Below are 57,671 nucleotides of genomic sequence, written 5' to 3'. Positions count from 1 at the left end.
GGCAGCTCGATCGTGTGCTCGACCCACTCGTCCGGCCCGCGCCGCACGCAGATCCGCGTCGCCGGTCGGATCTCGCTGCCGAAATCCATGCGCGCCGGATCGTTCACATCGAGCAGCCGCGGCGTGAACTTGCACGACCCCACGAACGCGATGGCGCCCGCGTCGTCGGTCACGAAATACCCGTCGTCGCTGAAGGCCCGCTCGACGACGGGCGGAAAGGCCCCGCCCCGCAGGCTCATCACGTACGAGCTCGTGTCCTGGTACATCTCCCAGCCGCACACGACGAACGGCGCCTCGGGCCCCGCCACCGCTCCGCACATGAGCCCCGGCTGCGGAAAGTCCGTCACGGCGCGCGTCAGCGTCGCCCGCGCGAGATCCACCTCCGCGAGGGCCGATGGGTTCATCGCCAGCGCGCGCCCCGCGGAGACCCTCGCCCCGCCGAGCACCGCGGCCTGGATCGGCGGCGTATCCCGCCAGATCCACCACGCATTCCGATCGTCCGCCCGCGAGCCCGGCAGGATCGGCTCGAACCCGCGCCCGTGCGACGATCCGTGCTGCGTCCCCTCCATCGGCCCGAACCGCCCGTCCGCGCCGAGGGGCAGCCGCCCTTGCCACGTATCCACCGCGAGCGCGTCCGGCTGCACCAGGAACGTCTTGCTCCCGAGGCCCGCGACGCCCGCCGCGTCGTTCCACGTCGCTCCCCCGTCCCCCGTCGACGCGAGCCTGCCGAAGTAGTCCACGCGCACCGCGCGTTTTCCATCGAGCGCCGCGAAATCCGCGAGCCCCGCCTCGCTCGGCGCTTCGAGCGAATCGCTCCCCTTCCGCAGCGCCGCCGTCGCCGCCTCGCCGAACACGAGCACCGCGTCGAGCCCGCTCCTCGCCCCGCGCACGGCCCCGACCCCGAGCGCGCCGCCGAGCGCGACCGGCCGGAGCGGCCCCGTGAACGTGTCGGACCGAAACACCCGCGCGCGGCTCCAGTGGACGAACCCCCCGCCGAGGTGCGGCGCCACCACGAGCGACCCGACGAGCGGATCACTCTTCAGCGACAGATCGACGTCCCACGCCGCCGAAAGCACCTCGCCGCTCTCCGGCGCGACCTCGAACCGCACGCCCGCCGACACCAGCCGGTCCCGATCCGCCTCGTGCGAGACCCAGAACGCGTCGTCGACCGACGTCTGAAACAGCCGCGCCCCGCCCACGAGCGGCGCATCGAGCCCGAGGGACGGCGCCTCTTTTGGACCGGCCTTCGCGTGTGCGGGCGTGGGCGCCGGGCGTGTACAGGCCACGAGCGCGAGGGCCGCGGCGAGGAGAGACGGTCGGTCGAGTCGTCCCAGCATCGGGGGAAGCGCGCCGACGGTAGCGAAAGCGGCGCCCGGGTCCTAGGGGTTTTTGCTACCTCGCCCCGTGCCCGAGCGGCACGTGCGCTTGCGAATACGTTCGCTTCTCCCGCACCTTGCCCCCCTCGAAATGCAGCACGTCGAGCCCCTGCCAGGCGAACACGCGCCCATACACCCCGCGGAACAGGAGGTTGCGCACCTCGGCGAGCCCCGGCAGCGCCGTCTGGCCGCCTTCGAGCTCGTGCCGGCAGGTCCAGCGCACCATTGCTTTGCCGGCCTCCTCGTCGAGCAGCCGGTCCTCCGTCACGAATGAGATCTTGCCGAATTCCCCCCGGAATTGCGGCTCGAATGCGGCGCGGATCCGCGCCTTGCCCCGGTGCTCCTTGCCGTCGTACGTCACGTAGAGCGCGTCTTCCGTGAAATGCTGCATCACGGCGTCGAGGTCGCCGCGGTTGAACGCATCGACGAAGCCGTCCACGAGGACCAGCAAATCGTCACGGGAGAGCGCGTGGATCGCCATCGGCCGCGGCATCGTCGCCGCCGCCCGCCTCCTTGTCAACACGCCTCGCCGCGCGAGGACGGCGTGCATCCTCCTCCCCACGAGCGCCCCTCGATGTGGTACGAACGGCCCGAGGCGAGTGCGTCCTGCGAGACCCGTTCGCCATGTACGCGCAGCCGCGCCGCTTCCCGATTTCTCGGATGTTCCCATGTGTGGTCGATACACCCTGACGAACGTCGCGCCGAACCTGCTCGGACCCCTCTTCGGGGTCCTCGACGTCCCGCTCCTCGCGCCGCGCTTCAATGTCTCGCCCACGCAGGACATGCCCATCGTGCGGGTCCTCGCGCCCGGGGCGCCGCGCACGATCGAGCTCGCCCGCTGGGGCCTTGTTCCTTCGTGGGCCAAGGATCCGTCGATCGGCGATCGCATGATCAACGCCCGGGTCGAGACGGCCGCCGAGAAGCCCGCGTACCGGTCGAGCTTCAAGTCGAAGCGTTGTCTCATCGTCACGGACGGCTTCTACGAGTGGAAAAAGCTCGGCACCGGCAAGAAGCAGCCTTGCCGCATCCACATGCCGGGCGAGGTGCCGTTCTCCTTCGCCGGCCTCTGGGCCCGCTGGAAGAACGCCGAGGGCAGCACGCTCGATACCTTCACCATCCTCACGGCCGAGGCCCGCGCGGCCGTGGCGGACGTTCACGATCGCATGCCCGTCATCCTGGCCCCGGATGCCTACGGATCCTGGCTCGATCCCGACGAGCAACGACCGGACTTCCTGCAGGCGATGGTACAGGCCCGCATCGGCGACGAGCTCGTCGTGACGCCCGTCTCCACCCGCGTCAACAACCCCCGCAACGAGGGACCCGAGAACGTACGCCCCCTCTTTGCGCAGGACCCTGCGTGAACATGCAACGGGCGAGGGGCACGGGCATCAGTGCGACGTCCAGGCATCAGCGCGCCGCGCGCGGGACGGACGTTCGGCGCGCGATCTTTGCGCGACACGCGCCACCGTCGCGCGTCATCTGCTCAATCGGGGGCTTCCCGACGGCATCTATGCGGTGGCACGACAATTGTTTAACTTGGTGGCGAATCCCCTGAACCCCCCGCCCCCCGGAGGAGGTACGTCATGTCCGCATTCGCCCTCGTCGCCGAACCCGATCCAGCGCTCTCGGCCGCCCAGGTCGCCGTCGTCGACGCCCTCGGCCTCGTCCCGCTCGTCGCGCAGGACGGAGAGCGCGCCATCTGGCTCCTCCGCCGCTTCGGGACCCCGGCGCTGCTCGTCACGTCCTTGTCGCTCCCCGTCGTGGACGGCTTCGAGGTCCTCGACTGGCTGCGCACGCGCATCAGCGGCCGTGGCGCGAAGGTGATCGTCACCTCGCCGTTCCCCGAGCTCCGCGCCTTCGCCGGCGCGCTGCGCGAGCACCTCGGCATCAGCGCGATCCTGCCGCGAAGCGCCTCGCCGGACACGCTGCGCGCTGTCGCTGAGGCCCTGCTCCAGGGCGCCGAGCTCTCGCCGCTCTCCGAGGCGGCGCTCTCGTCGCCGCAGGTGAACTCGGTCCGCTCGATGCAGGAGGGCCCGAAGGATCCGCGCCTCGACTGGTTTGTCCGGTCCGCCGCGGAGGAGCTCAAGGCGTCGGTGGCGCTGGCGATGGTGGCTCAGGGGGAGGGCCGCGTCCTCGTCTCGGCGGTGGGGATGGATCCGCGCAAGTGGCCGGTGCTCGGGGGGATCGGCCGCCACGTGCTCGGGGCGGGGGAGACGCTCGTCGTGGCGGACGCGTTCGCGCATCCGTTTTTCCAGGGCGACGTCGCGGTGACGGAGGGGCTCGTGCGGGGTTTTGCGGCGGCGCCCGTGCTCGACGCGGCGGGCCGCACGCGGGGCATGCTCAGCGTGATCGAGCCGAAGGCGCGCCTGCGCATCGGACCGGAGGGCCTCGCGCGCCTCGCCGAGCGGGCGCGGCTCATCGGCACGGCGATCCCCAACATCGAGCCTGGCGTGGGCCGCCTCCTCCGCGCCAGCCGCCGCCGGATCATCGAAGCCATGCCGGACAGCGCGCCCATCTCGAGCCCGCGGTAGAGCGGCGAACCATTTCACCGTGGCAGCGCGTCGAGTCCGTGCCTGAAGGCCCAGGGTTCTACGCGGCACGCTGGCCGAAGCTGGCCTTCCATCTTGGATTCCGGTATCAGTGGCGCATGCCCCCGGTAGGCCCCCCGAGAGCCCACTCCAGTGCGGAAGAACACGTCCGCTGGAGCAGGGGGGAGCTGCGCATCAAGGTCACCGATGACGTCGTCTACGAGCACGTCAGCGGCTACCTCGAAAAAGAGATTGTCAGTAAAATCACGCAGCCCATTGACAAGCTGATTGGCCAGGGGGCCAAGCCCATCATCTTCAACGACTGGTGGGAGCTCGCCGGCTACGACTCCGACGCCCGCCTCAAGCTGACGGATTGGATCTTCTGGATCCGCGGCAAGATCGTGGGCAGCCACATCCTCGTCCGCTCGAAGATCGTCAGCATGGGCGTCTCGATCGCGAACCTCGCGCTCGGGGGCATGCTCACGGTCTACACGGATCGGCAGGAGTTCACGCTCGCCTACCACCGCGCCTTGCGGCAGAGCATGAAGCCGCCCCACACGTCGCCGTCCTCGGCTTCGAGCCCGGCCTCGGTGGCTGCGCCCGTGTCCACCGCGACCCCGCCGCCCTCGCAGACCTCCGCCGGTGTCTCGTCCTCGGCCACCGGCTCCTCGCCGGGCGCTTCCCACGAAGAGCCGGTGCGGCCTCCGCGCTCGATCCGCTGAACGACTGTGGGCCGGCACGCGCGCCCGTGACCTCGTGTCAAGAGGCAAGGATGTGCCTTTCGTGCCGTCCGTCCGGCGTGGTAGGAGTCGGTGAGGAGAGGCGGCCATGAGCACCGACAGTCCCAGGCTGCACCCCGACATCCCCGAAGGCGCGGCCGTGCCGCGTGTTCCGGCCTGGTATGTCGATCGAACGGCGGCGCGTGAGCGTTTCGGCGAGGCCGTCGACTCGTTCGGCCCGTTCCTCATGCGCGGCGACCCGCCCGCGGACGAGCTCGTCGCCGTGCTGAACGATCTTCGCCCTGCGCAGGCGAACCGCATGCTGCAGCAGGCGCTCGACGAGGGCATCGCGAGCGTGCGCCGCCCGCCGCGCGCGTTCGTGCAGTTCTTCCGGCAGATCGACGAGATCCCGCTCTGGCTCGACTGGGACAAACTCGACCGGGGCGGCCGCGCCGTGTTACGCACCGGCCCTCTCGGCGCGGTCGTCCTCGCCTGTTACTCGCTCCCGCTCTCGTATGCCTCGCCGGATGGCAGCAAGCCCCTCACGGCCTCGGGTCGCCTCGTCCAGCGCGCCTCGCGCAGGCTCACCGAGACCGCGCGTTTCCTCGTCGAGACGTGCCGCCCCGGCGGCCTCCGACGCGGCGCCGAGGGCTTCAAGATCACGATCCGCGTCCGGCTCATGCACGCCCAGGTGCGCAGGCTCCTTTTGCAGCGCAAGTCCTGGCCTTACGAGCGCTGGGGCTTGCCCGTGAACCAGGCGTACATGGCCGGGACGAACGTGCTCTTCTCGTCGGTCCTCATCGAGGGCCTCGCGAAGCTCGGCTACGAGGTCCCCGAGTCCGAGCGTGACGACATCGTGCAGCTCTGGCGTTACGGCGGCCTGCTCAGCGGCGTCGATTCGAAGATCTGCGCGGCCACCGAGGCCGAGGGCCTGCGCCTCATCCGGCTCATCCACGCGGTGATGGATCCGCCGGACGACGACTCGCGCGCGCTCGTCAAGGCGCTCATGGAGGCGCCGCTCGAGCTCGCGAAGAACCCGGCGCAGCGGGCGGTGGCGCAGCGGCTCGTGGACCTGCTCTACGGTCTGTCGCGGCACCTCGTGGGTGAGCCGCTCGCGGACGCGCTCGCGTATCCGCGCACGCCGTGGCGCCACGTCGCGCCGCTGATCCGGGGGATGAACATGGCGATGACGAACGTCCAGCGCCACGTGCCCGAGAGCCGCGACGCGATGTATCGGTTCGGGCTCGAAGCTTGGGAGAGGGTCATCGAGAACGGCCTGGCCGGGATCCCGGCGGCGTTCGATTTCCGCAAGGCGACCGTGGGGGATGGAGGTCCGACGCATGCTCCGTGACAAGCTGAGTTTCCTGGGGGATCAGGACATCGAGCTCCTGCTCCGGTCGAGCCAGAGGCGGCACGTCGTGCGTGGCGAGACCATCGTCCGGGAGGGACAGAGCCCCGAGGCGATCTTCCTCGTGCAAGAGGGCTTCATCTCGGTCCGCGCGGGCGGCGTCACCGTCGGCTACTTCGGCCCGGGCCAGATCCTCGGCGAGATCTCCTTCCTCGAACGACGCAGCGCGAGCGCCACCGTCGTCGCCGAAGGTGACGCCGTCCTGAACCGCATCGACAACGCCGACCTCGAGGCGCTCCTCTCCGCGCACCCCGACCTCGCGGCCCGCTTCTACCGCTCGCTCGCGGTGAGTTTGTCGAGGCGCGTCCGCGCCTTGAGCGGCAGCCTCACGAAGCTCCGCGGCCAGCGCTCGCACAAGGCGCGTTACGGCCAGCTCTCGGCGCGGCACGTCCCTTCGAGCCTGATCGAAGGCCTCACGAACGTCTTGCGGGAGGTCCAGCGCGTCGAGGAGTCGCTCGCGGCGCGAAGGACGACCGCGGACGCGGCGGCGCGTGTCGTCGCGTCCGCGTGTGATCGTGTCGTCGCCTTGCTCGAAGAGCACACCACGGAGAAGGCGCTGCTCGCGATCAGCGTCGACGACCTCCTCACGTTCCGGGACATCAGCCGCTTGCGTGAGGGCGTGGGCAGCTTCGTCTTCCGCATCTGCTTTGCGCTGCTCATGTCGAGCGCGACGATCGCGCGCGTCTACGACAAACCCGGCGGCGTGGCCGAGGACGACGAGACGCGCCGCGCGATCGCCGACGCCGACGCCGAGGGCGACGGCCTCATCGGTCCGCTCGTCGACCGCTGGTTCCTCGATCGCCCCGTGTGCCGGGCGCGCCGCGAGAGCCGCAAGGCCATGGCCGCCGAGATCGTCCGCCGCGCGGCCGATCATGCGGGCGCGGGCCCGTTCCTCGTGACGAGCATCGCGAGCGGCGGCGGCGACGAGCTGCTCGACGCGATGGACGAGGCGGGCGAGGGTGTCATCGCGGCGACGTGCATCGACCCGGATCCGGACGCGCTTCGCCGTGGCAACCACCAGGCGTCGGAGGCGGGGCATGCCTCGTCGATGACGTTCCTTTGCGCGGAGCCTTTGAGCCTCTCGGGCTCGGGCTCGGAGATCTTCCTCGGGCCGCAGAACCTCGTCTACGCGCTCTGCTTCTTCGATTACCTCTCGGACGACGACGCGGTGGCCTTGCTCGACTGGATCTGGAGCCACCTCGCGCCTTCGGGGACGGCGGTGTGGACGGCGCTCGGGCCGGATCTCACGGATCTGCCGATGATGGAGCACCTGCTCGAATGGAGCGTCGTCCCGCGCGACGCGCCGGCGATCCGCGCGCTCGTCGCTCGCACGCGCTTCGGCCGCGCGGTCGAGGTCCAGCCGCTCGAGGGCACGGCGCTCCACATGGTCACGTGCACGCGGGAGCCTGCGCCGTGACCATGATCCCATCGAGTCGCGGTGGGCCGAAGGAGGTCTACCGCAACCCGTACATGGTCCTGCGGCATGACGTGACTCGAAAGCTTTTGATCGTGACCCGAACGAGCGTCCCGTACCCCAGCATCGAGACGTTGCGGGACACGTTCGTCGAAATGGAATCCGCGATCGGATATGTCTCGCGGCCCCGGACGATGCTGCTCATCGACGCGCGCCCGGCGCCGCCGCGGAACGACCCCGATTTCGAGGCGGAGTTCGGGCGATTGCGGAAGCACTTTTTGAGGGAGTTCCAGAAGATCGCGACGCTGGTCCAGACGGCGGTGGGGATCCTGCAGGTGACGCGGCAGGTGCGCGCGGACGAGCGGCCGACGGGGGTGTTCACGGATCCGGGCGAGGCGCTCGCGTATCTGGGGGTGGCGATGGAGCCGGAGCGGATCGAGGTTCGCACGTAGGGGCGACGGCCGCCGCTCTCAGGGGAAGGTCGGACTGATCGGTTGACAGGGCCCGGCGGAGGGGCCGACCAGGCCGCGGACCTCTTCGCAGGTGTCGAGGTCGTGCGTGCAGTGGGTCAGAGCGCCGTCTCGGAAGCAGAATCGCATCTCGTCGAGCGAGGCGTAGTACCTCCACAGGGCCCAGCCCGCGAAGACCAGGGTCAGCGCCGCGGCTGCGAGCCACCATCGACGGCTCTTCACCCTCGCACGACTGGTCGTCGGCGGGCTGGGGGCCGGGGTGGCCGTCTCCTTTTCGCCTTCGAATTGGGCGATGGCGACGTTTGTCCTTTCCTGTTCCTCCTCGACTTCACCCCCGCGGAGGATCGTGGGGTCGTCTTTGGTGCGTTCTGCCAATGGGGTCGCTTCCGTCAGCAGGCGTTTGGCCCGCTCGATGTCATGACAGCTTGCCATTGCCGCGGCCGCGATTGACGATCGAAATCCGCCGCCCGAGCGCAGACGCGCGCCCGCCGTCCGCGTGGACGTCGCCCGGGAACCCGCCCCCACCCCCCAACCCTGGCAAACCCCCCACCCCCGTCCCCCGTTTCACCGCCCGTCCCCCCCGGGAAACCTCTTGCCGCGCGATCCCCCCCCTGCCAAAAAGGCGCCCCCTGTTTCTCGCGCCGACCGATCGCCACGTCGAGATAGCTCTTGCTGCGCCGGGCCAAGCCGCTCGCGGCGCCAGGACCTTGCGCGCCTTCGTGCAGGGCGCCCTCGCCATGGTCGAGCCGGATTGTGGCCTCGCTTCGAACGCCGTCACCCGCCTCGTCTCCCGCGTCGCCCTCGAAGCCGGCCCCGTCGCTGGCCTCGATCTTCCCGACGCACCGGCCGAGCGGGTCGCGTTTGCCGACGTCGTCGACTCCGCCCTCGGCCGCCTCCGGCGCGCCGGCGTTCGGCCGGACCACCTTTTCCAGGCCGAGGGCCCCCAGGCCGCGCTCCTCGCCGAGGTCATGCGCCGCGCCGATGAAATCCTCGCGCAAAAGAGCCTCGTCGATCCGCGCAGCGCCGGGTTCGTCCTGTCCCGCGCCCTTCGACGTGGGCCTTGTGACGCCCTTCTCCAGGAAATGTCGGCGTACGACGTCACCCTCTCCGGCCTCCTCGCCTTCGAGGCCGACGACCTCTCCTGGCTCGAGGCTTTGCATGCCCGCGCACGTGAGGCCGGCGGACGTGGGCTCGTCGTCGAGATGCCGCTCCTCTCGGGTGAATCCCTGTTCGACCCGACCGACCTCGACGAGGAGGCCGTCGGCGGTGTCGCCACCGTCCTCGAAAAACGCTGGTCCGAGCTCACGTTCGGGCCCTCCATCGATTGGAGCCCGCTCAGCGACGGCGCGGCCTCCCTCGTATTGCGCGCGGCCGGCCCTGAAGGCGAGGCGCGCGCCGTCGCGGCCGAGGTCCTCTCTGCGCTCGGCAGCGGCGTCCCGCCCGAATCCATTGCGATCCTCGTCCCCGCGCTCGACGACGGCACCCTCGATCCGCTCCGCGCTGCCCTCTCCGACGCCCGTATTCCTTTTCACGAGCCCCGCGGCCCCTCGCCGGATGCTTCGCCTGAAGGCCGCGCCGCGCTTGGCCTCTTTGCGCTCGCGTCCGGGCCCGTCACGCGCGAACGCGTGATCGATATCCTCCGCGCCCCCGGCCTTCATTCCGGTATATGGGTCTCCGAGCGCGCCGAGCGCGACGCCGAGGCCAAGGCCGCATTGCTCGCCCACAGGCTGCGCGACGTCCCCGTCGAGGTCGATCGCACCGGAACGCTTCTCGTCGAGAATCTCCGCGCGGTCATCGAAGCGGCCGGAGACGCGGACGAGGCCTGGATGCCGGACGCGCTCACGCGAATGCTGGAGAGCGTCGTGCTCCTTGCCGGGGGAAAAACCCGGGCCGAGATTGCAGCGAGGTTTGGCGCGCTTTGCGACAAACTCGATCTTGGCCGGCCCTCGATGGGCGAGCTCGGCGCCGCGCTCCGTGTCGAGGCGCTCCGCGGCCGATCCCTCGCGCTCAAGGCCATTGGCGAGGGACAAGCAGCGGTGCGCGCCATTCGTGACGCCACGCGCGCCGTCGTCGAAGCGGCGGCCATGCTCGGCCTCGAGGACGCGCCGGCCCGCGTCGAGGAGCTTTATGCCGAGGTGCGTCGGGCCGGCGCGCTGCAGGGGCGGTCCGACGGCGGCGGCAGCCGCGCCAGCGCCGTCCGGATCGCCCGACCTTCCGAGCTTTGTGGGATCCGGTACGAGGTCCTCCTCGTCACGGGCCTCGGCCCGGGCGGGTACGGGCCGGAGTCGGACGGCGGGCTCATCGACGAGCGGCTCTGGTCGACGCTGCCGGCCTCGGCGCGTCCGCCGACGTCGCGCGAGCGGGATCGCATCCGCCGGGCCGAGCTCGCGTGGGCCATGGGCGGCGCGCGGCGCGTCGTGCTCGCGTACAGCACCACCGACGACGAGGCCGCGCCGCATCCGACCGTCACGCGCGCGCTGCGATCGCAGGTCGCCGAGCGTGTCGAGCCCTCGTCGCGTGTGTCGCGGGCGGCCTCGCGGATCGATCCACGCGGGGCCGAGCTCGTCGCGCTCTCGGCGGGCTCGCTCCCGGCGCCGCTCATCGCGGATCGTGTCTCCATCGAGCGGGCGCGCCTCGCGTTTTTCCTCGATCCGCGGGCGGACGCGGGACCCTTCACGGGCCGGATCGACCCGGCCGATCCCGAGCTCGCCGCGCACCTCCGCGCGTGCGTGGGCGGCGACATGCCCTCGCGGCCGATCGCGGTCACGCACATCGAAAAGGCCGCGGGCTGCGCGTTCGCGGGGTTTGCCCGGCGCGTGTGGAAGACGCGTCGCCAGGAGGACGCGCTCGAAGCGGCCGATCCACGCGAGCGGGGCACGCAGGTGCACGCGGCCACGGCGGCGGCGTTCGAGGCGGCGTGGGAGGCGGGCGGGCGCGCGAACCGGCGCAAGGCGCTCGAAGCGGCGCGCGACGCGGCGATGCGCGCGGTCGGCGCGGACAAAGAGGCAGCGCCGCTGCGGCGGGAGCTTTTGATCGCGGCCGTCGACGTCGCGCTCGGGTTCGTCGCGCACGGCCTCGACGAGCAAGGATTTTCGTTTGCGCTCGCCGAACAACCGTTCGGCCCGTCGGTCGAGGCGCCGTGGGACGCGCTCCCGATCGCGTCGATGCCGGGGGAAGGGGAGGGCGACCGGGCGCCGGGGCCGTCGGTGTTCGTCGAGGGCAAGATCGACCGCGTCGATCGGGGCGACGGCGGCAAAAGCGCGGCGCGCGTCGTCGACTACAAGACGGGGCAGATCCCGAGCAAGAGCGAGCAGGGAACCTTGCACCTGCAACTGCCGCTCTACGCCGCCGCCGTGGCGCGGGCGACGGGCGCCGAGGAGGTACAGGCGCTCTACCTCGGCGCGGACAAGCGGGGCGAGATCAAGGCCTCGCCGGCGAAGGACCCGGATCGACGGGCCATCGCGGACAAACGGATCGACGCGGAGCGCACGGCCCGCAAGGTGGTGCTCTCGCTGTGGGACGGCCACATCGAGCCGCGACCCGTGAAGGGGGATCTTTGCGATCGGTGTGACGCGCGGGACGTCTGCCGCAGGCCGGCCGTGGTGCCGGGCGAGGCGGACGAGGAGGGCGGCGGATGACGTTGCCCCCCGAAGACGCGCTCCTCTACGCCTTCCGGCGCAACATCGTCGTCGCGGCGAGCGCGGGCACCGGCAAGACGTACCGGCTCACGGCGCTTTACGTCCTGCTCACGCTCGGCCTCACCTCGATGGGCCAGGCCGACGGTGACAAACCTGCCGAGCCGATCCCGCCCGAGCGTATCGTCGCGACGACCTTTTCACGCGCCGCCGCGCAGGAGATCGCGGCCCGCGTGCAAGCGGCGCTCTCCGAGATCGCGGCGTGGGACGAGGAAGGACCCGAGCCCAAACTCGCGGCGATCCTCCTGGCGCGGCGCGCGCTCATCGCGGATCCGCCTTCGATCCCCGAGCTCAAGCGCCGGGCGGCCGACGCGCTCGGCAGGTCCGCGGGCGCGCGCATCGACACGCTGCACGGCCTCGCGCAGCAGATCGTCCGCACGCACGCGCTCGCGCTCGGCGTGGATCCGCAAGCCCGCGTCGTCGAGGAGGACGAGGCGCAGGCGCTCGCGGATCTCGCGGTCGACGAAGCGCTCTCGGCCGCGCTCTCGGCCGGCGGTGATCGCGCCGAGGCCGCGCGCGCGCTCGTCGCCGCCGCAAACGGCGTGTGGGGCGCGCGCAAGCAGGTCGCGAGCCTCTGCGACCGCCTCGACGAAGAGGGCCTCTTGCCCTCGGAGCTCTTGCTCGCCGAACACGAAGGCGGCGCGCGCGCCCTCCGCGCCTCGCTCGACTCCATCGTCGCGACCTGTATCGCCGGCGGACAACGCACCAAGGACGCAGCCGCGGTCCTCGCGCGTGCCCTCGCGCAAGGCAGCCCCGGCGAGCTCTTCCCGGCCGCGGCCGAAGAGCCGCTCCGCGACCTCTTCGCCATCGCCATGCGCGGCAAGACGAGCGACGCCGACAAGGAGTTCGCCGCCTTCCGCGAAGAGCTCCCCGGCGACAGCAACGCCGAGCGCGCCTCGGGCCTGCTCGCGATCCTCCGCGAAGCGCCGCATCTCTCGGTCCGCGAGCGTGGCATCGTCGCCCTCCTCGAAGACGCGCGCACCCGCCTCGGCGCCCTCCGCCGCCAGGAAGGCCTCCTGAGCTTCGGCGACATGCTCCGCATGGCCCGCGACGGCCTCCGTGATCGCCCCGAGATCGCCGTGCAGGTCCGCGCTTCCATCGACGCGCTCCTCGTCGACGAGTTCCAGGACACGAGCCGCGCGCAACGCGACATCGTTTATCTCCTCCGCGAGCGCGAGGACAGCGATCGCCCCCCCGGCCGCGCGCCCATCGCGGAAAACCTCGTCGGGCACGGCCTCTTCCTCGTCGGCGACCGCAAGCAATCCATCTACGGCTTCCGCGGCGCCGACGTCGCCGTCTTCTCGCGCATCACGGGCGAGCTCTGCGGCCCGCTCGCCCGCGAGGCCCTCGCCCTCGCGCCCGAGATCTGCGCGCCCGAGGCCCGCGCCGACCTCGTCGCCCTCCGCGAGAGCCGCCGCAGCGGCGGCAAGATCCTCGACTTCGTCAACGCCTTCTCCGCCCACGATTTTCACGCGCCGGGGGACGCACATCCGCGCGACTTCGAGGTCGTCTACGGCCCCGCCGATCACCTCGTCCCCGTCACGGAAGCGCAGGGCGCAGGCGAAGTCGTGCTCGTCGACGACGACGGCGCCTCGCCGCCCGACGCCGAGCCCGTCGTCCGCGGCGCCACGCGCTCCATGCGCGAAGCCTTCGTCGCCGCGGCCTTCACCGCGCGCTTCGTCCGCAGCGGCGAGGGCTCCTTCCGCGACATCGCCATCCTCGCGCGCCGCCGAAAAACCCTCCCGCTCCTCGAGCTCGCGCTCGCCCGCATCGACGTCCCGCACGTCGTCGCGGGCCGCGCGCTCTTCGACACCTCCGAGGTCCGCGACGTCGCCGCGGTCCTGCGCCTCCTCGTCGATCGCCGCGACCGTCTCGCGCTCGCCACCGTCCTCCGCGGCCCCGCCGTCGGTTTGTCCGACGCCGCGCTCGCGTGGCTCGGCGCGCCGAAAACCGGTTTGTCCTTGCCGCTCGAACGATCGGACGCCCCGCGCCTGCTCCCGACCTTGCCCGCCTGGGAAAAGCTCGGCCCCGCGGATCGCACGCGCCTCGAAGACTTCGTCCGCCGCTTCGTCGAGCTTCGCCGCGCCGCCTTGCGCCTTCATCCGGGCGAAGCGATCCGCGCGGCCGTCGCGGCCTTCGACCTCGATCGTGTCTTCGCCTCCATGCCTCGCCCCGAGATGCGCATCGGCCACGTCGATCGCCTCCTCGGCGTCGCGCGTCGCCGCGGCGGCTCGCTCCCCGGCTTCGTCCGCTGGCTCGATCGCCGCATGCGCGACGACTCCGACGAGCGCGACGAGGCCACGTTCGCCGAGGAAGAAGACGCCGTCCGCCTCATGACGATCCACGCGAGCAAGGGCCTCGACTTCCCCGTGGTGATCGTCCTCGACCTCGACGCGGGCGTCTCGCCACGGCCCTCGGGCCTCGGAATCGCCTCCCTCGGCGGCCCCAAACCCACGCTGATCCTGCGGCATCACGCCTCGCGGCCGGATCCGCTCTCCGACACGATGCTCTCGCGGCTCGAACGAGGCGAGCGGCCCGTGCTCGATTCGCTCCGCACGGAAGCGCAAGCAAAGGCGGACGAGCTCGCACGCGCACGCGAGCTCGCCGAGCGGCAGCGCCTCACGTACGTCGCCATCACGCGGCCGAAGCGCGCGCTCGTCATGATCGGCGTCCCCGATCCGCCGGAAGGCGCCCGCAAGCGCGCGAAGGGCGGCTCCGCCTTCGAATCCCTCAAAGACGGCTTCACGAAGCCCGCGATCAAGGACGCGATCACCCGCCGCGAGCAGGCCTCGGCCCTGCTCGCCGACCCGCTCGCGCAACCTCGCGAGGCGCGGCACGGCGCCGTCTCCCCGACGGGCCCCGCGCCGCCCTGGCCCGAGCGCCCGCCGACCCGCACGATCTCGATCGCCACGACCCCGCTCTCGCTCTTCCAGGGCTGCCCGCGCCGCTTCCGCCTGCGCCAGCTCATGGGCTTCGACGAGCCGATCAGCACCGGCTACGTCGAGCTCCCCGGCGATCCCGCGGCCGAGCCCGTCGAAGTCGACATCGAAGCCGACCTCGACCCGCGCATCCGAGGCCTCGCAGCCCACGGCGTCCTCGAACGCTGGCCCCGCGAGGCCTTCGGCCGCCCCGTCGACGTCGCCGACGTCCGCCGTCGCCTCGCCCTCGCCGGTCTCCGTCCCGAGATGCCCGAGGCCTCCCGCATCGCCGACGGCATCGCACGTTTCCTCGACGGCCCGTACACCCGCGCCATCCGCGATCAAGGCCTCCGCATGCTGCGCGAAGAACCCTTCGTCCTGACGATCGGCCTTTCCCCCGCGCCCGACGGCTCCCCGCGCGCCATCGGCCTACGCGGCGCCGTCGACTTCGTCGTCTTCCGCCCCGACGGCACCGTCGACGTCATCGACTACAAGCTCTCGCGCCCGCGCTCCGACCTCTCGGTCTACGCCTTCCAGCTCCACGCCTACGCGCTCAGCATGCACCGCCGCGAGCCCGAGCGACGCATCCGCGCAGGCGTCGTCTTCCTCGCGGGCTCCTCGCCCGAGCCGATCTTCCTCGCCACGGAAGGCGAAGACGGCACCATCTCGAACGAAGAGCACGACCGCTTCGCGAACGAGCTCAAGACCCTCGGCGAGCGTTTCGCCGAGGCACGCTGGGCCGACCGTTTCGATCCGGTCCCTCTGGATCGATGCCGCAAGCTCCACTGCGGTTTCGTCGGCGCCTGTTACGGGCCCGAGAGTACGTTGTAAGTGGCCACCACGAGCAACGACCTCCGCGCTCACTCTCCGAATGTCCCCCATCCATCGGAGTATCCCCCCACCTCTGCGCCCAGCTCATCGAGCTCCTGTTGCGCAGCGACGACCGCCTCGTATGTAGGAACCATCCGTTTGGCGCAGTAACAGGTCCATTCCTCAGCTTCTTCGTCGAACTCGAGCGACGGGGTATAGCCACGCTTCGCCACCAGATGCGCCAATTCCGCGCCCGCAGCTTGATCCGGGACAGATACAACGAATTCGATGTCCATCGGCTTCGACATGTCGCACCGTGTCGCTATGCGACGCAGGGCAGCGCCATCGGCATCGTCGGGGTAATCCATCATTTCTCCTGCTCCAGTAGCTTTTTCCCGGGAGACTCGATCTTGTTGTAGTTGTCAGGGCGAGCCGGACCGCCGTGTTCCTGCAGCCGACGCGCTTCTTCCTTGAAGGCTTCTTTCCCGTTCGGCGCGGGCCTCCAGTCTGTTGCTACATGCTGGTCTCCGGTTTTCCGCTCGATGCGACGACCGGATATCTGGGAGCGCTCTCGACTACCTTTACCGTCGTACGTTCTGCCGCTGGCGTGCGTGTTCGTGTAGGAGCCTGTTTCGCTGCTGCTACTCCCCGACGCGGACCGCGTCGTCGTCTTGACCGTCGTCTTCGCGGCACCTCCCCCACCGCTCCCGTTCCCCGTCGACAACGACTGCCCGTCGTGCGTCGCGGCGGGCTTCTGCTTGCCCTTCGGGATGAAGTTCTGGTGGCGCGCATGGCAAATCCGCTCGAGACACTCCCTGCCTCGATCTTCCGCGAGTGCGGAGACGTCCGCCGGGGTGAGCCCCCAGTCCTCATACTCCCGCGCCGCGTCCTCGGACAACCTCGCCGGCTCGGGCGGTCGGGCCTCGCGGGGGCTCTCCGCGACGACGGGCTCCGTGCGGGTCCGGTGCACGAGGACCTTCGTGCAGCCCCCTGAGCCCGAACCGCCGCGACGACGCGCCTGCCCCGGCTCTGGAGACGATGCACAACGCTTCGTCTCCGGGAGCGGCTTCGGCCGCTCGGCCTTTTTGGCCTCGGCCTTCTTGGTCGCCTCCTCCTTGCGCTCCTCCTCGTGCTTGCCCTCGACCTTCGCCGCGACGACGCGGGGCTTCGGCGGCGCCGGGCATTCGAGCGTGTTGTACGGAATCGGCAAGAGCTTCGCGCTCTCGGGCGGCGCGTTCAGGTCGAAAACGTAAACGGCGCTGCCATTGCCTCTCGCGAGGTCCACCTCCCGGACCCCGAAGAAGGGCGTGCCGTCGGAGCTGAGCCCCCAGATTCGCTTGTCTTTCGAGACGTTCGGCGGACGCACGCAGACGTGGATGACGTTCGACGCCTCGAAGATCCGGGCCATGGTGGGATCGCGCGAGGAGGCGCATCCGAACAAAAGCAAAACGAAACACGAGATGCGGGCCGCCTTTGCCAGGAGGGCGAGCGCCGTGACGAGGAAGTGCCAAAGGCGAGCCAGAAGAGTCAATCGCTGCATGGACCACCCCCATCCCTCGGAATGGTCTGGCCCTCACCCCCGTCGGCAGGCAGCCATCCGAGTCATGGGCAGACGATGGTGGGGCTCGTCCGCGGCCGTCAACGACACGAAAGCGGCATTGGAGTCCGACGCAGCCCAATGCACGACGTCACTCGGCGACCCAGGCTCATGGATGGCAATCGAGCCCACAAGAATGCATGCGCGTCATCAGCGGGAGCCGCCGCGGCTGCCGAGAAAAGGCTTGACATCCCCACCGAGAGAAGGTCCGGGGCTGCCTCTGCGCTCACCGGGCGCGTGAAAACCGAACTCGGCGCGCTCCGAACGGTGTTTGCAACGCGTGCAGACGGCACAACGCGTGTAGGAAAGCCGTCTGCACCGCGTGCAGACGGCTTTGCGTACGTTCGAAGACCCGTCTGCAACGCGTGCAGACGGCTTTGCGTACGTTCGAAGACCCGTCTGCAACGCGTGCAGACGGCTTTGTGTACGTTCGAAGACCCGTCTGCAACGCGTGCAGACGGCTTCGCGTACGTTCGAAACCCGTTTGCAACGCGTGCACGCGGGGGTTGGTACGTTGCGATCAGCGTTTGCAACGCGTGCACGCGGGGTCCGGTGCGCTGCTACGCCCTCTCGGCCAGTGAAGCTAGAACTCTCCGTCCGCGATCGCCCGCATGAGCACCTGCATCGTCACGGTCCCCAAGTACCGTCCATGATGCTCCACGATCACCGGATCGTACGTGCGCGGCTCGTCCCGCGACGTCGCGAGCCGCAACGCCACCGGCAGCGGCGTCGCCTCGTCCACCCGGAGCGGATGCGGATCCATCAGCTCCGCGATCGGACGACCGCCGCGTCGTGTGTGCGCGAGCTCGTCCAGCAGCCGCTCCCGCGTCGCGAGCCCGAGCACGTGTCCATCACTGTCCACCACCGGCAGCGCCGCGTACGCCGTCGAGCGCCTGAGCGCGATCGCGACCTCTCCCGCGGGCGTCGCCGGCAGCACGGATGCATGTGATCCACGCAGCGCGCTGATCGTGCGCGGCGGCGGGATCGACTGGCCATCCCGCTCGGCCTCCCGCGCCGCGCGCCGCACGAGATCCTTCACGGTCGCCGGCAGCGGGCCGAGCTCCGGCGCGGGCCTCGCGAGCAGATACCCCTGACCAAGCTCCACGCCGCACGCGAGCAGCGCGTGCAGATCGTGTTCGTCCTCGATGCCCTCCGCGATCACCTGGATCCCCGCGCGCCGCCCGAAATCCGCGAGCGATCGCACGAGATGCGCGCGCAGCGGATCGCCCGCGAGGTGCCGGACGATCGCCTTGTCGAGCTTCAAAAAATGCGGCCGCACGCGCACGAGCGCCGTCAGCGACGCGTAACCCGCGCCCACGTCGTCGAGCGCGATCCGAAACCCTTGGCTCGCGTAGTGCCGCACGATCCGTTCGAGACGATCGCTGTCGAGCACCGCACCCGACTCCGTCAACTCGAGGACGATCCGCGTCGGCGCGACCCCGTGCTCCTCCAGGAGCCGCCGCGTGAACCCCGCGCTGAAGGCCGGGTCGTCGATCACCCGTGGATCGACGTTCAGGAAAAACACGCCCTCGGATCCCACGCGCGCGAGCGTCTCGATCCCGATCTCGCGGAAGCGCCGGTCGACGGCCACGAGCCTTCCGTGCGAGTGCGCCATCTCGAGCAGCGCCTGCGGCCCCGACACGCCACGCGCGTGCGCCTCGGACGCACCTGGCCCGAGCCGCCCGAGCACCTCGCGCCCCATCACCTCGCCCGTGCCGAGATCCACGATCGGCTGGAAAGCCACGTGCAGGTGTTCACTGACGAGCAGATCGTCGAGCCAGGTCGGGGCGGTCAACACGGCACCCGACCCCGGCGGGATCGTCCCGAGGGTCTCCTCCCTCGCCGCCGACGGCGCCTCTGCGCGCTGCTCACCTGCCTTCATTGGTAGGTCGATCCTCCGGAGTCCTCATACTACCGGTTTTTTTCGGGACGGTAGCATTCCCGTTTCTTGCGAACGTACGTACGCAGACGTTGGTGGTGTTGCTCGCGTATGCACGCTTTCGAGTCCGCCCGCCCGGCTCTAGGGCTTTCCTTAGGGGAGGGCGTATGCCGAGGGAACGAGCCAAGCTCGAAGTCCTGGTCACGACACCACACGGCGCGCCTGTCCAGGGGGCATCCGTGCGTCTCCTCGGCCCGCGGGGGGCCGTGGTGGCGGAGGAGGTCGCGCCCGGGCGGAGCCTCGTCGTCTTGCCGCGGCGCGGCGATTACGAGCTCATCGTCGAGCCCGGGGCCTCGCCGTTCGAGCTTCGGCCGCTCCGCACCACGGTGTTCCTGACCCCCGGCAAATGCGGGAGTGTCGTCGCCGCGATGAGCGGCCTCGAAGGCGTGCGTTCCCGCGTCGAGCGCGTCGAATGCGGGGAGGGCAAGAGCACGGCCCACGTCGTCCTCGATTACGTGTGGTTTTCCCACATCGGGTATCCTCCGACGCTCGGCAATCGCGTGGACATGTTCGTCGACGGAGAAGACGGCTGGCGCGCGGTGGCCGAGGCGCTCATGGAAGCGCGCCGCTCGATTCGCGCCACCACGTGGGTCTACGAGCCGGAGCTCGAGCTCTTGCGCCCCGACCCGCTCGCCGAGCCGGCCGACCGCGAGGCCTATACCATCCAGCGCATCCTCGAATCCCGGGCCAAAGAGTCCGTCCTCGTGCAGCTCCTCATCTGGGATCCACCCCTCTTGCCCATTCCCGGCGAGGCGCGCCGCGTCGCGCTCGCCGCAGGCGACGGGTTCGAGGTCCTCACCGAGAAAAACCCCACCGAGGTCCCGATCTTCGACGCGCGACATTCGCTCGGAAACCGCCTCCTCGGCGAGATGCAGATCGGATCGTTCCACCAGAAGACCGTGATCGTCGACGGCCGCATCGGGTTTTGCGGCGGCATGAACATGCGCCAGAACGACTGGGACACGCGCCGCCACCGCCTCTTCGAGCCGCGCCGCTGCCGATTCTCGCGCCCGAGCGCGTTCCGCGCCCGCGTCAGGGACGGGCTCTGCGCCGCGGACAACCCGCCCCGCCACGATTTCGTGGCCCGTATCGAAGGCCCGAGCGTCGCCCACCTCGTCGAGAACTTCCGGGAGCGATGGAACCGGCTCCTCGAACGCGGCGCGCCGCACGCCGAGCGATCGACGCGTGTGCCCCCGCCCGAGCCCGCCGTGCTCCCCGAAGCGCCCGGGCGCTCCGCCGTGCAGGTCGTCCGCACCATGCCCGCGCCCAACGCCGAGCGCGGCATCCTCGACGTGTATCTGCGCGCCATCGCCGCCGCCCGCCGCCTCATTTACATCGAGGATCAGTATTTCCGGTCCACCTACGTGAGCGACGCGATCGCCGAGGCGGCCCGGAAAAACCCGCGCCTTTCGGTCCTCGTCCTCACGAGCGAGGCGCAGGCGAACCACCCCTTGACGGGCGCCTGGAGCCACGCCTGCTTCGAGCGCATCCGCGAGGCCCTCCCCGATTTCGAGCTCTACGCGCTCCGCTGCGTGGACCGCGACGGCCGCGGCAAGCGCCGCGTCCAGGAGATCGACCACCACGGCAAGCTCCTCCTCGTCGACGACCACTTCGTCACGGTGGGGAGCTGCAACGTGAACGACCGCGGCTTCGAATACGAAGGCGAATGCAACGTGGCCATCGTCGATCCGGCCTTCGCCGCCACCCTGCGCCTCGGCCTCTTCCGCGATTACCTCGGCGGCGATCCGCGCCTCGGAAAGGACATCGAGCACGACGTCGCGATCTTCCGCGAGCACGCCGCGCGGAATGCCGAAGGCCCGCCCGACGGCGACCCGCACCCGTACCTCGTCCCGTTCTCCCCGCGCCCCCGCCGCTCCCAGATTTTCGACCGCAGCGTCTTCTGACGCTCCCCGCGCCTCCCCCTTGACGGCCGCGCCCCGCTCCGATGTTCTCTCGCTGCCATGCAGATCGACCGTTCCCGGTTTCTCCTCCTCACCGCGACCATGGCCCAAGGCGCGTGCGGCGGCGCCTCGCAGCCCGCGGCCGGTGATCCCGTCGTCGCGGCGCCGGTCGTCACGTTGCCCGAGGAGGACCGCTCGGGCGCGAAGGGAAGTACGGCGGCGCCTCCACCGGGCCAGCCGGGCGCAGAGCAGCCGAGCGAGGTATTCATCGCAGCGCTCGACGGGGAGACGGTCCCGGATCTGGGGCTCTCCGCATGTGACGACGGCGGCGTCGCGCCCAGGGGATGTAGCACCCTGCGCGCGCCGGGGCCGCAATGCGAGAGCTTCACGGACACCCGCGACATGTGCGGCAAGCTCGCGCACGGGCTCCAGCCCTCCGTGGCCGAAAAGGCCGTCGATTGCCTCCTCGCGAAGAGCGGCAAACAGTCGCTCTGCACGTTCGACGCGGCGAACCAGTGCGGGATGTCGGCCGTGCGCAAGGTCTCGTGCATCGAGCCCTTCACACAATCGGCGTGCGCCCCCGTGGTCAAGGCCTGCGGCGGACGGCTCACGATGAAGGATTGCCAGGCGCTCCTCTCGTCCGTGACCAGCAAGAACCGTCAGAACATGATCGCCTGCGTGACCGAGGGCTGCTCGATCGATTATTGCATGTATTCGGTGGAGTGAGGCCGGATCAGGCGGGCAGGGGAGAACGCGCGCCGCGCAGGCGCCGCCGCGTGAGGGCCAAGATGCCCGCGCCGAGCGTCGAGAGGACCACGACGAACGTCCCGCGATCCTTGTTCGAGCCATTGCCGCTGTCCGGCAGGAGCGCCACGCCGGACGGGCAGATCGTCTCCACGTTCGTCGACGAGCGCGCCCGGATCTCGTGCTCCACCTCGACCTGGTTCGCCGCCGGCTCGACCTCCAGATCCTTCGCCAGCGCGGCGCGCGGCAGCCGCGCTTCGAGCCGCGTCAGCCACACGTCCGCCGGGTGCAGGCCATTCAGCGCCGTCGCGACGTCGTCCAGCGTCGAATCCGGGAGCTCGTCGTTCTCGCCGCATTCGAAGAGCCGCGCGTCGATCTCCCCCGCGGCCACCTCGCCGCAGGACGGATCGTTCGAGGGAACGCCGGCCGGACACGGATCCACGACCATGCGGTTGTCGCTCGCGAACGTGCCGAAGCTCGTCAAGCACGACTCGTCGGTCGCCTCCTGGTTGATCACGCCCTGGCCGACGTACCCTTCCGCAATCGTGTTCGCGGAGCGGGAGGGGAACCCGAATTCGTCGACCTCGAGGGTGATCGAGACCTTCCCCTGCACCGCGCCGTCGATCGGCGCGAGCAGCGCCCGCGGCTTCGCGAACGTCGTGATCCACGTGGCGCCGTCGTTCGCCGCGAGCGTCTTTTCCCGCAGCGTGGCGTAATTCGAGGCGTTCGTCGCGAAATCCCACGACACGAGATCCGCCGGAATGAGCGCATTCGCGAAATTCTTCGCGCCCCATCGACCCTCGGTGATCAAAAACAGCGTGATGTCCACGTTCGCGCCCGTGCCGATCGCGACCATGCGCAGCGGCAAGGTCGGGCTGATGCCGGGTTGCACCACGCGGACCGGCTTCATGTCGTTCACGCCTTTGTCCGGCTGGAGGCGCAGCGCGATGAAATCGAACCCCTCCTCGATGTACGCGTCGATGACCGGCGCCGTCTCCGGGGGAATCGTGTATCCGGCGGTCGTCAGCCAATCGTCGAGCACGCCCGGCGTCTCCGTGCTCAGCGTCACGGTCTCGAACGGCCCCACCGTGCCGCGGTGCACCACGGTCACGCCCCCGCCGCCCGGACCGAGCTCGCCCCCGCTCCCCGACGCGAGATCGGACATCGCGCACCCGCAATCGAAATCGGGGCCATTGTTGCAGTTGATCGGCGGCGCGAACACCGTGGTCGACGTCGCCGCGTCGAGCGTCTCGAACCAGGCGTCGGTGGAGATCTCGATGACCGCCCCCGGCTTCACGGGCAAAAGCCAGCCCCAGCTCTCGGGAGCGCCGTCGTAGCGGATCTGATCCCAGAGCACGGTTTGCTTGGGCGAAACCGAGAGCGCCATTCGGTGCGCGTTGACGATGGTGTTCACCATGGGCGGGACCACGCAGCCGCCACACGCGTGGGCGTCGCTCGGCGCGAGCAACGCGGCGAGCGGCGCGCAGGCGAGGAGGGTCGCAAGCAAGGGTGTCTTCATGAAGGTCTCCAATCACGCCGGGAAGAGACGCGGCGCGGAGCCATCGTATAACAAATCGTGCCTTTCGATCGGGCTTTCGCCCTCCGCGTCGCTCAGCCTCGGGGCGGGCGTGATTCGCCTGGGTCGTCCACCCCCGGCGGACGCAAGGGGAGCTCCACGATGAACGTCGCGCCCGCGTTCGGCTTGCTCTCCACCCGGACGGACCCGCCATGCGAGTTCACGATCCAGCGCACCAGGTAAAGCCCGAGCCCGAGCCCCCCGAAGTTCTGCGCGGGCGTCGCGCGCTCGAAGCGATTGAAGATCTTGGCCTGATCTTTCTCCGCGATCCCGATTCCGTGGTCACGGACGACGAGCAGCGCCGAGGCCGCCTGCCTGCGCATGGTCACCTGAATGGGCTGCTGCATACCGTACTTCATCGCGTTCGACAGGAGATTGACCAGCACCTGCTCGAGGCGCGACCTGTCCCATTGCCCCACGACCGGCTCGTCCATCTCGAGCTCCGTCCGGCAGCCGGCCGTCGCGAGCTGGGCGGCGAGGCGCCCGACGACCTCACGGATCAGGGCGGAGAGCTCGACCGGCTCGAGGGTGAGCGTCAATCGTCCGCCGTGCAGCCGCGCGACATCGAGCAGCCCGTCCACGAGATTCCCGAGCCGCGTGATCTGCCGGTGAAAGACCTGGAGCATCGCCTCGATTCGCGCCGGGGTGAGGTTCGCGGATGCGTCGCGTCGCACGAGCCGCTCGACGAGCTGCGTCTGCATTTGCAGCGCCGTGAGCGGGGTCTTGAGCTCGTGGGAGGCGACCATGAGGAATTCGTCCCGGAGCCCGATCGCCTCCTGGGCTTTGGCGTAGAGCCGGGCGTTTTCGAGCGCGAGCGCTGCGCGGCGCCCGAGCTCCTCGGCGAGCCCGAGGTCGGCCGGGCCATAACGACGATGGGGCGCGGTCGCGAGCAGGAACATGACCCCGAGGCATCGATCCCGCGCGAGGAGCGGAACCCGGAGGTAGGCGTGGACGCGGTGCTGCTGCAAGAGGGGCGCGGCGCGGGCGTCCCCGATTTCGGGCTCGGTCGGCACCGAGACTGCGAGCCCGGTCAGCGCCTCGCACAGCGCTTCGAGCTCTCCGGGCGGCACGCCTCGCGCGGCGATATGGGAGCGCGTGTCGTCCTCGGAGGGGACGTGGAGGACGCACTGGTCGGAGAGCTCGGGCACCGCGAGATCGGCCACGCTATCGAGCGTCGCGTCATAACCGAGCACCATCAGGGTGCGGCTCGCCTCGGCCAGAAAGCGCTGGGCCCGCTCGGCCTGCTTGCGCTCGGTGATGTCGGTGGAGATGCCGCAGAGCAAGCGCGGCGCCGTGCCTTCGCCGAGCGGGAACTTGACCGACAGGAAGGTATGCAATCCATCGGCGAGCGGCACCTCCTCCTCCCACTCCATCGGCGCGCCCGCCTCGAGCACCTTCCGGTCGTGGTCACGAATCATCTCCGCGACCGGCGAGGGGAAAAAGTCTGCGTCGGATTTTCCGAGGAGCCCCTGGTTCGGCAGACGGAGCAGGTGGCCCACGTGCCGATTGGCGAGCACGAAGCGGCCTTCGTGGTCCTTGAGGTAGATGGCCGCCGCGGAGTTATCGACGATGGCCTCGAGCGCCTGCTCCGCGCGCCTCCGCTCGGTGTTCTCCTCCTCGAGATCGGAATAGAGCAAGGCATTTTCCATCGAGATGGCCGATTGCGCGGCGAGCAGCTCGAGCACGCTGAGCCGCCCGCCGGTGAACGCCCCGGTGACGAGGTTGTTCTCCAGGTAGAGCATCCCGAGCAGGCGGCTCTGGCGCACGATCGGCAGGCAGAGCAGAGACCGCGGCCGCTTGCGCTTGAAGTAATCGTCCTCCAGGAACGGATGCCGTGTGGTGGCGTCGTCGAGCAGCACGCGCTCGCGGGTCCGACGAACGTAGTTGAGGATCGATTGCGGGAGCATCGCCGGGGAGGCCTCGGCCGTATCGAGCCATTGCACGGTCCCTCCGCGCGCCTCGATCGCGGCGGCGATCGACAGGCGTTCGTCCCGGACGAGGAGCACGTGCCCCAATTCGGCGCCCGCGTGCTCGATCACGACGCGCAGGAGCGTCTCGAGCAAGCGCGGCAGCTTGAGCTCCCCGGAGATGCTTTGCGAGGCCTTGACCACCGATAAAACGTCGAATTGCTCGGCCCGCACCGCGAAGGTGACGGTGGGGGCGATGGGCTTGCGCTCCACGAGGTGGGGATGACGCTGGTCGAGTTGCTCCACCTTGGCGTGGGCGCCCCAGCGGAAATAGCCGGCGCGGGCCTTTTGCAGGTAGGCGTCGGCGGGAATGGACAGGCCACGTGCGCGGTAAAAGCCCGCCGCGAGCTCACAAGCGATGGCCTCGTACTGGACGAACCCGTGCTCGCGCGCCGACGAGATGGCCTGCTCGTAGAGCCGGATGGCCTCCGCCTCGTGCCCCCGGAGCCGCGCGATTTCGGCGCGGACGAGGGCGTGCTTGTGGAGGAAGTTTTCGGGGCAGCCATCCGCCCACACGCCGAGCTGCCTCTCGCCGGCCAGGAGGTCGTCGGAGAGCTCCGGCGAGGGCGACGCCTCGCCGCAGAGGGCGGCGAGCGCGAGCGCGCGATAGAAGACGCAATCGACGATCAATGGCGTCATACTCCTCTTCCACCAGCGCTTGGCGCTCGCCCGGGTCGTCGCCGCGAGCGCCTCGGCAGGGGAGCCAAGCACGAATAGCGCCTGTGCCTTCAAGATGTGGTGCGAGCGGTAAGCTTCCGTCTGGTCCTCCGAATCCAGCCGGCTCTCGAAGGCCTCCTGATCCAGCTCCGATCCATCCAACATCGAGAAATGGACCGGCCTCCCTCGCAGCGTCTGGATCAGGCAATGGACGCTGAGCAGGGTGCCATGCGTGAGCGCGTAACGGGCCTTGCGCACGAAGCCGAGTCGATCTTCGACTTCGTGAAGGACGTCCTCCAGGGGCTCACCGCAGGAGAGCGGGAACAACGGGGCCAGGGCACAATTGAGACATGCGTTCGTCAAATTGCCGGACTCGACGGCGGCATTGAAGCCAATCCGCGTGTAGAAAGGAGTCTCTCGGTAGTGCCGCTGCCAAAAGGCAAGGTGGTGTCCAAAGACGGTAAATACAAGGGACCTTGTGGTGAGGATGCGGCTCCTCTCCGCCAACTCATAGGCGAGCTTGCCGAAGCGATAAGCCTCTCTGTATTTCTCGAACCTCCAGCCGATCTCCATCGCGAAATTGGTGTACGCATGGGCGGAGCTCTCGTCGTTGCCGTGGCGCAGGCTGAGCTCGACCCGGCGCGCGGTGAAAAGATACATCAGATTCGGGTCGACAAAATAGGCGGCGAGGGTCATGCCTTGCAAGAGGCCCATCACTACCTTGATCTCCGGGTGCGTCATGGGGGGCAGATGGATCAGATCCTCAATCGCCCGGTCGCCCAGCATCTGCCACACGCGCCCGGTTTCTTCTTCGATCTCGGCGTCGGTGGGATGTGGCGATAAATCAATGCCGAAGGCGCGGAGGCATGAGAGCCCCAGCGAAAGCGCACGGGCGTTTTGCCCACGGGTCATATGGAAGGCGACCGCGAGCTCGACGACCGCGGCGCGTTCAATCGTGGTCCGCGCACGATTCATCAGCTCTTCGATCAATGGCTCGGCCTCTTCGAAGCTGCCGGTGGCGTACACCGCGTGCGCGCGCTCGAAGGTCAGGTTGTAGGTCAACTCGTACTGCGCCTCCCAGCGGTCCGGCGCGAGCAATGCCTCGCCGGCGGCGAAGAGGGCAGCCGCGGCCTGGAAGGCCGCCGCGGCCTTGGCCTTTCTGCCGGCGCGCAGATTCAACGCGGCGAGCTCGTTCCTCTCCGCCTGTGAACGGAGGAGCGCCGCGCCGCGATTGAAGTGACCGACGATGTCGAAGAGCGTCTCGTCCCGCTCTTCGGCGCGTTGACGCTGGAAGAGCAGCCGGCCAATCCCGAGGTGGACCTCGGGGAGCTGCCCCGGCGGAATCAACGCGTACGCGGCTTGCTGCACCCGGTCGTGGAGGAATCGATAGGTCCCGCCCTGGGAAAGGATCAGCCCCTCCCGCACGGCCTCTTCGAGCGCCTCGCGGAGCTCTGCGGCCGGACGCTTGGTGACCACCGCGAGGGTATCGAGGTCGATGCGACTCCCGAGGCACGCAGCGAGCTCGAGCGCGTCCTGCGCCGGGGCCGAGAGCCGCGAGAGTTTTCCCGTCATCAGCTCGACGACGTTGTCGGTGAAGCCTTTCTCGCGAATCGCGGTGATGTCCCACCGCCACGCGCCCGCCTCCCTATCGAGGGCAAGGAGCCCCTCTTGATGCAGCTCGATCAAGAACTGGAGCACGAAAAACGGATTACCACAGGTCTTCTCGTAGACCAGCCGTGCGAGCGGCTCGGCCTGCTCTTCGCTTTCGTGGACCGCCTCGGCCACGAGCGCGCCGACATGCGCGGCCGAGAGCGGGGCGAGGACGATATCGGCGACGGCGGCGCCGCGCTTCTTCACGTCGGCCAGCGTGAGCGCGAGCGGGTGCGCGGGGCCGACCTCGTTGTCCCGGTAGGCGCCGAGCACGAGCAAGTGCGCCGCCTCGGTGTACGTCACGAGCTGCTCGAAGAGCTTCAAGCTGGCCGCGTCGGCCCATTGCAGATCGTCGAGGAACAGCACGAGCGGGTGCTCTTTCCGGGCCATCGCGGCGACGAACCGCTGGAGCGTCGCGTGCAGCCGGCTCTGGGCCTCGACCGCCGGGAGCTCGGGCATGGGCGCTTGCGGGCCCACGACCTGCTCGATTTCGGGCAGCACGTCGGCGAGCAGACGGCCGTTCGGGCCGAGGGCCTCCCGCAGGCGCTGCCGGAAGCGCTCGACCTCGACCTCGCTCGCGCGGAGGATCTCCTGCAAAAGGCCCCGGAACGCCTGGAGGAAAGGAAGGTAGGGGATGTCTCGATTGTATTGATCGCACTTGCCGGAGACGAAAAACCCCCGCTCGCGCACCACGGGTTTATGGAGCTCGGCCACGAGCGACGATTTGCCGATGCCCGAGTACCCCGACACGAGCACGAGCTCCGGCCGACCCTCTGCGAGCACGCGCGCGAAAGCGGCCCGCAGCGCCTCGACTTCACGCTCGCGGCCATGAAGTCGCTGCGGGACCTGGAAGCGGTCGGAGAGGTCACGCTGCCCGAGCGCAAAGGGCGCAATGGCGCCGCTCGCCTGAAAGCGGGCGAAGCACTCGGCGAGGTCGTGCCGCAGGCCGAGCGCGCTTTGATAACGATCCTCGGCGGCCTTGGCCAGGAGCTTGAGCACGATCGAGGACAGGAGCGGCGGAACGGACGGGACGATCGCGTGGGGCGGGAGCGGCGTCTGGGCGACGTGGCAATACACCCATTCCAGGGGGTCGTTGGCCTGGAAGGGCAGGGTGCCCGTCAGCATCACGTAAAACGTGACGCCGAGCGAGTAGATGTCGGCCCGCTCGTCGATCCAGCGGTTCATCCGGCCCGTTTGCTCGGGGGCCATGTACGCGAGCGTGCCCTCGATGAGGCCGGCGTGGGTGAGGCTCTGGGATTCGCGTGGTGCGCGGGAGGCGATCCCGAAATCGGTGATCTTGACCTCGCCGGTATCCGGATTGTAGAGCAGGTTTTGCGGCTTGATGTCCTTGTGGATCACGTGCTGCCGATGCAGCTCGGCGAGCGCCGTGGTCATGCGGAGGGCGAGCGGGAAGAAGCGCTCGAGCGGCATGGGACCGTCGAGGAGCCGATCGAGCGACTGGCCCCCGAAATCCTCTAGGATCAGGGCCGGCTGGCCGTCGAGCGCGTCGATGGCGCAGGGCTTGACGACGGCCGAATCGTCCATCGTCCCGGCGATTTCGTACTCGTGGTACAGCCGCCCGAGCGCGCGGGGGCTGGCGTGGTCGCCTCGCAAAACTTTGAGCACCACCGGCCGATCGTCTTCTTTGCGGCGCGCTCGATAGACGAGCGTGTCTGCCCCTTCGTGGAGGATTTCGAGTCCGACATAACGCGAATCATGGGTCATGGAGGCCTTGGGAGGCGATCGATGGGCGTCGGGTTCATAGAGCGATCGGGACCCTTGCGCATCACGCAAGCCACTACGAATTTCCGGGACGATGTACTAAACTCGGGTTCATGTTCCCGCCGCCGCCCCGCTTTTCGCGCCGCATCACCACCGCGGGCGTCACCGGCACGAACGGAAAGACCACGACCACGACCTTCCTCGCGGCCGCGCTCGCCCGCCTCGCGCGGCCCGTCCTCCGCGTCACCACGCTCGGCGCCTTCCTCGACGACGAGCCGCTCCCGTTCCCCAAGACGCACGACGCGTTCCTCGATGCCATGCGCCACGGGTTCGAAAAGGGCGCGCGATACGCCGCCGTCGAGGCCACGAGCGAGGCGCTCGCGCTCGGGTTTGCCAAGGCCTGGCCCATTTCTATCGCCGTCTTCACGAACCTCACGCGTGATCACCTCGACGCACACGGCTCGCCCGAGCATTACCTCGCGAGCAAAGCGCAGCTCTTCGTGCACCTGCCCGCGGACGGCGCGGCGATCCTCAATGCCTGGGATCCCGCCTCGGAGCTCATCGCCGAGGTCGTCGCGAGAGGCGCGCGCACGGTCACGTACGGCCTGCCGTCCCGCGCGCCGGGAAGGCCGGTGCTCCGGCCCGATCTCGTCGCCGAGGCCATCTCCGTCGGCTGGGACGGCACGCGCGGCAAGCTCGCGCCCTCGTCGCGTCATCGCGGCCTGCCGCAGGAAATACGCATTGGCGCGATCGGCGAGCCGTTCCTCGAGAATGCCCTCGCCGCGCTCGTGGCCGCGATCGAGGCGGGCGTGCCTCCGGCCGACGCGGCGGACGCGATCGCTCACGTGCCCGCACCGCCCGGCCGATTCCAGGTCCTCGGCGCGGGGCCACGCGCCGTCGTCGATTACGCGCATTCGCCTGACGCGCTCGCCCGCACGCTCGCGACGGCGCGTTCCCTCACCACGGGCCGCCTCGTCGTGGTCTTCGGCGCCGGCGGCGATCGCGACCGGGGCAAACGCGCTTCCATGGGCGAAGCCGCGCGCCGCGCCGATCGGGTCGTCCTCACGAGCGACAACCCGAGGAGCGAGGATCCCGCGGCGATCGCCGAGGAAATCCGCGCGGGGCTCGCTGATCACCCGGACGTGCGCGTCGTCCTCGACCGCGCCGAGGCGATCCGCGGGGCGATCGCGGACGCGGGCCGTTCGGACGTGGTCGTGATCGCGGGCCGCGGCCCGGAGACCGAGCAGGTCTTCGCCTCGGGAAAACGCCGGCTCGTCGACGCGGAGGTCGCGGCCTTTGCGCTCGCGGAGCCGTGAAGCAAAAAAAGAACCGGCATTCCCCGTACGCGCCGCGCGCCGTTCGGGCATGATGCGCGCGATGCAGCGAGGGTTCGTCTTGCGCCAGGTTTCGCGCGTCGTCGCCGTGCGCCCCGAGGAGATCGGCGCCGTCGTGTGGGCGTTCGTCTACTTCTTCCTGCTCCTCTCCGGGTATTATCTCATTCGCCCGCTCCGGGACGCCATGGGCATCGCGGGCGGCGAGAAGGCCCTGCCGTGGCTCTTCTCCGCGACGTTCGTGGTGATGCTCTGCGCGGTCCCGGTCTACGGCGCCCTCGTCACGCGCCTCTCGCGCCGCCGCCTCGTCCCCGTCGTCCACCGGTTCTTCGCGGCAAACCTCCTCCTCTTTTTCGCGCTCGCCTCCCTCGGCGTCCCACGCCCCCTCCTCGGCCGCGTCTTCTTCGTCTGGACCAGCGTCTACAACCTGTTCATCGTCTCCGTCCTCTGGAGCTTCCTCGTCGACGTCTTCACGAGCGAGCAAGGCAAGCGCCTCTTCGGCATCATCGCCGCGGGCGGCAGCGCGGGCGCGATCGCGGGCCCGCTCGTCACCGCCGCCGTGAGCGAGCGGCTCGGGCAAACCCACCTCTTCTGGCTGCTCGTCCTCTCGGCCGTGACCCTTGAAGCCTGCGTCTTCTGCGCGCGGCGCGCCGAGCATCACGCGGGCGCGCGGGACGCATCGGAGGCGCGCGCCTCCTCGGACAAACCCGTCGGCGGCTCGCCGTTCGCCGGCGTTCGCCTCATCGTCGCGTCGCCGTACCTCGCGGGCATCGCGCTCGCGATGCTGCTCCTCACGACGATGAACACGTTCCTCTATCTCCAGAAGACCGACCTCGTCCGCCGCGCGGCGCAGGGCTCGGCCGCGCACACGGCCCTCTTCGCCTGGAACGATACGGCCGTGAACGTGCTCTCCGCCGCGCTCTCGTTTTTCCTGACGGGACGATTGATGACCCGGCTCGGCCTCGCCGCGGCGCTCGTGGTGCTCCCCGTCCTTTCGGGCCTCGGATTCTCGGCGCTCGCCTTTTATCCCTCGCTCGTCGTCGTGGCCGTGGTCGAGGGCCTCCGCCGCGCGGCGCAATACGCGATCGAACGTCCGGCGCGCGAGGTGCTTTATACGGTCCTGCCCCGGGAAGCGAAATACAAGGCGAAGAGCTTCATCGATACCGTGGTGTTCCGCGGCGGCGACGCCGCGAGCGCGTGGGCGCACGCGGGCCTGCTCACCCTCGGTTTGTCCTCGGCGGGCGTCTCGCTCGTCGCGGTCCCGCTCGCGGGCCTCTGGCTCGGCGTGGCGCTTTTCCTCGCCCGCCGCGAAAAGATCATGGCAGCGGAGCTTGCCGCGCCGGCCGCGGCGACGCGACCGGCGAGCGAATCAAAGGCTCACGTAGAATGTCAGCCGTAACCCTTGGCGCGCAGCCAGGCGAGGCTCCTCGCCATTCCCTCGTCGAGCCCGATCCGCGGCACGTAACCGATCGCCTTGATCCGCTCGATCCCATATTGCCCACGGCGCAGCACGTACCGCACGGCCTCGCGGTTCATCTCGAGCTCTCGCCCGAGCGCCGAGGCCACACGATCGAGCGTGGAGGCCGCGCCGAGCGCGAGCGGCGCGGGGAGATCGGGCAGCCCGCGGATCCCTAAAAATCGCTGGTAATGGCTGAAGAATTCGCGCGCCGTGGTGCGCCGATCATCGGTGACCGTGAAAGGCAGGCCGCTCTTCCTGGCGTCGAGCACGAGGTCGATCGCGTCGAGGAGGTTGTCCACGTATACGTGGTTCACGTGACGAACCTTGCTATCGACGTACACCCACGACCGCGCCGCCATCATACGCGTCGGCCGCTCCGTCCAAGGGATTGAGCCCGGGCCATAGACGTCGCCGGGCCGCACCACGTAGACGTCGAACACGCCCGGCTCGTGCGCCGCGAGCGCGAGCGCCTCGCTCCGGATCTTCGTGGCGCAATAGGGGTTGTCGAGGCCACCCACGGGGCCGTCCTCGGGCACGCCGTCGGGGTAATCGAAGCCGTGCACCATGACCGACGAGATCATCACGAAATGGCGCACCCCCGCGCGCCGCGCCGCGACGAGCATCGCGCCCGTGCCGCCCACGTTCACCCGCTCGAAGAGCGCCATCGGGCCCGACTCCCGCACGACCGCGGCCGTGTGGTAGACGATCTCCGCCCCCGCGCAGAGCGCCGCGCAAGCAGCCGGATCCGAGACGTCGCCGCGGACGATCTCGAACGAAGGGCCGCCCTCCCGATCCGGCGCGAGATCCAGCCCGCGCACCCGCCTGCCCGCGGCGAGAGCGCGCGCGGCGATCGCCCGACCGAGGAAGCCCGACGCGCCCGTGATGGCCACGATCGATCCGCTCATGCGTCTCCCCGCTCCTCCTCTCCGAAAGGCGCACCTTGACCGCAGGGCCCCTTTCGGCTTCTTTTCACGCCATGCCCCACGTCGATCTGAATGGCCAGAAGATTTTCTACGAGGACACGGGCGGCGACGGACCGCCCGTCGTCCTTGCGCATGGCTTCTTGATGGATCTCACGATGTTCGATCCGCAGGTCTCGGTCCTCACGCCCGAGTTCCGCGTGATCCGCTTCGACGCCCGCGGCTTCGGCCGCACGCAGAGCGACGGCAATCGCTTCACCTACTGGGACTCGGCCGAGGACTGCATTCGGCTCCTCGATCACCTCGGCATCGAGCGCGCCGTCGTCGGCGGCATGTCCCAGGGCGGCTTCCTCACGCTCCGCGCCGCGTTGAAGTGGCCCGATCGCGTGAAGGCCCTCGTCCTCATCAACTCGCAGGCCGGCGTCGACGACGCCGAGGCCCTCGCCGGGCAACGCAGCATGCTGGAGACCTGGCGGCAGCAAGGCCCGATCGATCCGATCGTCCACGGGATCGCCAGCCTCATCCTCGGCGCGCCCGAGCACTGGGAGCCCTGGGTCTCGACGTGGCGAAAAACCCCGGTCGAGAGCCTCGTCGCGCCCACGCTCGCCCTCATCGAGCGCGAGGACATCACCAATCGCCTCGGCGAGATCAAGCAGCCCGCGATCGTCTTCCACGGCGACGCGGACACCGCGATTTCGCTCGAGCGCGGCCGCTTGCTCGCGGACAAACTCTCGGGTTGCAAGAATTTCGTCACGGTGAAGGGCGCCGCGCATGCGTCGAACCTCACCCACGCCGATCAGGTGAACCCGCCGCTCCACGCCTTCCTCCGCGTGTACGCGTGAGCCGGACGGGCTGAACATCCGAGCAGACAAACCGGGGCCATCGCGCTAGGATGCGCGGCATGCCGCGCCCCGTGCAGAACCCGCCGAACCCCTGGGCGAAGACCGAGGTCGAGTGGCTCGACGAGCCGCCGAACGCGACGCTCCAGGTCTTCGAGGAGGAGGCCCGCTCGATCCTCTCCGAGAACGAGAGCCCGGATCTGCCCTTCCGCTTCAGCCTGAACCCCTACCGCGGCTGCATCCACGCCTGCGCCTACTGTTATGCCCGCCCGAGCCACCAGTACCTCGGCTTCGGCGCCGGCACCGATTTCGACCGGAAGATCGTGGTCAAGACGAACGCGCCGCGCCTGCTCCGCGAGGCCTTCGAGAAGCCGAGCTGGCGCGGCGACGGGATCGTCCTCTCCGGCAATACGGATTGTTATCAGCCGCTCGAGGCGAGCTACGAGCTCACGCGCCAATGCCTGGAGGTTTGCCTCGCGTTCACGAACCCGGTCTCGATCATCACGAAGAGCCGCCTCGTGGCGCGGGACGCGGGCCTCCTGGCGGAGCTCTCCCGGCGGGCGCGGGCGCACGTCTTCCTCAGCATCCCGTTCGCGCAAGACGAGGACGGGCGCAAGATCGAGCCCTGGGCGGCCAAGCCGAGCCTGCGCTTCGGCGCCATGCGCGCCCTCGCCGACGCGGGGGTCCCGGTCGGGATCGCGATTGCGCCGGTCATCCCAGGGCTCAACGATACCGACATCGCCGAGCTCCTCGAGCGCGCGCGGGAGGCGGGGGCGGAGGCGGCGTTCCTGCAGCCCCTCCGGCTCTCGGCCGAGGTCCTGCCCGTCTTCGAGGAGCGGCTCGCCGAGGCGTACCCGCTCCGGGTGCAGAAAGTCCGCAATGCGATCCAGGAGATGCGCGGCGGGAAGATGAACGAGAGCGCGTTCGGGGCGCGCTTCTCGGGGCTCGGGCCTCGGTGGGCCATGATCGAGCGGATGTTCGAGGCCCATTGCGCGCGGCTCGGCCTGAACCGGGAGCGGATCACCCGCGAGGCCCCGACCACGTTCCAGCGACCGAAGCGGCAGCTCTCGCTCTTCGACGAGTGATCCGCAAACCGACCAAGATACCACGGCTCGGGGCCGCCGCGCGCCGTTTTCCCTCCCGCGAGGCCTCGGACCTGGAAATTGGCGAAGTGACAACCCTCCAGGTTACCATCCTCGGCGGACGAGCGACCACGAGAATCTGCCGCGCCCCTCGAATTCGTTCATGAATTGAGGTCCAGACCACCAGGATTTACGCTCGTCCGGTCCGGCGCGAAAAATGAACGAACAGGGCGGCGGACACGCTACGCTCGGGAAGGTCACTGCGTAACGTAACGACGTTCGGCGCCGCCTCCCCCACCCGGCGTGCACGCCGCCGCAGTGCCGAAGGTGAGGTGTGTCATGGCCAAGTGCTCGACCATGTTCCGTGTTTTTGCCGCCTTTCTGCCGTGCGTGACGATCGCCGGGGCCCTTTCCGGCTGCGTCCTCGATACGGAAGAGCCGCTCGATATCGCGCAGGTCGGCCTCGATCTCGAGGACGACGACGAATCCCAGAAGGTCGCGAGCGAAGAGGACGAGCCCGAAGACGTCGAGCCGGAGGACGTGGCGGCCGAAGAAAAGAAGAGCCGTGGTAACCCGAGTCCCCAGGCGGGCGCTGCGTGTACCACGTCGGCCACGTTCAAATTCGCGACGTCGGGGGACGTCACGACCGCCTCGATCAACACCACGGTCGTCGCCTGGTTCACGAAAGGCGCCTATACGGTCCGGATGACCGGCCCTTCGCGGACATTCGCCGCCGGAGTGGCCGGCGCCCCCTCCGTCACCACGACGATGTGGATTCGCACGCTCCCCACGCCCTTCGATCCCGCCACGATGGGGACGACGGCCCGCAGCGCCTGGCTCAACGCCGCGCGCATCGTCAATTGTTCGACGGGGACCTCGGACATCCTCGCCGTCGCCTACGACTACATCGAGGGCGCCTCGAAGGACGCCGGTTACGCCAATGGCGCAGACTTCCAGGATTACCTCGGCATCTCGTGGGATCCGCCCGACGGGAACATCGTCGCGGCGGACACCACGCAGATCGGCAAGCTCGATTGCTCGGGGTTTCTGCGGCTCATCTTCGGCCACCACGCGAATTTCGTTTATGGCGGCGTGGAGGCGAAGATCCCGATGTCGTGGTACGTGGCGGGCACGCTCACCCGCGCGAGCAAGGATCAGTATCAATCGGGGCCGGGCAAGATCATCGTCCCGTTCCGCACCCAGCCCACGGGCGCCGCCGCCTTCAACGGCGCGCCCTCGGCGACGGAGCTCTCGGCGATCCAGGTCGGCGATATCGTGTTTTTCGATTCGAGCTGTGATTACTCGGTGGCCTCTCCCTCCTGCGGTACGGACTGGACCACGATCAGCCACACCGGGATTTACGTCGGCCGGGATTCCTCGAACAACGCCCGCTTCCTCTCGTCCCGCTCGACGGCGGACGGCCCCACGGTGGCGAACACGGGCGGCTGGTCGGTCTTCAACGACGCCGCCGGCATCTCCGGGACCTACCCGAAGCGCTTCCGGGCCGCACGCCGGTTCTGAATGGCGTGTGCGCCGAGTCACATCATTTCCGCCCAAAAAGAAAGGGAAAGCGACGCGGAGGAGGCACGCTATGCTGCGTGCCTCATAGCGCGCCGTTGCTTACGCGAGATTCCGACCGGCGCGCGTGAACATACTTGCATTGGGGGTAACTCCAGATGGCAAATCGTGTTACCGACCTCCGATCGGTCGCTGCGCTCCTTCTTTCTTTTGCTCTCCCCGGCTGCATCCTCGACGCGATGGGCGCGCCCGAGCCGCCCGAGGACGGGGCCATCGACTCGATATCGCAAGCGATGTCGGCGTGCGCCCCGTCCTCGACATTCAAATTCACGACGTCCGGCGACGTCACGACGGCCCGCATCGGGGGCGATGACGTCGCGTGGTTCACGAAAGGCGCCTATACGGTCCGGATGATCGGGCCTCCGCGGACGTTCGACCCCGGCGCCCCCGCGCCTCTCGTCACGACGACGACGTGGATTCGCACCCTGGACGCGCCGTTCGACGCCGCCGCGACGTCGAGCCAGGACCTTCGCGCCTGGCTCAACGCCGCGCGCGCCGCGAACTGCGCGACCACGATGCCCGACATCCTGGCCATCGCCTTCGAATACATCGAGGGCACCCCGAACGACGCCGGCTACGAGTTCGGCGCGGACTTCCACGATTACCTCGGCATCGACTGGGATCCGCCGGACGCGGACGTCCGCGCCGCCAATCCCGCGCAGCTAGGCAAGCTCGATTGCTCGGGCTACATGCGGCTCGTCTTCGGCGAGCGCACGAACTTCGTCCACGACGGGGTGCGCGCCAAAATCCCCCTTTCGCTCCACGAGGCCGGCGCGATTCCGCGGACGAGCCGGGAGCAATATCGATCGGGTCCGGGCAAGATCCTCGTCCCGTTCCGCACCGAGCCCCCGGGCGCAGAACGATTCCACGGCGAACCCACGGCGGAGGAGCTCTCCGCCATCGAGATTGGCGACCTCGTCTTTTTCGACACCGATTGCCTCTACGACGTCCCGACCCCGTCCTGCGGCACCGACTGGACCACGATCAGCCACGTCGGGCTCTACGTCGGACAGGACGCCGCCGGCGACCGCCGGTTCATCTCGAGCCGCATCGTGGCGGATGGCCCGACGGTCGCGAACACGGGCGGCTTTTCGATCTTCAACGCGACGCCCGGCGTGCCCCACGCCTACCCCACCTGGTTCCGGGCCGCGCGCCGGTTCTGATCCGCAAATTCGGCCGGCACACCCCTTGCAGCCTATCGTAGCCGAACCACGCCGCCTCCCCCGGCGGCAGGCCCGGAAGCCCCGGCGCCGCGCAACCCCGACCCTCGGAGGTTCCCCCCATGGCCACGATGCTCGCTGCTCTTCGGTCATTCGCCAGCGTCCTCGTCCCCGGAATCACGCTCGCCGCGACCCTCACCGGCTGCTTCGGCGGCGGTGACGATACTTCTTTCGAGGCCTCGGACACGGAGATCACGGACGGAGACGAGCCGGGGGAGACGGGCGGGGACGAGACGACGACGCCGCCTGGCGAGGAGCCGGAGGTCGAGGTCGGGGGCGAGGAGCAAAGCGCGGGGCCGTGCGGGAAGGTCGAGACGTTCTCCTTCACGAAGTCGGGCGACACGACGATCGCGTCGATCGAGGGCGAGCCGGTCGCGTGGTTCACGCACGGCGGGTATTCGGTGCGGATGCTCGGGGCCTCGCGCATGTTCGGCGCGGCGACGTCGGCCGCCGCGGTCACGACGACGACGTGGGTGCGGACGCTGAGCGAGCCGTTCGACGCGGAGAAGACCTCGGAGGAGAAGCTCTCGGCGTGGCTCAATGCGGCCCGCGGGGTCAACTGCGACGCCGGGACGCAGGACGTGATCGCGATCGCCTACGACTACGTGGAAGGCGCTTCGAAGGACGCGCGGTACGCGCTCGGCGCTGATTTCCACGACTTCCTCGGCATCGACTGGGACCCCATCGACGCGAAGAACATCCTGCCGGATCTCGGCCTCGAAGGCGCGCTCGACTGCTCGGGCTACATGCGCCTCGTCTGGGGGAGCCGCACGAACTTCAACTTCGACGGCGAGGACGCGAGCCTCCCGCTCTCCTTGAAGTCGGTCCCCGGGTATCTGCCGCGCACGAGCGAGGACATGTACCGCTTCGGCCCCGGCAAGATCGTCGTCCCCTTCCGCACGCAGCCCGCGGGCGCGCCCGCGTTCCAGGGCGCGCCGACGACGACCGAGCTCGCCTCGATCGAGCCGGGAGACCTCGTCTTTTTCGACTCCGAGTGCAACTACACGATCGCCACGGCCCTGCTTTGCGGCAAGGATCCGGGCGCGATCAGCCACGTCGGCATGTTCGTGGGTCGCGACGGCGGCGGGAACTACCGCTTCATTTCGAGCCGCACGACGGCGAACGGCCCGACCGTGGGCAACACGGGCGGCTGGTCGATCTTCAACGGCGGCGTCGACGGCGCCGGCTCGTATCCGCAGCGCTTCCGCGGCGCCCGCCGCCTCTAGGGGGGTGAGGCTCCGGCGCCTCAGGTACGTGTGACAAACCTGGATCTCCGATTATCCAGGTGGATCATCGATGCACCAGGATCCCGGATCCTGATTCCAGCGCCCGGCGGCCTGGCTGGGCTTCCCGCGGACCCCTCTCGGTGCCAGGTTTCCCTCGGGGCGGCTCAACGAGGAGGCGAGGGGGGTGGAACGCTTCGACGTGCTCATCGTCGGCGGAGGTCCGGCCGGGCTCGGTGCGGCGCTGATTCTGGGGCGTTGCCTCCGCAAGGTGCTGGTCTGCGACGCCGGGACCCCTCGCAATGCGCCCGCGCGGGGCATTCACGGGCTCCTCGGGCACGACGGTTTGCCCCCGGCGGAGCTCGTGCGCCGGGGGCGCGCGGAGGCGCAGAAGTACGGCGTCACGATTCGCGACGTCGAGGTCTGCGACGTCCGCCGGAGCGAAAATGGATTCGAGGCCGATCTCGCGGACGGCGGCCGGGTCGAGGCGCGCAAGGTCGTGCTCGCGACGGGGATGCTCGACGTCATTCCTTCGATCGAGGGCATCATCAAGTATTACGGGCGCGGCGTGTACCATTGCCCGATCTGCGACGGCTGGGAATGCCGCGACCAGCCCATCGGCGTCCTCGGCCCCGCGCACCGCGCGATTCGCTCTGCATTGTCGCTCCTCCGCTGGAGCGACGACGTCATCATCTTCACGAATGGCCCCGCCGCGCTCACGGACGACGACAGGCGCCTGCTCGAAAAACATCGAATCGGATTGCGCGAGACGCCCATCACGCGGCTCGAGGGCGACGGCGAAGAGCTCACGCACGTCGTGCTCGAGGACTGCGAGGTCGTGCCGCGGCGGGCGCTGTTCCTGAAGACGGGCGAGGTGCCGCGATCGGATCTGCCCACGAAGCTCGGCTGCAAGACCAACGGCGACGGGACGACGGAGGCGGAGTTCCACGGGAGCACGGAATCCGAGGGCGTCTTCGTGGTGGGTGACGCCTCGCCCCGGGTCCAGCTCGTCAGCGTGGCGCAGGCCGAAGGGGCGGCCGCCGCCGTCCGAATCAATGCCATCTTGCAGGACGAGGACCTCGCGTCGCGATGAGCGTGCGTTGAGAGTGGAAGACATCCCCCTGTCCATTTGATAGGGTGCAGCAATGTCCGCGTCCTCCCCCGTCCCCGAAGTCGAGGCCGCCGCCCCCGACGCATCGGCCTCGCACGCGCCCCACGAGCCCTATGTCTCCGCGCGCGAGAGCCCACGCGAGCTCACCGTGCGCGCCGTGGCGCTCGGCGCGTTGCTCGGCATCGTCTTCGCCGCCTCCTCGGTCTACCTCGCCCTCAAGGTCGGCTTGACCGTCTCGGCGTCCATTCCGATCGCCGTCATGTCGATCACGATCTTCCGCTTCTTCGGACGGGCGACCATCCTGGAGAACAACATCGTCCAGACGACGGGCTCCGCGGGCGAGTCGATCGCGGCGGGCGTGGCATTCACGCTGCCGTCGCTCCTGCTCATGGGGTACGACCTCGCGGCGGGCCGGGTGCTCTTGCTCTCGGTGCTCGGCGGCTTGCTCGGCGTGCTGATGATGATCCCGCTCCGGCACGGGCTCATCGTGGAGGAGCACGGGAAACTGACCTATCCCGAGGGCACGGCCTGCGCCGACGTGCTCGTCGTGGGCGAGACGGGCGGCACGAACGCGAAGACGGTGTTCGCGGGCTTCGGGCTCGGGTTTTTGTACAAGCTGCTCGGCGACCCGCTGAAGCTCTTCAACATGAACCCCGCCTATCGGTTCCAGAGCTGGAAGGGCGCGAGCATCGCGGGGGAGCTCACGCCGGAGATGCTCGGCGTCGGCTACATCATCGGCCCGAAAACGGCGAGCACCACGATGGCGGGCGGCGTCCTTGCGTATCTCGTGCTGATCCCGCTCATCGCGTTCTTCGGCGACAAGATCGATAGCCCGATTTTCCCCGCGACGACGCTCATTCGCGACATGTCGCCGAACGACATCCGTAGCCGGTACGTGCTTTACATCGGCGCGGGCGCGGTGGCGACGGGTGGCTTCATCAGCCTCGGCCGGGCGCTCCCGACGATCGTCAAGGCGTTCCGGAGCGGCATCAAGAGCTTCCGCGCGGGCAAGGCGGCGAAGGAGGTGCCGCGCACGGAGAGGGATCTGCCGTTTTCGGTGGTCGTGTATGGCCTCGTCGCGCTCCTGCTCGCGATATGGCTCTCGCCCATGCTCGGGATCACGCTGCCGACGGCCATCCTGATCATGCTCTTCGGCTTCGTGTTCGTGACCGTCTCCTCGCGGATCTGCGGCGAGATCGGCTCGTCGTCGAACCCGATCTCGGGCATGACGGTGGCGACGCTGCTCATCACGTGCTTGCTCTTCTTGGCGATGGGCTGGGTCGGCGTGGATCACCGGGCGATGGCGCTCTCGACGGCGGCGATCGTGTGCATCGCGGCCTCGAACGGCGGGGCGACGAGCCAGGATCTGAAGACGGGTTATCTCGTGGGCGCGACGCCGCGGCGGCAGCAGATTGGCTTGCTCGTCGGCGTCATCACGAGCGCGCTCGTCATCGGATACACGCTGCTCTTCCTCAATGCGTCCTACACGACGCGGGCCGCCGAGACGTACGACGTGCCCATTCCGGTCGAGTCGATCACCGCGCAGGTGGAGAAGGGCCCGGACGGCAAGGACTATCGCGTCGCTTATCAGCCGAACTCCGGCGCGGCCATTCCGCAAGGAAAATACCTGGTCGAGGAGTCGGGGAAGGTGGCGTTCGTGATCGACCCCGGCATCGGCGGCCGCGTGCCCCACGAGCCGAAGAAGCTCGAAGGCGACGTCGTGGTGCCCGCGAACGCGACGAGCAAGGGCACGATGCTCGGCCCGGATCGCAAATCGTACACGGTCTTCGAGGTGGCCGAAGGCGGCGCGATGCACGCCGGGCGTTATCTCGGCGAGGACGGGAAGCTCGTGTACGAGCTGCGCGAAGTGAAGAAGCTCGACGCCCCGAAGGCGAGCCTGTTCGCGCTGATCATCGACGGCATTCTCACGCGCAAGCTCCCCTGGAGCCTCGTGCTCATCGGCGTGATGCTGGCGATCGTGATGGAGCTCTGCGGCGTGGCGGCGCTGCCGTTCGCGGTCGGTGTGTATCTGCCGATCTCGACGAGCGTGCCCATTTTCGTCGGTGGCCTCGTGCGGTGGCTGGTCGACAGGAAGCGCGGGCAGGCGGGCGGCGACGAGGAGTTCAGCCCGGGCACGCTGCTCAGCTCGGGATACATCGCGGGCGGCGCGATCGCGGGCCTCGTCGCGGCGCTCGTCGCGGGGCTCGGCATGGAACACAAGTTCGATCTCTCCACCGTGCTCACGCAGTTCTCGACGTCGAACATCTCGGGCGTGATCGCGTTCGGCGCGATCGCGGCCGCGCTTTACTGGGCCGCCGTTCGAGGGAAGTCGGCCGTCGGCAAATCCGAAGGCTGAAGGGCAGGGGGCGCGGCGCGGACCTTGCCAGCCGCCCCCCCGATGTCTCCTCGAAACTCTCTGCAATACCTCCTCGTTTTTCCCCTTCTCCCCGCCTGCGCGGGCCCCGATCCCGAATCCCTCGCGGAAGAACCCGAATTCATTGCCGAGGATGTGTCCGCGATCGCGCGACGGTGCGAGGTCGGCTCCGATTGCGCCGGCGGGCTCGGCTGCGTTCAGGGGGTCTGCTCGCCGTGCAATCGTCACGCACACTGCGCGAGCGGCGTGTGCGACCTTTACCAGGGTGGCCGGTGCATCCCCGAAAAAGAGGTCCTTTATGTGGGCCGCGCGTCAGTGTCCCATTACGAGGAATGCGACGACGCCACCGGCGTGAGGCACGATCCCTTCTGCCAGATCCGGGACGCCATTCCGGCGCTGGGCAACGGTAAAACGGTGATCCGCGTCGCCCCGGGCTTTTATTTGCCGTTTCACGTGAGCCACGGCGAGGTGTTTTCCGTGTATGGACCGGCTGGCGAGGGCGGGATCGCCCAGGTCACCGAGGAGGACGTGGGTGGGCTCAGCGTGCGCGGCGGCGCGCGTGTCGTGCTCGATGGGCTCGAGCTCGGCCGCTATTCGCATTCCTCCGGCCTGCGCTGCGAGGGTCCGGGCACACGCGTCGTCGTGCGGCGCAGCCAGATCTTCGCCGATACGCGGGCGCCCATGCACACGAATGGATGTGACCTCCGGCTCGAGCACACGGAGGTGCTCACGCGCGACTAGAGCCCTCCGCGTGGGCCGGCGCCGGCGTGCGCGGCAGGGTCACCGTGAAGGTCGTCCCTTTGCCGAGCTCGCTCTTCATTTCGATCGTCCCGTCCATCATCTCCACGAGCCGCTTCGTGATGGAGAGGCCGAGCCCGGTCCCCCCGTATTTGCGGCTCGTCGAGGCGTCGGCCTGCGTGAAGGGCTGGAAGAGCCGGCTCTGCTGCTCGGGCGACATCCCGATCCCCTCGTCTTCCACGACGAACCGCACGCAAGGTCGGCCTGCCGCCTCGTGGAGCGACGCGCGCAGCACGATATGCCCGCCCTTCGTGAACTTGGCCGCGTTGCTGAGCAGGTTGTTCAGCGTCTGCATCACGCGCTTCTTGTCCGCGACCATTTCGATCGGCGCGGCCGCGCCCTCGACGGTCAGCTTGCTGCCATTACGATTCACCATCGGCTGTACCGTCCCGCGCACCTCTTCGAGCAGCGCGGCGAGGTCGAACGGCGTGGGATCGAGCGCCATCCGGTTCGCCTCGATCTTCGACAGATCGAGCACGTCGTCGACGAGCATCAAGAGCTGCTTGCCCGCCTGCCGGATCTTGCCGAGGTCCGGCACGATCGCCTCGTATCCGCCCTCCGCGGCCTCCTCCTCCAGCATTTCGCTGTAGCCGATGATCGCGTTCAGCGGCGTGCGCAATTCATGGCTCATGTTCGCGAGGAAGTGGCTCTTCGCCTGGTTTGCCGCCTCCGCCGCGCTTGCCAGGGTCTCGGCCTCGGCGCGCGCTTGCCGGAGCGCGCTCTCCGTCTTTTCGTGCTCCTCGATTTCCTGTTCGAGCTCACCATTTTGCCGATCGAGCTCCTCCTCGACGAGCTCGCGGCTCTCCCACGAGAGCACGAGCCACCACGCGCCCACGCCGATGAGCACCACGACGGCCGCGTAAAGCTCGGTGAACGTCCGGCCGAGTGCGGCGCGGCTCTCGCCGGTCACGGCCGAGGCCTGGTGGAACAGGAAAAACACGAGCGCCACCGCGAAGGCCATGCCCGCATAGACGGCCGTGAAGCGCAAAAGGCGCGAGGCGAGGCGCGGCGCGAGTTTTCCTTCGAGGAAGGTCGCGATGCGCCGGCGGCTCTTCGGCTCCGTCTTGCAGGCGTCGTGGCAGCGCCCGTCGAGCGTGCAGCAGAGCGAGCAGATCGAGCCCTGGTAGATGGGGCAATGGGCCATGTCCTGCGGCTCGTACGAGTGCTCGCAGAGGCAACACGGCTCGCTGCCGTGGGCCTTGTCGTTCGAGAAATGGTCGTTCGTGCGGGCGATGTAATACTTGCCCTTCGTCGCCACGGCGATGAGCGGCGAGAGCACGAACGCGAGGCCGAGGGCGATGAACGACGAATATGCCTTCGCCGCCGGGCCGAAGAGGCCGGCGTAGCAGAGCATCGACACGACCGAGGCCGCGGCCATCGACCCGAAGCCGACCGGGTTCACGTTGTAGAGGTGCGCCCGCTTGAACTCGATGTATTTTGGCGACAAACCGATCGGTTTGTTCACCACGAGATCGGCGACGATGGCCCCGATCCAGGCGATGGCCACGTTCGAATAGAGCGCGAGCACCTTGTCCAGGGTGTGGAAGACCCCGAACATCATGAGGAGCAGCGCGATCGCCACGTTGAACACGAGCCAGACGACGCGGCCGGGGTGGCTGTGCGAGAGGCGCGAGAAGAAGTTCGACCACGCGAGCGAGCCCGCGTAGGCGTTCGTCACGTTGATCTTGAGCTGCGAGACGAGCACGAGCAGGATGCCGGCCCCGATCATCATGCTCCGGCTCGAAAAGACGTATTCGTAGCCGGCCACGTACATCCAGATCGGCTGGAGCGCCTTTTCCACGCTCGTGCCGTGCCGGATCGCGAGCGAGGCGAGGAACGCGCCCGCGAGCTGCTTGGCGCCCCCGAGCACGATCCAGCCCGGGCCCGCGGCGAGCAGGGCGAACCACCAGACCTTGCGGTTCGATTTCGTCTTGTCCGGCATGAACCGGAGGTAATCGACCTGCTCGCCGATCTGGACGATGAGCGAGAACGACACGTTCGCGGCGAGCCCGAACACGATCGGATCGAAATGGCTGCCGCTCGGGGAGTTGCCCGCGAAGCTCGTCCAGCCGGCGAACGCGGAGGGGTCTTTCTTGAAGACGTAGACGAACGGCAGGATCATGAGGACCAGCCATAACGGCTGGGTCCAGAGCTGGAACCGGTTGATCAGCGTGACGCCGAAGAGGACGAGCGGGATGATGCAGAGCGAGCTCACGAGGTAGCCGGCCGCGAGCGGCAGCCCCAGCCAGAGCTCCAGCGCCTGGGCCATGATCGAGGCCTCCAGCGCGAAAAAGATGAACGTGAACGAGGCGTAGATCAGCGAGGTGATCGTCGAGCCGATGTACCCGAACCCGGCGCCGCGGGTCAGGAGATCCATGTCGAGGTTGTATTTCGCGGCGTAATACGTGATCGGCACGCCGGTCAGGAAGATGATGGCGCTGCAGACGAGGATGGCCCAGAACGAGTTCTGAAAGCCGTAATGGACGACGAGCGAGCCGCCGATCGCCTCCAGCGCGAGGAACGAGATGCCCCCGAGCGCGGTGTTGGCGAGCAGGAGCGGGGACCATTTGCGGAAGGACCGCGGCGCATAACGCAGCGAGTAGTCCTCCATCGTCTCGTTGGCGACCCAGCCGTTGTACTCGCGCCGCTCCCGGACGATTTGCCTGACGAGCTGCATGGTGTTTCCGAAAGGAAGATGTCAGCGCGCGCCGCGGATCTCCGCGAGCATTCCCTGGTAGGCGCGCTCGCGCTCGCGGTGCCGCCGGAGCTCGAGGGCCATGCGGATCCGCGCCCGGAGCAGCACCATGTGAAACGGCTTCGTCACGTAATCGTCGGCGCCGCGCTCGAGCGCCGTGACCACGCCGTCGAATTCGTCGAGCGCGGAGAGCACGATGATCGGCGCGCGCCCGAGGCGGCCCTCGGCCCGGAGGACGTCGAGCACCTCGATGCCGCTGCGATCCGGCATGACGAGGTCGAGCAGGACGAGGTCGAATTCACGCGTCCGGAGGAGGTCGAGCGCCGCATCGCCGCCGCTGGCCTCCTCGACGTCGTGCCCCTTTCGGACGAGCCATTGGCGCAGGACGTCCCGCGTGACGGAGTTGTCGTCGACGAGCAAGATGCGGCCCCGCTCGTCGGACGGCGTCTCGGCGAGGCGCGCCTCGCTCGCCGGATCCGCGGCCTTCGGCATTCCGCCGATCTTGGGCGCGTGGGGCAAGAGCTCGAGCGCATAACCGGCGAGGAGGTCGTTCAGCATGACCCCCGCCGCCTGAATGCGGCAAAGCGTGGGGATGAGGGCGTAATGCCCGGCGCCCTCGGCCGCGGCGACGAGGCGCGCGCAGAGCGGCGAGATGGCCGAGGCGGGCTCCGCGCAGGCCTGGCCGAGGTCGCGCACGATACGCGGCAACGTGGAGGCCGACAGGCCCCGCAGCGCATCCGCGCCGAGGCGCTCGTTCACGAGCGAAAGGACGGCCGCGCCGGCGCCGCGCAAGGCTTTGAGCTCGGCCAGGATCTCCTCGGGGCCCTCCAGCGTATCCAGGAGGTCCTCGCTGTATCCGATCACGGCCGTGAGCGAGGTGCGCAATTCGTGACGCAAATGCGCGACGAGGCGCCGGAGCTCCTCCTCGCCCGGGGCGGGGCGGCTCGGGGGCAATACGTCGGGGCGATCGGGATGGCTCATGAAGCCCTCCTTTCGAGGAGCGTCCGCATTTTTCCGAGCAGGCGATCGATGTCCACGGGTTTGACGTCGTAATCGTCCGCGCCGGCCGCGAAGGCGCTCTCGCGGTCCTCGGGCATCGCGCGCGCGGTGAGCACGATGATCGGCACGCCGCGCGTCCGCGCGTCCGCCTTGAGCTTGCGCGTGACCTCCAGGCCGTCGATGTCGGGCAAGGTCATATCCATCAGGATGAGGTCCGGGAGCGCCTCCTCGGCCTCGCGGAGGCCGGTGCCCCCGTCTGCGGCGACCCGCACGGAAAAACCCCGGCGCCCGAGGCGGCGCGCGAGCATGTCTCGATTCATTTCGTTGTCCTCGACGAGCAGAATGTCGGGCATGACCTTGGCCTCCTTTCGGGTCGCTACACGCTGCGGCCGGTGGGTTTCGAAAGGTGTCGGAGCGCGAATTGCAGCGCCGCCTGGAGCTTGCCGAACGAGAGGAGCTCGCCGAGCCCGACGTCGAGCGCGACGAGGGCGCTCGCGACGCGCGGCGAGAGCCCCGAGAGCAGGCAGGTGGTGCCGAGCAGGCTGGCGGCGCGGCTCATTTTGACGAGGTGGTCGGCGGTCTCGGCGTCCACGTCGTCGACGCCGGTGAGGTCGAGAACGACGAACGTGCTTTGCGTGTCGACGACCGTTTCGAGCAAGCTTCCCATCATGTCGGAGGCCCGGCGTGCGTCGAGCCCGCCCACGATGGGCAATACGAGGATCCGGTCCCACACCTGGATGACGGGCGTGAAGAGCGCGCGGATGGTCTGCTGTTGCTCTTCGATCTTCGCGAGCTTGTCGGTGAGCTCCAGCGTCCGCTCCCGCACCTTTTCTTCGAGTTGTTCGTTGGCCTGACGCAGCGCTTCCCGGGACGACTCGAGCTCCTTCTGGAATGACGCGAGCTTCTTGTACGCGTCCGAGAGCGAGTCGTTCACCGATTTCCAGAACGCTTGCTGCTGCTGTGACTCCCGCTGCATTTTTCGGATCTGCCAGAACGCAGACTCCAGCTCCTTGCCCGAGAGGACGGCGCCCTCGGGAATCTCGGCCGCTCGGAAGAAATCTTGCGCAGACAATTCGGGCATCGCCCCCCGCTCCTGCTCCCCCCCCTATCCCAGCGCCGACATTACCAGAGGTCCGGCGAGCGACCAAGCCCGGACGGAGTGTCATTTCCCCGTTCGATTTTCACGGAATCCACGTATGCGTATGTGATCCGAAATATCGCGCCACACAACCAATCCAGCGCACGTGGTCGCTGGAGCATCCGCTGGTCTTTGAATGCACCAGCAGGGCGTACGTATGCCCGGATGCGCGGGGCGATGGAACGTTTGTTGCCCGGGCGGACGTCGGCGTTCGTCGCGGCTCATGCAACGACGTATGCACGAGGTACCGGACGCGTTCTCGCGCGTCGTATTGTGATGGATCACTCGTCGATCGTGACGAAGTATTCGTCGAGCGGCGGCACCTTGTCGATGATGCCGAGCTCGAGGAGCTGCTTGCCGAGCGTGTCCCAGCGCTCGCGCGTCATCATGCCGAGTTTTTTCGTCTGCGCGTTCTCGACGAGTGGCTTCTGCGCCGCAGCCGCCGCGGCGAACGTCTCGGCGTCCATGGTCGTGTTGAGCTTTTGCATCACCGCATTCGCCGGGGCCGGATCGTCGAGGTAGGCGCGCCAGCCTTCACGCGAGGCGCGCACGAACGCGCGGACCTTGTCCGGGTTCTCTTTCCAGAGGGCTCTGCGCGTGATGACGACCGCGGCGTACGGGTCGAATCCCTCGTCGGCGACGAGAAAGACCTTCGGCTCCGCGCCTTTTTTCTTCGCGGCGATCGGCTCCGACGTGATGAAGCATTGCTGGGCGTATTCCTTGTCCACGACGAACCGGGCGACGCCGCCGTCGTAAGGGACGACCTTCACCTTGTCGAAGCCGTATGTCTTCTTGAGATATGCGGCATACGCGGTGCCCGGCTCGATCGCGAGGGTGCCCGATTGGAACACGTCGGCCATGGTCTTCGCGCCGCGCGAGGCGTGGGCCATGATGCCTTGTGGAAACGTCTGGTACGTCGCGAAGACGGGGATCACGTCGGCGCCGCGGGCGCGGGCGATGATGACCTCGTCCGCGCCGGCGACACCGAAGTCGCTCTGGCCATTCGCGACCATCTGCATGACGGGCACGCCCGCGCCGCCGGTCATGATCTCCACGTCGAGCCCGGCGCGCTTGAACGCGCCTCCCTCGCGGGCCGCGTAAAACCCTCCGAACTCCGGCTCGGCCACCCAGTTGAGCGTGAGCTTGACCTTGCCCGCCGCCGCGCCCCCGCCGTCCGCAGAGCCCTTGCACCCCGCGGCGGTCGCGAGGAGGCCGAGCGAGAGAAAGAGCCAGGTGCGGCGGGGAAGGCGAGGAGTGGACGCCGTTTTCATGGCCAGGGTTGATCCCACGGCCACGGATGCGCCGCAAGCGTCAGCGCACCTGCGCCCAGAGGAGCGCGAGCAGCTTGCTCCGCGCCGGGGCGTCGAGCTTGCCCTCGGCCGCGTATTCGACCCGCCCGTCCTTGCCGACGAGGAGCACCGTGCTCACGCCGCGCCGAAGGTTGTACGCTTTGCGGAACTTCCCCTCCCAATCGCAATAGATGATCTGCCCGACCTCCGCGGACTTCTTGCGCACACTACGCTCGGCGAAGCCGCGCAGCGGCCAACCGCGGTAATCGCTCGTGTCGGCGATGGCCACGAACTGGATCTGCTTCGCCTCGGCTTTCGTGGCCGCGAGCCTGTTGAGCTCTTCCTTGAGCGCCTGGTTTTGCGTGGCCGATTTGCGGTCCTCGTAGAGGATGAGCGTCGGCTTTTCCCGGGGAAACGCGAGATCCATGGCGCGCCCGTCCGGATCCTCGACCACGACCCGCCGCGCCGATTGACCCACGCCCGGCAGAGCCAGCGCCGAGCCCGCGGGGAGCAAGAGCAACAGGACGAGAAAAACCTTGCCGAGGATCAAGGGAGAAACGCGTATTTTCCGGACGAACGCCTGCTTCATGTGCTTGCCTCCTCGCCCCGATTCGTCCGGGGACGCGGGGCGTAGCACCCGTGTGTATGGCCGCCATGACGCGTTGCTCCGCGCTGGTGAATACATTTCGCAATCGCGGTGTCGTCGTACGGGCGGGCGGGGAGGTGGCAGGGGTGTCCGGGCGCTGCGCGGGGGCGTCTCCAGCCTTCTCCGAGATTGCACACGGCGCGGGGAAGGCGGGCGACGAACGGGCGTGATGGCAAGGGTCGTGCGTACCCACGGCTATGGCTACGGGGAGAACCTGGCCACGAACATGTCGGATGCACCATCTCCCGTGGTGGTCACAGATGCGTTCCCGAGCGCGATCGTCCCCCACATTTTACCAGCGACGAACACGTTTCCCTCGGGATCCGCCGTGATCCCGGTTCCTGCTTGGGTTGCTTCGTCCCCCATCCTCAGGCTCCACAGAGCGTTTCCGGCCGGATCCAGCTTCGCCACGAACGCATCGGTGAGACCTGCACTGACGAGCAAGGTATCTCCGAAGTCGATGCCTCCCTCGAAAGACCCCGTAAGCAGCACGGCGCCGGCCCCGTCGGCCGCCACGGAGATGCTCGACTGGTCCGATGCGTCGCCGACCCGTCGATACCATTCGAGTTCCCCCGTCGGGTTGAACTTCACGACGAACAGATCATGTGCTCCCGCGCTGACGACGAGGCCGTCCCCGAAGTCCACGGTGCCCTGGAACTCGCCCGACATGATGACATGGTCGCCGGGGTCGACGGCCACGCTTTGCCCGAATTGCTTGCCGCTGTCGCCGAACCGGTGGCTCCAGAGCGTGGAGCCGTTCGCGCTCAATTTGACGAGGATGGCGTCGGGCATGCCAGTGCCCACGGTCGGGCCATCTCCGAAATCCACGGTACCAAGGGCATAACCCGTCACCACGACGTTGCCCTCGCTGTCCGTGGCGAGGTCCCACGCTTCCTGCGTCTCCTGATCGCCGAAGGTCCTGGACCAGAGGTGCTTGCCATCCTTGTCGAGCTTGGCCACGAACATGTCTTCCCAGCCGGCGCTCGTCAGCGGGCCGCCGCCGAAGTCGGCGCTCCCCCAGATGGTGCCGGCGATGAAGACGTTGCCTTCATCATCTGCGGCGATCCCGCGGCCGAGCTGCGTGTTCGGCCCACCGAAGCTTTTGCTCCAGATGTGGCCTCCGTCCGGGGCGAGCTTTGCGGCAAAGATGTCTCGCGAACCGGCGCTGACGAGCGACCCACCACCCAGATCGAGCGTGCCCCTGAAGTAACCTACGAGCAGGATGTTCCCTTCGGAATCGACGGCGATACGCTGCACGGTTTGCTCGTCGTCACCACCCATGGCCTTGCTCCATATCGGATTTCCCGACGTGTCCAGCTTGACCACGAAGACGTCTTCGAGCTCACGGCACACCAGCGAGGCTCCGCCAAAATCGAGAACACCATCGAACTTTCCCGTCACGATCAGGTTCCCCTGTGGATCCACGGCAATGTCCATGGGAACCTGCGTGCCAGCGTCTCCGAAGCTGCGAATGCCCAACGGCGTCCCGGTGCATGTCGCGATGCCATCGCAGTTCTCGTCCTCGGGTGTGGCGCAATCCTCGACGACCGGCGTACTGCAGGACGGGGCTCCCGCGCCGCCGCCGCCGGAGCCGCCGGAGCCGCCGGAGCCGGAGTCGCCGGAGCTGCTGCTCTGTTGTGCATCAGGCTCTCGAGGCGTGGGACCCTCGTCGTAGGTCGTCGAGGCCGCGCCGCATCCTGCCCACCCGAGGAACAGGAGAGAGAGCACGAGCCCCGCCGGGATGCATTGCCTGATCACGGATGCTCGTCGGCTCGCATGGCGAGCATCTCGCGCGTGTACCAGTTGCTCGAATACGAGAGCAGGGGCTCGACGGGCTTACCGCTCGCGTGCTCGGCGATGGTCTTGGCGCGCTCGGGGGCGCTGTGCATCACCTGCGTGTACAGATCCATCTTGTCGCCCGCGAGGGACTGCGCCAGCTCCTCCGACGCGTCTGCCGAGATGTTCTCCGCGAGGAGGACGTCCTCGATGGTCTCGAATACGGTCTCGAGCTCGGGGTTCTCCGACCACGCCATCGCATCGGTCAGGAACTCGACTTGCAACATTCTCTTCGCTTCTTCCTCTCGCGTGTAGACGGTCTCGCTCGATGCGAGCAGATCCATCTTCGCCGTTTGGATCATCTCCGGATCGGAAAGCATCTCCTCGAGCATCCTGCGCTGGTCGGCCGTGGGCAGTACCTTCCGGGTCAGCCAGTGGTACTGCGAGAGCTCCGGGTGGTCGTTGAGAACGCGCTCCATCAACGGATGGATCCGGTCGGACGGCGTGGGGCGGTCGGGCGTGGCAGCGAGGCGCGGCCCACCACGGGGGGCGCTGCGCTGCGCGCTACGCGGGCGGGCGATCGTGTCCGGGGATGAAATGGCTGCATCGTCGTTCACGCGGGCCGCGCCCTCCGGTGCCGGTGCAGGCCGAAAGAAGAACCAGCCCAGGGCGCAGAGCGCGCCGAGCAGGAGCCAGAACAGGCATTTGCGAAAATGGGTTCGTTGCATTCCAGTGACCATATCGAGAGGGGCCCGAGGTTACGTGTGCAGCGCCGAAGCGCGGAGCCGATCCGACGAGGGGCGCAGCTCCGCGCGGCGTCAGGCGTCGTCGCAGGGATGCAGGCGCTTTCACCTGCGGCGGGGCGACGGGGCGGTCTGGAGGGGCGCGATGGGCGCGATGGGCGCGCTCGTGGGGGGCTGCCTTTGTGCGCTCGTCGCGCCGGTGCGGGGAATGACGTCCATCGGGACGTTCGACCGCATGAGGCGGCGGTTGAGGTACTTCAGGTACTCGCTCTGGTACCGAACCGAACCATTGAGATAGCCCTGTGCCACGAGGATGTTCGACAGCAGATCGGTGGTGGTCGGCCGCAGGTTGTAGACCTTGGTGAAGACCATCTTCCGCTCCGTCGACATGATGGGATCCGGGGACCCATCCTCGCGCACGAGCGATTCCCCCACGACCAGGTCGGAGGCCTTCTTCATCACGCCCTCGCTGGTCAGGACGGGGTGCTCGGCGGTGACCCGCAGCTCGCCGCCGGATTGCATGCGGATCGTGAGGATCGCCTGGTCCGCCGGCGCGATGTCCACGGTCCAGCGGGCGATGTCGTTGTCCATGAAGCTGAGCGCGCCGAGCGTCGCTTGGGGAGTGAGCGTCGTGACGTGCTGCTCCCCGACCTCGAATGCCTCCGCGACCGGCATGAATCCATCACCGAAGCGGACCTCTTGCTCCGGGCTGTAGCATCCCGCCTCGCACAGCGCGTCGGCGTACACGGAGCCGTCGGCCTTGGGAAGAGACCAAGGCCGGCTCTTGATGATCGAGAACGTCGTCCCGTACCATGTGGCCGTGCTTTGGGGACCGGGCCCCTTCCAGATCCCCGTGGTGGCGTTGTTGTCGTCGGCATACACCGGGTAAATATCGAGGTCGTACGCGGGGGCGGCGGCAGCCTCCACCTCGTCATCCATCCACGACTTCCAGAACTTGGTCGCCAGGAACAGGTTGTTTCCGGCCCCGTACCGGTAGTACTTGTACGCATCCCTGGCCCACGTCGTGCGCCCATAACCTTGTCGCTGCTCGGGGTACGAGGCCTGATACGACGGGTGCCCGTAGAGCTGATCCGCCGAGCATCGCCAGTGGTTCGCGGGATAGTATTCGCCGGCGAACGACGTGGACGCCGTTGCCGCGAGCAATGCACACGAACCCAGCAGCGCAATCTTCTTCATGATACGTTCCTCAGGTGGTTGTTTTTCGAACCGTGCTCATCAATAGAGCGAACGTGATTGGTAATGCCCGACGGTTGCATTCATCGTGCCAAACCTCGGAAGTGTCTTTTGCGCGTGGATCCATGTGCCGATCGAACCTCGCGCAACTTCGGATCGCGCAAACTTGCGCAACCTGATCCCTCCCGTTGCGCAAACTTACACAGCTTGTCCGCTCGCGCCTCACCCCGGGTTTCACCGCCGGCACCAGCGCCTCGACGCCTGCCGTCGGTGATGGCGGGCGCGGTCGCTCTACCTGTGCTGCGCGCGTGCCTGCGGGCCCGGACCCTCGGCAGGCGTGAGCAGCTCACCGCCGAGCGCGTGGTCGAGCTCTTTCAGCGGATCTGGGGGGGCCAGACGACCCTTGGCCCCTCCCTCACCGCCCCTTCCGCGGCCTCGTAATCCCGTACAGATCCAGCCGCATGAGCAGCGTGCGCCGCGAGATCCCCAGCATCTCCGCCGCCTTCGATTGATTGCCCCCGCACGCTTCCAGCGCCAGCACGATCCTTTGCCGTTCGTCTTCCCCCACCGGCACCCGCAGCGGCGCGATGGCCGTCATCACCTCGGACTCCGGGCTCGACGGCCGTGGTGGTGGCGGTGGTATCGTCGCGAGCTCCGGGCTCGATTTCCGCGAAGCTCCCCGCCCCCCGAGCCCCAGGTGCTCGGGTTGGATCGTCTCTCCTGCGCTCAGCACCACCGCGCGCTCGATCACGTTGCGTAATTCGCGGATGTTCCCCGGCCACCCGTATCCCAGCAGCGCATCGAGCGCCGCCTTCGACAGCCGCGGCTCCGCCCGCATGTTCATCTGCACGGCCGCGCGCGCCACGAAGCTCCGCACCATCGGCTCGATCTCCGAAACACGCTCTCGCAGCGGCGGGATCTCGATCGTCACGCCGTTCAGGCGGAAATACAGGTCCTGTCGGAATGTGTTGCGGGACGCCTCCTTCTCCAGGTCGCGGTTCGTCGCCGAGATGAAGCGCACGTCGATCGGCCGCTTCTCGATACCCCCCACCCGCAGCACCTTCCGCTCCTCCAGCACGCGCAGGAGCTTCACCTGCACCGAAATGGGCAATTCTCCGACCTCGTCGAGGAACACCGTCCCGCCCGCGGCGACCTCGAAGAGCCCCGGCTTCGCCCGCGTCGCCCCTGTGAATGCGCCCGCCTCGTGACCGAAGAGCTCGCTTTCCAGAAGCGATTCGTGGATCGCCGCGCAATTGAGGCAAACCAGCGGCCCCCGTCCCCGCGGCGAGCGCCGGTGAATGGCCTCCGCCATCACCTCCTTGCCCACGCCCGTCTCCCCCAGCAAGAGCACGTTGATCTTGCTCTGCGCGACCCGGTCGACGAGCTCGTACAGCTTGCGCATCTCGCTGTCGTGAATCACGGGCACCGAGTACGAGCGCACCACGCGGGACGAGGCCGGCTTTTCCTCGGATTGGCCGGCGCGCTGCACGACCACCAGCGTCGAGCCGAGCTGGATTCCGTCGCCGAGCGCGAGCTCCATCGATCCGTGGGGGTGAATGCGATGCTCGACGATACGCGCCGTGCCGTCCGAGTCCTCGGAGCGCGACACGCGCAGGCCGTTCGAGCTGCCGAGATCCTCGATACGGAGCGGAGGCCCGAGGTCGAGCGCGGCGTGGCGTCGCGATATGGAGGGATCCTGAAGGACGATATGGTTGGTCTCTCCACGACCGAGCGTGAGCCGACCCGTCGCCGGTAACGGCCGCACGCGTGTCGTCTCTGCTGTCATGACGACAAGTTCGAGCGAGACCTGGTCCTTCACGCTCTCACAGCTTACAGTCGAAAGGTTTGGAAAAGCAAGCATTGTGTTTCGAAGGAAACGTTTGAGAACATAGGTTAGCGTCGCCGCTCACGTTTTGTCCGAGGCGTGCGCGAGGCGATTCCGCAAGTCGCGGAATCAGGGCAGCGCACGCCGCGCGTGCGTCTGTCCGTCAATTCATTGGCGGTCGCTTCAACCGGGGAGCGAATGCGGCCGGGGTGCGGCTTGCTTTCGTTGCCCCTCCGAAAGAAGCGCCCGGTAGGTCTCCGAGGTCCGAACGAGCTCCTCGTGCGTGCCCATCGCCGCGATGCGGCCCTTGTCGAGCACCACGTTGAACGTCGACTTCACGAGGTGCGGCGCGTGCGTGACGATGATCGTCGTCCGCCCGGCCGAGAGCTCGACCACGCTGCCGAGCAGCTCCTCCGCCGTCGCGGCCGGCAGCCCCGCCTCCGGCTCGTCGAGCACGAGCAGCCGCGCGTCGCGGAGGAGCAAACGCGCCAGCATGATCCGACGCTGCTCGCCGCCCGAGAAGTTCGGCGGCACCTTGCGCACGACCGCCTCGAGCCCACGGCCGCCCTTGTCCTCCGCCAGATCGTCGAGCCGCACGCGCGCGAGGATGCGGCGCATCGCCGCCTCGTCCGGCGGATCCGCGAGGCCGAGCGCGAGGTTTTGCGCGACGCTGCGCTCGAAGAGCACCGAGGCCTGGCCGAGCACCGCGAAGAGGCGCGCGAGGTCCTTCGGCGAGAGGCGCGTGAGGTCGACGCCGCCGACCTCGATTTTGCCGCGCGTCGGATCGTCGAGTCGCAAGAGCAGGCGCACGAGCGTGGACTTGCCCGAGCCCGAAGCGCCGCAGATCGCGACCACCGCGCCCGCGGGGATCCGGAGCGAGAGGTCGTGGAGCACGTCGTCCTTCGCGCCCTCGGGCCGGTAGCCGACATGGTCGAGGACGACCTCGTCGCTCGCGATCGCCGCGAGCGAGAGCGGGCTCTCGGGCTCGGGCGGGTGCGGGGGCAAGGAGAGCAGATCACGGAGCGAGGCGAGCAGCGGCGCGCGCTCGAGCAGGCCCGAGCGGAGGCCGTCGAGCGCCTCGAAGCGCGCGAGCAAGAGCGGCGTGACGAGCAGGAGTTTCGCGATGTCGCCGGCCTCGTACGATCGGCCCGAGAGGCGGAGCGCGACGAGGATGACGAGCGGCGACATCGCCGCGAGCACGCTCTTGATCTGCCCCGAGGCCGCGAGCGCAGCGGCAAAACTCCGGCGCGCGTCGGCCGCGCGGTGGGCCGCGTCCTTCACCTCCGTGAGCGCCGTTTGCCGCGCGCCGAGCAGGCGCAGCTCCTCGGTGCCCGCGAGCATCTCGCCGAGCGCGCCGAAGACCGCCGTGTCCGAGCGCTGCATCACCTGCATGCGCTCGCCCACGCGGCGCGAAGCCCGATCGGAGAGCACGCGCGAGAGCACGAAGAGCAGCGCCGTGCCCACGAGCACGGGCCACGCGCCGCCCGTCGCGAGCTCGAACGCGAGGACGAGGAGCGTGACCGTGGCCTGCGGCAAGCCCGTGATCACCGCGACGGCGAAATCCGACACGGCCGCCGCGTCGCGCGCGATGACGAGCTTCACGGCCTCGAAGCCACGCACGGCCGGCGCCTTCACGCCGGGCGGCGCGGGCGGACCACCTTTCGGCGCGAGCGCGCGCGCGCCGGCCGCGTCGACCTCACGCGGCGAGGCCCAGAGCGCGGCGCGCACGAGCTCCACGCGCAGCGCCGCCGTGAGCTCGGCCGAGAGCTCCGATCCGGCGCGGCTCTGCGCCATCGTGACGCCCACGCTGATCGTCACGGCCACGAGCGTCGCCACGATGACGAGCCACGGGCTTTGTCCCGACACGATGCGCGCGAACAGGCCCGCGAGGCCGGGGCTCGGCGACGCGGGGCGCCCCTGGATCGCGCCGATCGCGACGCCCACGAGGCCCGGCAGGACGCCCGCCATCACGCCCGCGACCGACGCGAGGCCCGCCGCGAGGACGAAGCCGAAGAGCGGGCCGCCGCGCAAGGAGCGACGGACGACGCGGAGGATCCTCCAGAGATCGCGCACGGACCGCGGATGCTACTCGAAGACGGGCGAGCAAGGGCGCCCGTTGCAAGCCGCGCGCTTTCGGTAGACCCTACGCGTGGTGCGAAGAGAGCAGAACGGAGGCCTCGTGCTCACGGTCGCGTCGTGCGTCGCGCTCATCGCGTGCACGAGCGAGCCCGCGCCTGCGCCCGCGCCTCCGCCTCGCGCGGCCTCGTCCGTGTTCTCGCCCGAGGTCGCCGCGCGCCTGCCGCTCGCCGAGCCCGAGGATGGCGGCGCGCCCGTCGCGAA

General features: G+C 68.7%; 41 protein-coding genes (2 of these 41 only partly in view). 21 read left to right on the top strand and 20 right to left on the bottom strand.

The window, feature by feature from the left end:
• Together QHF84_RS17535 and QHF84_RS17530 are read right to left on the bottom strand one after the other, a co-directional pair.
• Positions 1-1,337, bottom strand: partial view of a hypothetical protein gene (locus QHF84_RS17535; protein ID WP_281314456.1) — the 5' portion only. It extends 1,852 nt beyond the left edge of the window; only the first 1,337 of its 3,189 coding nucleotides appear in the window; the start codon lies at positions 1,335-1,337; the stop codon falls past the left edge of the window.
• A 55-nt stretch (positions 1,338-1,392) separates the two neighbouring features.
• On the bottom strand, positions 1,393-1,857 hold the full coding sequence (locus tag QHF84_RS17530) for a nuclear transport factor 2 family protein (RefSeq protein ID WP_281314455.1): 465 nt from the start codon (positions 1,855-1,857) through the stop codon (positions 1,393-1,395).
• A 187-nt stretch (positions 1,858-2,044) separates the two neighbouring features.
• Between QHF84_RS17530 and QHF84_RS17525 the strand changes: the two genes are divergently transcribed.
• From QHF84_RS17525 to QHF84_RS17500, 6 genes are all read left to right on the top strand, one after another.
• Positions 2,045-2,737 carry an SOS response-associated peptidase gene (locus QHF84_RS17525; RefSeq protein WP_281314454.1) on the top strand — a complete coding sequence of 231 codons (693 nt, stop codon included), beginning with the start codon at positions 2,045-2,047 and terminating at the stop codon, positions 2,735-2,737.
• A 222-nt stretch (positions 2,738-2,959) separates the two neighbouring features.
• Positions 2,960-3,907, top strand: a complete 948-nt coding sequence (locus QHF84_RS17520; RefSeq protein WP_281314453.1) for a hypothetical protein — start codon at positions 2,960-2,962, stop codon at positions 3,905-3,907.
• Between the two features lie 116 nt (positions 3,908-4,023).
• A complete protein-coding gene (locus tag QHF84_RS17515) occupies positions 4,024-4,626 on the top strand; it encodes a hypothetical protein (protein ID WP_281314452.1) in 603 nt (200 codons plus the stop codon).
• A gap of 106 nt (positions 4,627-4,732) precedes the next feature.
• The gene (locus tag QHF84_RS17510; protein WP_281314451.1) at positions 4,733-5,974 is read left to right on the top strand and encodes an oxygenase MpaB family protein; all 1,242 of its coding nucleotides are present in this window, start codon (positions 4,733-4,735) and stop codon (positions 5,972-5,974) included.
• Positions 5,964-7,448 carry a cyclic nucleotide-binding domain-containing protein gene (locus QHF84_RS17505; protein ID WP_281314450.1) on the top strand — a complete coding sequence of 495 codons (1,485 nt, stop codon included), beginning with the start codon at positions 5,964-5,966 and terminating at the stop codon, positions 7,446-7,448. The genes QHF84_RS17510 and QHF84_RS17505 overlap by 11 nt, the downstream gene beginning before the upstream one ends.
• Positions 7,449-7,540: 92 nt before the next feature.
• Positions 7,541-7,897, top strand: a complete 357-nt coding sequence (locus tag QHF84_RS17500) for a hypothetical protein (protein ID WP_281314449.1) — start codon at positions 7,541-7,543, stop codon at positions 7,895-7,897.
• An 18-nt stretch (positions 7,898-7,915) separates the two neighbouring features.
• On the opposite strand, the gene QHF84_RS17495 is transcribed toward QHF84_RS17500, so the two are convergent.
• A complete protein-coding gene (locus QHF84_RS17495; RefSeq protein WP_281314448.1) occupies positions 7,916-8,347 on the bottom strand; it encodes a hypothetical protein in 432 nt (143 codons plus the stop codon).
• Between the two features lie 275 nt (positions 8,348-8,622).
• On the opposite strand from QHF84_RS17495, the gene QHF84_RS17490 reads away from it, so the two are divergent.
• Entirely contained in the window at positions 8,623-11,553 is a 2,931-nt protein-coding gene (locus tag QHF84_RS17490; RefSeq protein WP_281314447.1) for a PD-(D/E)XK nuclease family protein, read from the top strand.
• Positions 11,550-15,359: a UvrD-helicase domain-containing protein gene (locus QHF84_RS17485; RefSeq protein ID WP_281314446.1), complete on the top strand. Its 3,810-nt coding sequence runs from the start codon at positions 11,550-11,552 to the stop codon at positions 15,357-15,359. The genes QHF84_RS17490 and QHF84_RS17485 overlap by 4 nt, the downstream gene beginning before the upstream one ends.
• A 29-nt stretch (positions 15,360-15,388) precedes the next feature.
• Here QHF84_RS17485 and QHF84_RS17480 read toward each other — a convergent pair whose 3' ends face one another.
• The 3 genes from QHF84_RS17480 to QHF84_RS17470 all read right to left on the bottom strand — a co-directional run bounded on the left by QHF84_RS17480 (position 15,389) and on the right by QHF84_RS17470 (position 18,817).
• On the bottom strand, positions 15,389-15,709 hold the full coding sequence (locus QHF84_RS17480; protein WP_281314445.1) for a ribonuclease E inhibitor RraB: 321 nt from the start codon (positions 15,707-15,709) through the stop codon (positions 15,389-15,391).
• Positions 15,706-16,878 carry a hypothetical protein gene (locus QHF84_RS17475; protein ID WP_281314444.1) on the bottom strand — a complete coding sequence of 391 codons (1,173 nt, stop codon included), beginning with the start codon at positions 16,876-16,878 and terminating at the stop codon, positions 15,706-15,708. Before QHF84_RS17475 ends, QHF84_RS17480 begins: the two co-directional genes overlap by 4 nt.
• Before the next feature lie 640 nt (positions 16,879-17,518).
• Positions 17,519-18,817: an EAL domain-containing protein gene (locus QHF84_RS17470; RefSeq protein ID WP_281314443.1), complete on the bottom strand. Its 1,299-nt coding sequence runs from the start codon at positions 18,815-18,817 to the stop codon at positions 17,519-17,521.
• Positions 18,818-18,981: 164 nt separating this feature from the next.
• Here QHF84_RS17470 and QHF84_RS17465 point away from each other — a divergent pair, with 164 nt between their 5' ends.
• Together QHF84_RS17465 and QHF84_RS17460 are read left to right on the top strand one after the other, a co-directional pair.
• On the top strand, positions 18,982-20,778 hold the full coding sequence (locus tag QHF84_RS17465) for a phosphatidylserine/phosphatidylglycerophosphate/cardiolipin synthase family protein (RefSeq protein WP_281314442.1): 1,797 nt from the start codon (positions 18,982-18,984) through the stop codon (positions 20,776-20,778).
• Positions 20,779-20,835: 57 nt separating this feature from the next.
• The gene (locus QHF84_RS17460) at positions 20,836-21,501 is read left to right on the top strand and encodes a hypothetical protein (protein WP_281314441.1); all 666 of its coding nucleotides are present in this window, start codon (positions 20,836-20,838) and stop codon (positions 21,499-21,501) included.
• 7 nt (positions 21,502-21,508) lie between these two features.
• On the opposite strand, the gene QHF84_RS17455 is transcribed toward QHF84_RS17460, so the two are convergent.
• Positions 21,509-23,038, bottom strand: coding sequence for a DUF2330 domain-containing protein (locus QHF84_RS17455; RefSeq protein WP_281314440.1), 1,530 nt, complete (start codon positions 23,036-23,038; stop codon positions 21,509-21,511).
• A 92-nt stretch (positions 23,039-23,130) separates the two neighbouring features.
• On the bottom strand, positions 23,131-29,094 hold the full coding sequence (locus tag QHF84_RS17450; RefSeq protein ID WP_281314439.1) for an AAA family ATPase: 5,964 nt from the start codon (positions 29,092-29,094) through the stop codon (positions 23,131-23,133).
• A 110-nt stretch (positions 29,095-29,204) separates the two neighbouring features.
• On the opposite strand from QHF84_RS17450, the gene murE reads away from it, so the two are divergent.
• Positions 29,205-30,407: a UDP-N-acetylmuramyl-tripeptide synthetase gene (murE, locus tag QHF84_RS17445; RefSeq protein WP_281314438.1), complete on the top strand. Its 1,203-nt coding sequence runs from the start codon at positions 29,205-29,207 to the stop codon at positions 30,405-30,407.
• 79 nt (positions 30,408-30,486) lie between these two features.
• Positions 30,487-31,821 carry an MFS transporter gene (locus QHF84_RS17440; RefSeq protein WP_281314437.1) on the top strand — a complete coding sequence of 445 codons (1,335 nt, stop codon included), beginning with the start codon at positions 30,487-30,489 and terminating at the stop codon, positions 31,819-31,821.
• Here the strand turns inward: QHF84_RS17440 and QHF84_RS17435 are convergent.
• Positions 31,812-32,786 carry an NAD-dependent epimerase/dehydratase family protein gene (locus tag QHF84_RS17435; RefSeq protein WP_281314436.1) on the bottom strand — a complete coding sequence of 325 codons (975 nt, stop codon included), beginning with the start codon at positions 32,784-32,786 and terminating at the stop codon, positions 31,812-31,814. The genes QHF84_RS17440 and QHF84_RS17435 overlap by 10 nt on opposite strands.
• A 71-nt stretch (positions 32,787-32,857) precedes the next feature.
• On the opposite strand from QHF84_RS17435, the gene QHF84_RS17430 reads away from it, so the two are divergent.
• The 8 genes from QHF84_RS17430 to QHF84_RS17395 all read left to right on the top strand — a co-directional run bounded on the left by QHF84_RS17430 (position 32,858) and on the right by QHF84_RS17395 (position 42,969).
• Complete coding sequence (locus QHF84_RS17430; RefSeq protein ID WP_281314435.1) at positions 32,858-33,643, top strand: alpha/beta hydrolase; 786 nt, start codon at positions 32,858-32,860, stop codon at positions 33,641-33,643.
• A 59-nt stretch (positions 33,644-33,702) separates the two neighbouring features.
• Positions 33,703-34,725, top strand: coding sequence for a PA0069 family radical SAM protein (locus QHF84_RS17425; RefSeq protein WP_281314434.1), 1,023 nt, complete (start codon positions 33,703-33,705; stop codon positions 34,723-34,725).
• 336 nt (positions 34,726-35,061) lie between these two features.
• Positions 35,062-36,243 carry a hypothetical protein gene (locus tag QHF84_RS17420; RefSeq protein ID WP_281314433.1) on the top strand — a complete coding sequence of 394 codons (1,182 nt, stop codon included), beginning with the start codon at positions 35,062-35,064 and terminating at the stop codon, positions 36,241-36,243.
• Between the two features lie 155 nt (positions 36,244-36,398).
• Positions 36,399-37,463, top strand: a complete 1,065-nt coding sequence (locus QHF84_RS17415) for a hypothetical protein (RefSeq protein WP_281314432.1) — start codon at positions 36,399-36,401, stop codon at positions 37,461-37,463.
• 119 nt (positions 37,464-37,582) lie between these two features.
• Positions 37,583-38,746, top strand: coding sequence for a hypothetical protein (locus tag QHF84_RS17410; protein ID WP_281314431.1), 1,164 nt, complete (start codon positions 37,583-37,585; stop codon positions 38,744-38,746).
• Between the two features lie 184 nt (positions 38,747-38,930).
• Positions 38,931-39,836 (top strand): NAD(P)/FAD-dependent oxidoreductase, encoded by a 906-nt coding sequence (locus tag QHF84_RS17405; RefSeq protein WP_281314430.1) that lies wholly within the window; start codon positions 38,931-38,933, stop codon positions 39,834-39,836.
• A gap of 52 nt (positions 39,837-39,888) precedes the next feature.
• Entirely contained in the window at positions 39,889-42,210 is a 2,322-nt protein-coding gene (locus QHF84_RS17400; protein WP_281314429.1) for an oligopeptide transporter, OPT family, read from the top strand.
• 42 nt (positions 42,211-42,252) lie between these two features.
• On the top strand, positions 42,253-42,969 hold the full coding sequence (locus QHF84_RS17395; protein ID WP_281314428.1) for a hypothetical protein: 717 nt from the start codon (positions 42,253-42,255) through the stop codon (positions 42,967-42,969).
• Here QHF84_RS17395 and QHF84_RS17390 read toward each other — a convergent pair.
• From QHF84_RS17390 to QHF84_RS17340, 11 genes are all read right to left on the bottom strand, one after another.
• Complete coding sequence (locus QHF84_RS17390) at positions 42,956-45,703, bottom strand: ATP-binding protein (protein WP_281314427.1); 2,748 nt, start codon at positions 45,701-45,703, stop codon at positions 42,956-42,958. The genes QHF84_RS17395 and QHF84_RS17390 overlap by 14 nt on opposite strands.
• 21 nt (positions 45,704-45,724) lie before the next feature.
• Positions 45,725-46,702: a response regulator gene (locus tag QHF84_RS17385; protein ID WP_281314426.1), complete on the bottom strand. Its 978-nt coding sequence runs from the start codon at positions 46,700-46,702 to the stop codon at positions 45,725-45,727.
• The gene (locus tag QHF84_RS17380; protein ID WP_281314425.1) at positions 46,699-47,073 is read right to left on the bottom strand and encodes a response regulator; all 375 of its coding nucleotides are present in this window, start codon (positions 47,071-47,073) and stop codon (positions 46,699-46,701) included. Before QHF84_RS17380 ends, QHF84_RS17385 begins: the two co-directional genes overlap by 4 nt.
• Positions 47,074-47,096: 23 nt before the next feature.
• Positions 47,097-47,801 (bottom strand): STAS domain-containing protein, encoded by a 705-nt coding sequence (locus QHF84_RS17375; protein WP_281314424.1) that lies wholly within the window; start codon positions 47,799-47,801, stop codon positions 47,097-47,099.
• A gap of 338 nt (positions 47,802-48,139) precedes the next feature.
• Positions 48,140-49,129: an ABC transporter substrate-binding protein gene (locus QHF84_RS17370; RefSeq protein ID WP_281314423.1), complete on the bottom strand. Its 990-nt coding sequence runs from the start codon at positions 49,127-49,129 to the stop codon at positions 48,140-48,142.
• A 40-nt stretch (positions 49,130-49,169) separates the two neighbouring features.
• Positions 49,170-49,736 carry a YtfJ family protein gene (locus QHF84_RS17365; RefSeq protein ID WP_281314422.1) on the bottom strand — a complete coding sequence of 189 codons (567 nt, stop codon included), beginning with the start codon at positions 49,734-49,736 and terminating at the stop codon, positions 49,170-49,172.
• 258 nt (positions 49,737-49,994) lie between these two features.
• Entirely contained in the window at positions 49,995-51,230 is a 1,236-nt protein-coding gene (locus QHF84_RS17360; RefSeq protein WP_281314421.1) for an SBBP repeat-containing protein, read from the bottom strand.
• Between the two features lie 317 nt (positions 51,231-51,547).
• The gene (locus QHF84_RS17355) at positions 51,548-52,297 is read right to left on the bottom strand and encodes a hypothetical protein (protein WP_281314420.1); all 750 of its coding nucleotides are present in this window, start codon (positions 52,295-52,297) and stop codon (positions 51,548-51,550) included.
• 120 nt (positions 52,298-52,417) lie between these two features.
• Positions 52,418-53,509, bottom strand: coding sequence for a Hint domain-containing protein (locus tag QHF84_RS17350; protein WP_281314419.1), 1,092 nt, complete (start codon positions 53,507-53,509; stop codon positions 52,418-52,420).
• A gap of 412 nt (positions 53,510-53,921) precedes the next feature.
• Positions 53,922-55,292, bottom strand: a complete 1,371-nt coding sequence (locus tag QHF84_RS17345) for a sigma 54-interacting transcriptional regulator (RefSeq protein WP_281314418.1) — start codon at positions 55,290-55,292, stop codon at positions 53,922-53,924.
• Positions 55,293-55,514: 222 nt separating this feature from the next.
• Positions 55,515-57,404, bottom strand: coding sequence for an ABC transporter ATP-binding protein (locus tag QHF84_RS17340; protein ID WP_281314417.1), 1,890 nt, complete (start codon positions 57,402-57,404; stop codon positions 55,515-55,517).
• A gap of 76 nt (positions 57,405-57,480) precedes the next feature.
• Here QHF84_RS17340 and QHF84_RS17335 point away from each other — a divergent pair, with 76 nt between their 5' ends.
• Positions 57,481-57,671: the beginning of a hypothetical protein gene (locus tag QHF84_RS17335; RefSeq protein ID WP_281314416.1), read on the top strand. 520 nt of this gene lie beyond the right edge of the window; only the first 191 of its 711 coding nucleotides appear in the window; the start codon lies at positions 57,481-57,483; its stop codon lies off the right edge, out of view.

The sequence above is a fragment of the Polyangium sp. y55x31 genome (assembly GCF_029946505.1).
Classification (GTDB): Bacteria; Myxococcota_A; Polyangia; order Polyangiales; family Polyangiaceae; genus Polyangium.
Note: the sequence above shows the minus strand (reverse complement) of the source record. Positions and strands in the feature narration are given on the sequence as shown.

Excerpts from the sequence above, each read along its gene's own strand:
- QHF84_RS17530 (WP_281314455.1), bottom strand. The coding sequence starts at position 1,857 with ATGGCGATCCACGCGCTCTCCCGTGACGATTTGCTGGTCCTCGTGGAC.
- QHF84_RS17525 (WP_281314454.1), top strand. The coding sequence starts at position 2,045 with ATGTGTGGTCGATACACCCTGACGAACGTCGCGCCGAACCTGCTCGGA.
- QHF84_RS17520 (WP_281314453.1), top strand. The coding sequence starts at position 2,960 with ATGTCCGCATTCGCCCTCGTCGCCGAACCCGATCCAGCGCTCTCGGCC.
- QHF84_RS17515 (WP_281314452.1), top strand. The coding sequence starts at position 4,024 with ATGCCCCCGGTAGGCCCCCCGAGAGCCCACTCCAGTGCGGAAGAACAC.
- QHF84_RS17510 (WP_281314451.1), top strand. The coding sequence starts at position 4,733 with ATGAGCACCGACAGTCCCAGGCTGCACCCCGACATCCCCGAAGGCGCG.
- QHF84_RS17505 (WP_281314450.1), top strand. The coding sequence starts at position 5,964 with ATGCTCCGTGACAAGCTGAGTTTCCTGGGGGATCAGGACATCGAGCTC.
- QHF84_RS17495 (WP_281314448.1), bottom strand. The coding sequence starts at position 8,347 with ATGGCAAGCTGTCATGACATCGAGCGGGCCAAACGCCTGCTGACGGAA.
- QHF84_RS17485 (WP_281314446.1), top strand. The coding sequence starts at position 11,550 with ATGACGTTGCCCCCCGAAGACGCGCTCCTCTACGCCTTCCGGCGCAAC.
- QHF84_RS17480 (WP_281314445.1), bottom strand. The coding sequence starts at position 15,709 with ATGATGGATTACCCCGACGATGCCGATGGCGCTGCCCTGCGTCGCATA.
- QHF84_RS17475 (WP_281314444.1), bottom strand. The coding sequence starts at position 16,878 with ATGCAGCGATTGACTCTTCTGGCTCGCCTTTGGCACTTCCTCGTCACG.
- QHF84_RS17470 (WP_281314443.1), bottom strand. The coding sequence starts at position 18,817 with ATGAAGGCAGGTGAGCAGCGCGCAGAGGCGCCGTCGGCGGCGAGGGAG.
- QHF84_RS17465 (WP_281314442.1), top strand. The coding sequence starts at position 18,982 with ATGCCGAGGGAACGAGCCAAGCTCGAAGTCCTGGTCACGACACCACAC.
- QHF84_RS17460 (WP_281314441.1), top strand. The coding sequence starts at position 20,836 with ATGCAGATCGACCGTTCCCGGTTTCTCCTCCTCACCGCGACCATGGCC.
- QHF84_RS17455 (WP_281314440.1), bottom strand. The coding sequence starts at position 23,038 with ATGAAGACACCCTTGCTTGCGACCCTCCTCGCCTGCGCGCCGCTCGCC.
- QHF84_RS17450 (WP_281314439.1), bottom strand. The coding sequence starts at position 29,094 with ATGACCCATGATTCGCGTTATGTCGGACTCGAAATCCTCCACGAAGGG.
- murE (WP_281314438.1), top strand. The coding sequence starts at position 29,205 with ATGTTCCCGCCGCCGCCCCGCTTTTCGCGCCGCATCACCACCGCGGGC.
- QHF84_RS17435 (WP_281314436.1), bottom strand. The coding sequence starts at position 32,786 with ATGAGCGGATCGATCGTGGCCATCACGGGCGCGTCGGGCTTCCTCGGT.
- QHF84_RS17430 (WP_281314435.1), top strand. The coding sequence starts at position 32,858 with ATGCCCCACGTCGATCTGAATGGCCAGAAGATTTTCTACGAGGACACG.
- QHF84_RS17425 (WP_281314434.1), top strand. The coding sequence starts at position 33,703 with ATGCCGCGCCCCGTGCAGAACCCGCCGAACCCCTGGGCGAAGACCGAG.
- QHF84_RS17420 (WP_281314433.1), top strand. The coding sequence starts at position 35,062 with ATGGCCAAGTGCTCGACCATGTTCCGTGTTTTTGCCGCCTTTCTGCCG.
- QHF84_RS17415 (WP_281314432.1), top strand. The coding sequence starts at position 36,399 with ATGGCAAATCGTGTTACCGACCTCCGATCGGTCGCTGCGCTCCTTCTT.
- QHF84_RS17410 (WP_281314431.1), top strand. The coding sequence starts at position 37,583 with ATGGCCACGATGCTCGCTGCTCTTCGGTCATTCGCCAGCGTCCTCGTC.
- QHF84_RS17400 (WP_281314429.1), top strand. The coding sequence starts at position 39,889 with ATGTCCGCGTCCTCCCCCGTCCCCGAAGTCGAGGCCGCCGCCCCCGAC.
- QHF84_RS17395 (WP_281314428.1), top strand. The coding sequence starts at position 42,253 with ATGTCTCCTCGAAACTCTCTGCAATACCTCCTCGTTTTTCCCCTTCTC.
- QHF84_RS17390 (WP_281314427.1), bottom strand. The coding sequence starts at position 45,703 with ATGCAGCTCGTCAGGCAAATCGTCCGGGAGCGGCGCGAGTACAACGGC.
- QHF84_RS17385 (WP_281314426.1), bottom strand. The coding sequence starts at position 46,702 with ATGAGCCATCCCGATCGCCCCGACGTATTGCCCCCGAGCCGCCCCGCC.
- QHF84_RS17380 (WP_281314425.1), bottom strand. The coding sequence starts at position 47,073 with ATGCCCGACATTCTGCTCGTCGAGGACAACGAAATGAATCGAGACATG.
- QHF84_RS17375 (WP_281314424.1), bottom strand. The coding sequence starts at position 47,801 with ATGCCCGAATTGTCTGCGCAAGATTTCTTCCGAGCGGCCGAGATTCCC.
- QHF84_RS17370 (WP_281314423.1), bottom strand. The coding sequence starts at position 49,129 with ATGAAAACGGCGTCCACTCCTCGCCTTCCCCGCCGCACCTGGCTCTTT.
- QHF84_RS17365 (WP_281314422.1), bottom strand. The coding sequence starts at position 49,736 with ATGAAGCAGGCGTTCGTCCGGAAAATACGCGTTTCTCCCTTGATCCTC.
- QHF84_RS17360 (WP_281314421.1), bottom strand. The coding sequence starts at position 51,230 with ATGGACATTGCCGTGGATCCACAGGGGAACCTGATCGTGACGGGAAAG.
- QHF84_RS17355 (WP_281314420.1), bottom strand. The coding sequence starts at position 52,297 with ATGCAACGAACCCATTTTCGCAAATGCCTGTTCTGGCTCCTGCTCGGC.
- QHF84_RS17350 (WP_281314419.1), bottom strand. The coding sequence starts at position 53,509 with ATGAAGAAGATTGCGCTGCTGGGTTCGTGTGCATTGCTCGCGGCAACG.
- QHF84_RS17345 (WP_281314418.1), bottom strand. The coding sequence starts at position 55,292 with ATGACAGCAGAGACGACACGCGTGCGGCCGTTACCGGCGACGGGTCGG.